Below are 55,436 nucleotides of genomic sequence, written 5' to 3' on the forward strand. Positions count from 1 at the left end.
AATACTGTATATAAAGCCAGTCAACAATGCCACAGGAAACTCAACCACCAAGCCAATGGCTCACTGCGCAAGCCTGCGCTCTGCCTCCCCGCCCTGAAGGACGGGGCTTCTCGCGCTTTCTGGTGAGCGCCGCGGCCGGCACCTGCGCTATCGTCCCGGCCACGATGAGCGATACCTCCAACCCCTGCCTGGACTGCGGCGCCTGCTGCGCGAGCTTCCGGGTCGATTTTTCCACCCACGAACTGCAGTCCTGCGGCGGCTGCGTGCCCGACGGCCTCACGGTCGAGGTCAACGACGGCACCGCCCGGATGCGCGGCACCGACCACGCCCAGCCGCGCTGCGCCGCCCTGGTCGGCACGGTGGGCGTCAAGGCGGGCTGCGGCATCTACGAGTGGCGACCGGGGCCGTGCCGGGAGTTCGGGATGCTGGCGCCGCTGGGGCGCGGGGACGATGCGTGCGGGCGGGCGCGGCGGCGGCACGGGATGGCGCCACTGGACTGATGCCACCGCGCTGGTTCAACCGCCGGCGCGCTTGGCCTTCCACCCCTTGGCAGCGAGGTAGGCCAGCACCTTGTCGCAGTGGTCGCCCTGCACCTCGACCACCCCGTCCTTGACCGTGCCGCCGCTGCCGCAGGTGGCCTTGAGTGCCTTGGCGAGTGCGGTCAGTGCGTCGCCCTCCAGCCCGAGTCCCTTGACCAGCGTCACGCCTTTGCCGGCGCGGCCCTTGGTCTCGCGGGAGACGCGCACCACGCCGTCCGCCGAGACCGACACCGCAGCGACGGCATGGCAAGCACACACCCCCATCGGTTGACGGCATTGCGGACACATGCGACCACTGTCGGTCGAGTAGACGAGGCCGCCGGTGGCGGATCTGGACGCTTTCATGGGGTCATCAGAGAGGCTGCAGGACCGCCAGCATAGGCCAGCGCACATACTTTGCAGCATGCAACACACCGCACGCCACCACCTCCTGCACCTCGTCGCATCCCTCCTGGCGGCCAATCTGCTGTCTGGCTGTGGCGGCGGCGAGGCACCGCTGGTGGTCGAGCCATTGGCGCCACACACGTTCTCGGTGGCCCGGCAGGCATGGACCTCGCTGGCCTTGCCGGCCTACCGTTTCACGCTCGCCACCGCATGCTTCTGCATCACGGAAAGTGAGATTGAAGTCACGGTCCGCGACGGCAAGGTCTCCAGCGCCGTCTACGTCGATACCCGCACCTCGGTCAGCCCCGAGCGGTTGCTGGCGCTGCCCACGCTGACGGTGCTGTTCGACATCGGCAACGACGCCTATGCCCGCCACGCCGCAGAGGTCCGCTTCGCGCCCAATGCCCGCTACGGCTTCCTCGAATCGATCTACATCGACTACGACGTCCAGATGGCGGACGAGGAGCGCGGCTACCAAGTCAGTGGTTTCACGGTGCTGACGCCCTGACCCACGCTCAACGCGCCAGGAACAGCGCCGGGTCCACCATCGCCCGGTTCAGGCTGACCGACCAATGCAGGTGCGGCCCGGTGACGCGGCCGGTGGCGCCCACGTCGGCGATGCGCTGGCCGGCGCGCACGGTGTCACCGACCTTCACATGCACGGCCGAGAGGTGGCAGTACATCGTCAGCAGGCCACCGCCGTGGTCGAGCCAGACGGTGCCGCCGTTGAAGAAGTAGTCGCCGACATCGGCCACCCGCGCCGCAGCGGGGGACACCACCGGGGTGCCGATCGGGGCGGCGATGTCCATGCCGCTGTGCGGGTTGCGCGACTGGCCGTTGAAGACGCGGCGCAGCCCGAACGAGCTGGAGCGCGGCCCCGGCACGGGCTGGCGCAGTTGCAGCGTGGCGGGCAGCGGCTCGCTGAAGGTGGCGATGACCTCGGCCTGGTGCGTGCGCTCGCGTTCGTGGCGGGCGAGGTGGTCGGCGGTGAGTTCGACGTGCTTCGGCGCGACGTTCAGGCGCTGTTCGGCGTAGCGCATCGGGCCGATGGTGAACGCCCGCTGCTCGGTGGGCGCGCCCTCGCGCTGCACCGTGAGGGTCTCCACGCCCGGCTTGGCGCTCAGCGGCAAACCCAGCACGGCGGTCCACTCGATCGGATCCCCCACCACCAGCACCGGCACGCCCGCATGGCGCGCGGTCGGCGGCTGGTTCGATGGACCCAGGGACACGCTGACCACACCACCGGGCACGGCACGCGTGGCCGGCAGATCCAGAGCGGCCGCCGCCTGCCCGGACGCGCCCAGCAAGACCGTCCACACCGCCACGCACAGGCCACGGGGCCTCACGCTGCCGCCCCGGCAACACCGGCAGCACGGTGGCCCCGCAACGCCGCGACCCACTGGTCGAACTGGTAAGGGTCCAACACCCGTCCCTCGCGCGGATCGTCCTGCCCGCAGTCGATCACCGCTTCGTCGGAATGCCAGCGCAGCAACTGCGGCAGATCGGCCCGGCACGGTGCAGCCATCAGCCCGACCTGCGTGCCCATGCGCTGCAGCCCGTCGAGGGCGCTGCGCAGACGGGGTGACAGGACGGGCTGCTGCCAGAGCGTGGCACCCTGCGCGTCCACGCCGCGGGCGTCGAGCAGCACGCTGGCAAAACCCTGCCGCGACACCAGGCTCAGCCGCTGCGCCCAGGCCGCGCCGTCGCCACGGTCCAGCGGCACCCGCAGCATCGGCGTCACCGGCACGCCCTCGCGCGCGAGCTGCCCGAGCTGGGTGAGCAGCAGCACCGACGACGGCCGCGCCGGCACCGGCACGCGCACCCGGTCCACTCCGCAGTCGGCCACCCGCAGCAGCCGCAGGCGCACGGCGGACAAGGTCGGCGCCGCGAGCGGGCCGATACCGGCACCGATCACCACCCCGTCGCGCAGCAACCGCAGCCGTGCCACCACCGCCCGGATCACCTCCGGGGCGGCCGACATCACTTCGACACCGGCCGCCCCGGCCCGGACAGCCCAGGCCGCCTCGGCGGGATCGCGCACACAAAGTTGAAGGTCCATGGTCTTGTTTTCCCCTGATTTCTCGGCCCGGATTGTCCACGACCCAAGACGTGCCAACACCACACGCGCCGATATACTGAATCCGTCCACCCGCACGCCCTGGCGTTCCCTCTTCCCGATCCGAGATCCGCATGAAATTCACCGGCTCCTCCCAGTACGTCGCCACCCAGGATCTGATGCTCGCGGTCAACGCGGCCATCACGCTGCAACGTCCCCTGCTCGTCAAGGGCGAACCCGGCACCGGCAAGACCATGCTGGCCGAGGAAGTGGCCGCGGCACTCGGGATGCCGCTGATGCAGTGGCACATCAAGAGCACCACCAAGGCGCAGCAAGGTCTCTACGAGTACGACGCCGTCAGCCGCCTGCGCGACAGCCAGCTCAACGACGCCGAGAGCGCAGCGAAGGTGCGCGACATCCGCAACTACATCGTCCAGGGCACGCTGTGGCAGGCGTTCACGGCAGACCAGCCGGTGGCGCTGCTGATCGACGAGATCGACAAGGCGGACATCGAGTTCCCCAATGACCTGCTGCGCGAGATCGACCGGATGGAGTTCTACGTCTACGAGACACGCGAGCTGGTCCGGGCCAAGCACCGGCCGCTGGTCTTCATCACCTCGAACAACGAGAAGGAGCTGCCCGACGCCTTCCTGCGCCGCTGCTTCTTCCACTACATCAAGTTCCCCGAGGCAGACACGATGCGCCAGATCGTCGAGGTGCATTTCCCCGGTCTGAAGAAGGAGCTGCTGGCGGCGGCGATGAAGAACTTCTACGACGTGCGCAACCTGCCGGGGCTGAAGAAGAAGCCGTCCACGTCCGAGTTGCTGGACTGGCTCAAGCTGCTGGTGGCGGAAGACATCTCGGCCGAGGCCCTGCACAGTGCGGACCAGAAGGTGGCGATCCCGCCGCTGGTGGGGGCGCTGCTGAAGAACGAACAGGATCTGACGCTGTTCGAGAAGCTGGTCTTCATGCAGAGCCGCAACCGCTGAAGCGGCCGGACACTGCACGCTGACCTGGTGAATGACAAGATGACAAGAAGGAGACAACGGTGAACATCGAAACGAAGAACGCCCTCGGTGAAGGGCTGGTCGATGCGCTGGGCTTTGTGGCCGGCGCGATGGCGGGTGGTTTGCTCGCCCGCGCGTTCGGGCTGGACTTCCTGTCCGAACAGGGCTGGGGCACCGGCTCGATCGCCGGCATCCTGCTGGTCGGTCTGGGCGCCGGATTGGGCAAGACACTGGCGCGCAAGCTGCTGAGGCGCCAGCCATGAGCGTGCCGATCCTCTGGCCCGCTCCCGTCACGCTGCAGGGCGTCCACGTCCGACTGGAGCCACTGTGCCCTGACCACGCCCCGGCACTGGCCGAGGCCGTGCGCGAAGGCGATCTGTCGGGCACCTGGTACACCGTGGTGCCGACGCCGGGGGGCATGTCAGCGGAAATCGAGCGCCGGCTCGGGCTGCAGGCGGCGGGGGCGATGCTGCCGTTCGCGGTGCTGGATGCCGCTGGAGTGCCGGTGGGCATGACGACCTACATGAACATCGACGCCCGCTTCCGGCGCGTGGAGATCGGCGCGACCTGGCTGGCCAAGCGCGTGCAGCGCACCGCGTTGAACACCGAGGCCAAGTGGTTGCTGCTGCGCCATGCGTTCGAGGCGCTGGACTGCATCGCGGTCGAGTTCCGCACCCACCGCTTCAACCAGCAGAGCCGCCGCGCCATCGAGCGGCTCGGCGCGCAGCTCGACGGCATCCTGCGCCACCACCAGCGCACGGCCGACGGCAGCCTGCGCGACACCTGCGTCTACAGCATCACCGCGCCGGAGTGGCCGACCGTGCATCAGCACCTGCGCGCCCGGCTGGACACGCCTGCGCACTGAGCGGCACAGCGCCCCTCATCGGCCTCACCAACACTTCGCGGCGGTGTACGTCGCCGCCGCCACGCCCCTGGTGCCCGCCTGGTCATAGGTGTAGTTGCCGCACTTGTCGCCGACCTGGGCGCCGGCACGGGTGGCACTGAGGGTGAACCCGTTGGCGTCCTGGCTGTCGATGGACAGGGTGTAGTAGCCCTGCGGCGAAGCGGCGGGGTAGATCCCGGTCGTGCCGAGCGTGGCGCCGGCGTAGGTGCTGCGCTCGGTGTAGAACCGCTCCAATGCCTGCGCGGCACCCAGCAGCGCAGACTTGGCGTCGCTGCGGCGTGACGAGGCAATGTGCGCCTGGTAGGACGGCATTGCCACCGCCGCCAGGATGCCGACCACAGCGACGGCGATGATCAGCTCCACCAGCGTGAATCCTCGGAGGGTGCGGGTCATGCTCATGGCTGCGTCTCCAGGTAGATCAGCACGATGCGCCGCTCCGGCGCCGCGCTCGCGTCGCCAGCGGGGCTTGGCTCCAGGGCAAACCGGATGCGCGTGCCCGGCCGCAACTGCGCCACCTGCGCAGGCGTGCCCGACGCCGAGTGGAACAGCCGCAACTGCGTCGGGTGCCAGCGCACGGTCTGCCCGCTCAGCACGAGGCTGGTGCGGGAGGCATCGACGCTGACCACCGTGCCGGGAATCAGCTCCAGGGTGGCAGCGGCAGGGGCCTGCACACGGGGTTCCCCGCGCACGGCCTCGCTCGCCGTCGGCGTGCCACGCCCTGCGGCGACCTGCATCGCCCGGGATTCGCTCACCCAGACAGCGCAGGCGCCTGCGAGCAGGCAGGTGCCCAGCCAGGTCCAAGGCACGGCGGTCGCGGGTATCCAGGGTTTCATGGTGCTCATTGCAGTTGCTCCCAACCGGCACGGCCAGATCCCTGGCGGTTGCCCGCCTCCCGGACCTTGGTCATCACCCCGGTGGACAGGTTGATCAGCTTGTCGTCGAGCTTGCGGTCCTTGGCGCGCAGGAAGGTCGGCGAGGTCGGGATGCCCTCGACGCTCACGCCGGAGGGGTAGGCGCTGCCCGTCTGGAACGTCAGCAGGTCGGCGGCATCGACCTGGTTGTCGGCGTTGGTGTCGAGCGAGGGCAGATCCGGCCGATTGCCCGTCACCGCATCCACTTCCATGACCCAGCCCTTGCCGCCGGCACTGCAGGGCAATGCGCTGGGGATCATGCTCGACGCGACCACCTTGCCGTAGCGCACCGCGACCTGGGTGACGATGCGCTCGCCGGACACCGGCAGATTCAGCACCCAGCCGCGCTTGCCGGACAGGTAGCTGGTGCGGGTCAGCAGGTTGTCGCCGGTGTAGACGGTGGCGGGCTGGCCGACGGCGTAGGTGGTGATGCGGAAGGTCGAGGTGCCGCTGCCGGGGGTGGTACCGAGTACCGACTGCACCACCAGGTCACCCATCTTGACCTCCGAGCCCTTGTCCCAGATGCCGTAGAGCGCCTGGACCGATCCAGCGGCGTTGTCGGTGAGGTCAAGGTAGCGACCAGTGCCAACGGTGACGAGGTAGCCACCTTCCGGGTGGGGTGTCACGTCGGGCCGGGCCGTGATGGGCTGCCCGGCGGCGGTCGTGAACAACGGCTTCGGATTGGTGGCAGTGCCATAGGCAGACGCCCACTGGGCAGGATCGGTGGAGGACAGGTCGAACTTCCAGAGGTTGCCCGCCAGGTCGCCGGCATAGACGACATCGGCCACGCCGTTGTTGGCGCTGCTCACGGCCACGACGCCGGACAGACCGTTGCTGCCGGACGGACTGGAACTGCCAGCACCGGTGCTGATGCGGGTGATCGCACCCGTCTCGACATCGACCAGCAGCAGCACGGCCATCCCGTTGGTGCTGTTGTACCCGTTGCCGGTGATGGCCATCCAGCGGCCGTTCTTCAGCTTGGCCAGCACGGGCTGCTGGAAGATGTAGCCGACATCGGCGTCGCTGCCGCTGATCTCCCAGCGCGCGACCTTGTAGGCCTGCGCCTCGGTGAACAGCGCGGGGTTGCTGACATCCAGGCTGAACAAGCCCTTGGCGCCCGCCGCCAGGCCGCTGACCAGCACGGTGTGCCAGCCGCCACCATAGTAGACATCGCCCGCCACGGGCGAGCCGTCCACGGTGTACTGGTGCGCGTAGCTCGGATCGGTCAGCTTGCTCAGGCGGTCGGCGACCACCGAGGGCACGTAGGCGAACAGCTCGTCGCCCGTGTCGGCGTTGAAGCCGTGCAACATCCCGTCGTTGGCCCCGGCATAGACCATGGGCGTCATGGCGGCACGGGCGGTGCGGTAGGCGCTGTAGACCGCGGCCTCGGCGCCATCGCGCAGGTAGCGCCCGCCGCTTTTCACATAGGCCGGCGCGGAGTTGATGATGTCGCCGAGCACCGACACGCTGCGGTTGCGGAAGGTGGGGGCCGTGCAGGCGCTGCAGTTGCGGACCTCGCGGGTGGCGTCGCCGCGCAGGTAGTTCAGCCGCAGTCCGCCCAGCGCATCGGTTGCACCGGCCGGGCTGGTGTTGAGCGCCGTCACCATGGCCGGTGACAGCTCGGTGGCCGTCGGTGCGGCCGGGTTGGCTGGCCAGCGGAACGGGATGCCGCGGCTACCCAGTGCCGCCGAAGACTTGTAGGTCAGGATCTGCCGCCCGGTGCTCCAGTGCTGCAGCCCCAGGCGCTGGCCGGCGTCCCAGCGGGGGGTCGAGAGGGGCAAGCCGGCGCTGTCGAGGCGGTAGGCCAGCAGTTGCCCGGACCAGTCGTCGGGGTTGAACCGGGCCTGGTAGGCATCGGTGTCCGAGGCCCAGGCGCCCGACTTGAGTGCCACGGCCGCCGAGGCGCCGCTGCGGGCGATGATGTCGTTGCTGATGCGGGCGAAGGCGCTGGTGAGGCTGGCGCTGTCGTTGGCCAGGAACGCCTGGCCGGTGCCGCCGAGGCTGGCCATGCGGTTCAGGGTGGCGACGGAGCTGGGGTTGGCCACCGAGTCGCCCAGGCCGATGACATAGGTCTGCACGTCATAGGTGCCATTGACGCCGGTCTTGTTGGTGATGGCCACGCTGCGCAGGCCGGTGATCTTGGTGAACACGTCGTTGGCCGCGGTCGAGAACGTCCAGGCACCGGTGGTCGCGTTGTAGGTGTTGGCCTGCTCGGCCAGCGTGTACATCGTGCCGTCGGTCTTGCCCGTCGGATTGCCGTCGGTGGCGAGCACGACGAAGTTGCGCTGGCAGGTCTGGGCGACAGGGGTGGTCTTGCCGGTCAGCGTGTTGGAGAAATAGCTGGCAACCGTGCCCAATGTTCCCGCCAGTGGCGTGTAGAACGAGGCGTTCTTCAACTCCGCGGAAGCCGGCGCACTGGTCTCGTTGGCCAGCAGGCCCATCAGCGTGTTGTAGTGCGTGGTCGAATCGGCCGCCACCGGTTCGTTGACGACACCGCGACCCGTGGTGTCGTTGCCGTAGCCCCAGGCCCGCCGGATCCAGAACATGCGCGTGTACGGCGGCGCGACAGGCAGGAAACCGGCATCGGTCGGCGTGAAGTCCATCTGACCAAGCCCGTTGCCGAAACTGGCGGCCACCCAGTTGGAGCCAGCACCAGCCAGGTGATTTCTCCAGGCGTTGTATTTGGTGCTCCCCCCGCCGACACCGAGGCCATAGAGCTGCGGACCCCGATCCGGGGTGTAGAGCACATCGTTGATGTCCGCGTCATCGCCGGAGCGCAAATAGGTCAGGAAGCCCATCCCGTTGCCCGGCTCCGGATTGGCCACGCAGCGCAGTCCGCCGTTGGTCAGGGAGATGCCAGCCACGCAGTCGTTGGTGTAGCGCACCTGCGTGTCGCTGCCGAAGTAATAGGCATAGGTCGTGTAGAGCGCCGGCGTGCCCACCAGCTCGAAGCTGCCCAGGCCCCACTGGAAGGTGTTGCGGTAGGTGGTGATGGTGTTGCGCAGCACGCTGCGGGCGATGTTGCCGCGGGTGGTCGGGTCATCGCCGGCGATGAGCTTGCCGGGCATCGTGCCGTCCATCGACTCCGAGTTGTCGTAGAGCACCAGCAGGTTGGGCTTGACGCTGGTGGTCAGGTACAGGGGGATCTGCGCGAAGTTGATGCTCTGGGCAGACACCCTGGCCGGGCTGGACCACAGCGCCAGCGCACACAGCAGAACGGTGGGGAAGCGGGAGGTGGTCATCAGCGTTCAGCGTTCAGCGTTTGATGTAGGTGGCCTGCAGGACCACGGCGGTCGAAGCGCGCAGGCCGACCCCGCGCGCCGTGATCCGAAAGGCCATCGGGGCATCGTCCACTGCACTGGCCAGATTGGCCGAGGTGCCGCTGGCTGGCGCGAGCGGGGGCAGTTGTTCGATGAGGTAGCGCGGCTGGCTGCTCACGCCAGGCAGCGCCGTCGCGGCGGTGGCACTGCCGTAGGCGCGGCTCTGGTTGGCGGTCGCGCTCCAGTCGATCGTCTGCCACAGCGGCTGCGAGGTCGGGCTGACCGAGGTCATCGACGGCGGCAGGCACAGCCCCCCCGTACACGCAGCCACAAACGCGGAGGTCGTGGTGAGATTGGCCTCGATGTCGGCCTCGGCGTCGCGCAGCGCGGCTTCGGCGGCCTGCAGCGCGAGATTGCGGTCACGGGCATTGCCGGCCATGCGCTCCTGCACGAGTCCGGAGTTCATGCCCGCCAGCGCCAGCGACACCAGCACGACCATCATCACCAGGATGGTGACGAGCGAAAACCCGCGGTCAGCGCAGCGCATTGCGCACCTGTGCGGTCAGCGACACCGCCGTGCGCAGCCGCCGGTCGGTCGGTGTCACGGAGGTGCCTGCGAAGGTATAGGGCTGGTAGCCGCTGGTGATGCCGTCTTCGGTGCTGGCCAGCAGCAGCTCGGCCTGCACGCTCACCACTTGCGTCCAGTCCGTGACCAGCGTCGGATCGACATGGGCATCGGCGGCCCCGTCGGCGTTGCTGTCCAGACCCAGCGTCACCCGCAAGCCCTCCACGCCCGTGACCAGCTCCTGGGGTTGCGGCGTGCCGTCGTAGACGGGCGTGGTGTAGGACCACAGCGCGCGCTGCGCTGTCTTGCCCGTGCGCTGGCTGGGGGCGAGGTAGTAGGTGATGGTGGTCAGGCGGTAGACCATGGCGTCCTGCAGAAAGGCGCGGCCCAGGCTGTTCGCGCTGACACCCGGCGTGGCGGTGACGCTGGCGCTGTGCTCGATCGAGCCGCCCAGGCCGGGGCTGGTGTTGGTGGCCTGGAAGACAGCGGCCCCGGCGCAGTCCGACACCATCAGCAGGTCGCCTGTGGTGATGCGCCCGGTCGGGGTGACGCTCAGCGGCGCCGTGGGGCTGGCCATCTCGGCAGTCAACGCCCAGCCGGTTCCGACCGCGCGCCGGACGGTCAGCACATCGCCTGCGCTGTTCGGCGCGGGGGTCAGGGTCGGGCTGCTGATGGCACTGGGCAGTGCCGGCACCCAGACCGAGCCGTTGTGGTGCGACGCCCACACCCCCGTGGCGAAGTCGTAGAGGAAGCCCGTGGGCGTGTTCAGCAGGTTCGCCACCGGTGTGGTCGTCCCCAGGCCGCGGCAGCCCCGGAACCCAGCCATGCGCAGGTCGGCAGACACCGTGTCCATGGTGAAGCGGGCACTCTCCTGCAGCCGTGCGACGTGGTTCTGTGCCTGGAACGTGCTCTTGCTGCCCAGGAAGATCGTCCCCATGACGCCGACCAGGAACAGCCCCAGCGCCATGCCCACCATCAGCTCGACCAGCGTCACGCCGCGCACCCGCCGCGTCATGGCCGCACCACGTTGACAAAGCGCGAAGCCGTGCCCCGCTCGGTCCAGAACACCTTGATCGCGATCTGGCTGCCCACGCCGTCGCAGGCGGGGGCGGCGGCGGTTCCATCGTCGGCCGTGCTGTCGAGGCAGATCACGCCGGAGCCGCTGGGCAGCGCGCCCAGCACCGTGGTGCGCCACTGCGCGAAATCCCGCGCCGCCATCTGGGCCGTGCTGCAGACGGTGATCAGCGTACAGGCCGACGTTGCCGTGGGGGTGATCAGGTTGTTGTACAGCCCGGCGGTCGCACCGGGCAGGTTGGCCCGCACCCGGTCGGCCGCCTCGTAGGCGAGCACGGTGGCCTTGCTGCGCCACGCCGCGCTGGAGTTGGCGGACAGCCCGCGCAACTGCAGCGCGGCATATCCCAGCGCCGCCACCGACAGGATGACCACCGAGACCAGCGCCTCCATGAGCGCGAAGCCACGGGACGGATTGCGCTTCAGGTGCATGTGTTGATCCTCGTCACATCGGCCAGCCCGCTGGGCGGGACCGTGACTTGCACGCCATCCTTCAAGCCCGACCCACGACTCGGACACAGCACGAAGCCCACGGCGGCTGGCGGCGTCAGGTAGCCCATGGCGGTGAACTGGAGCGGCGAGGTGCCCTGCAGCCTCAGCGTGCCGGGCAGTGCGGCGTAGGTGCGGATGAGGGTGTCACCGCTGTCGAAGAGGCCGTTGCTGTTGCGGTCGAGGTAGAGGTTCCAGCCATTGGCAAACTCGTTGTCCGTGACACCGCCCGATGCCGGCAGCACCAGCACCGGCAAGCCAGCCCGCGCCGCCTCGGTGCGCGCCAGCACCAGCGACGACACAAAGTCAGACGACAGCGCCTGCAGCCGGTTGCGCGCCGAAAACGCGGTCAGTGACGGCAACGCCACCACCGACAGGATGCTGAGCACGGCCACCGCGACCATCATCTCGACCAGCGTGAAGCCGCGGCGTGTGGCGGGAGAGTGCAGCGGCAGTGGCGGAAAGAGCAGCATCGGCAGACCAGGGCACAAGCGCATGAAGGTGATGTTGAATCTAGCGACAACAGCACCCGGCGCACCGCTTGAAGAACCCGGCCAAGCCTGCGCTATTCAGCCCGAATCAGGCCCGAACCGCACGGCGTGGCCTAGACTCGCAGCCACGACGCAGTTCAGTTGCCTTGCCTTGCTTTGCCGCGCGTCAGGAGACCTCCCCCATGCTGATCGACTTTTTCTACACCCTGCGCGCCGCCAAGCTGCCAGTCTCGATCCGCGAGTACCTGACCCTGCTCGAAGCCCTCCAGGCCGGCGTGATCGACGACGACGGCGGCCCGTCGGTGGACAAGTTCTACTACCTGGCCCGCACCACGCTGGTCAAGGACGAGGTCCAGTTCGACAAGTTCGACCGCGCGTTTTCGGCCTATTTCAAGGGCGTGGAGATGCTGACCGACTTCACGCAGGAGGTGCCGCTGGACTGGCTGCGCAAGACGCTGGAGGTCGAGCTGAGCGCCGAGGAGCGGGCGAAGATCGAGAAGATGGGCTGGGACGAGCTGATGGAGACGCTGAAGAAGCGTTTCGAGGAACAGAAAGAGCGCCACGCGGGCGGCAGCAAGTGGATCGGCACCGGCGGCACCAGTCCCTTCGGCCACGGCGGCCACAACCCGCAGGGCATCCGCATCGGCGGCGCCAGCAAGAACAAGAGCGCCGTCAAGGTCTGGGACCAGCGCGCCTTCCGCGACTACGACGACAACCTGGAACTCGGCACCCGCAACATCAAGGTCGCCCTGCGCCGCCTGCGCCGCTTCGCCCGCGAAGGCGCAGCGGAGGAGCTGGATCTGGACGACACCATCCACTGCACCGCCGCCAACGCCGGCCTGCTCGACATCAAGCTGGTCCCGGAGCGCCACAACAAGGTCAAGGTGCTGCTGCTGATGGACGTGGGCGGCACGATGGACGAGCACATCCACCGCGTGGAAGAACTCTTCAGCGCCGCGAAAACCGAGTTCAAGCACCTGGAGTTCTACTACTTCCACAACTGCGTCTACGACTTCGTGTGGAAGAACAACCGCCGCCGCTATACCGAGAAATTCCCGACCTGGGACATCATTCGCAAGTACAACAAGGACTACAAGCTGATCTTCATCGGCGACGCGACGATGAGTCCCTACGAGATCGTGCAGCGCGGTGGCAGCGTCGAATACAACAACGAGGAGCCGGGCGCCGAATGGCTGCAGCGCCTGACCCACGCCTTCCCCAAGTTCGCCTGGATCAACCCGGAGCCGCAAGGGGTCTGGGAATACCGCCAGAGCATCGCGATGATTCAGCAGCTCATGGGCCAGCGCATGTTTCCGCTGTCGCTGGCCGGGCTGGAACAGGCGATGCGACTGCTGTCGAAATGAGCGGATCGCGGAGACGCACGGCACCGCTGCGGCCGGCGGTTCTGGTTCTGGTGCTGGTGCTGGCCGCCATGGCCACGCCGGTCATGGCCCAGGTTGCGGCACAGCCCGCAGCACCGGCCGCCTCGGCACCCGAAGACGACACCGACACCCGCGATGTCACCTGGACCCTCGACATCACCGCGCCACCCGAGCTGCGCGCCCTGCTGGCCCGCTACCTCGACCTCTCGCGCTACCTCGCCACGCCCGACACCGCCCGCGTGCCCCGCGGCGAGCTGATGCGCCTGCGCCAGGCGGCACCCGCCCAGGCCCGCGCCCTGCTCGAAACCGAAGGCTATTTCAACGCCAAGGTCAGCACCCAGGCCCGTGACGGTGGCAGCGTCATCGCGCTGACGCTGCGGGTCGAGCCGGGACCGGTCACGCGGGTGGCGCAGTCGCGGCTCGAATTCGAAGGACCGCTGTCCGTCGCCGCCGAAGCGGGTGACGCCGACGCCGCCCGGCTCGTGGCCCGCGCCCGCCAACGCTGGTCGCTGCCCGCAGGCGAGGTCTACACGCAAGACCGCTGGAGCAGCGCCAAGGGCGAGGTACACGCGCTGCTGCGCGCCGAGGGCTACGCGACCTCCGGCTGGAGCGGCACCGTGGCACAGGTGCGTGCCACCGAGGACCGCGCCACGCTGTTCCTCGTCGCCGACAGCGGCCCGCTCTACCGCTTCGGCGCGGTGGAGGTCACGGGCCTGGGCCATGTGGACGCCGCGTCGGTGCGCGCGCTGCAGACCTTCTCCGACGGCCAGCCGCTGCGCGAGCAGGCGCTGCTCGACTACCAGGACCGGCTGGTCAAGTCGGCGCTGTTCGACAGCGTGGTCATCGAGATGGAGCCGGACCCGGCGCTGGCCGCGGCGATGCCGGTGGTGGTCCGCGTGCGCGAGCGGTCGCTGCAGCAGGCCACGCTCGGGCTGGGCGTGTCCGACAACACGGGGCCGCGCATCACGCTCGAACACCTGCACCAGCGTTTCCTGGGCTATCCCTGGCAGGCCAAGAGCAAGCTGCAACTCGGCCGCACCGACCAGCAGGCGTCGATCGACCTCACCTCGCACCCCCTGCCCGGCCCCTACCGCAACCTGCTGTCGGCCTCGGTGGGCCAGACCGATGCCAGCGGGCTGGAAGTCACCACCCAGCGCGCGCGCATCGGCCGCAGCAAGGACGACGAACGGCTGGAGCGGCTGTACTACCTGGAGTGGCAACGCTCCCGCACCCGCCAGCTCGACACCCAGCGGACGGTGGACGACACCTCGGCCCTCTCGGGCAACTACCAGTGGATCTGGCGCCAGCTCGACCACCCGCTGCTGCCCACCCAAGGGCTGAGCCTGTCGCTGGACACCGCCCTGGGCCGCTCGTTCGCCACCACCCAGCGCAGCGGCGTGTTCGGCCGCATCCACGGCCGGCTGACGCACTACGCCACGCTCGGCCCGCACTGGTACAGCACCAGCCGCCTGCAGATCGGGCAGGTGCGCTCGGCGCCGGACGTGGCGGTGCCGTACGCGCTGCTGTTCCGCACCGGCGGCGACGACTCGGTGCGTGGCTACGCTTACCAGAGTCTCGGGCCGACCAACGCAGCAGGCACGGCGGTCGGCGGCCGGGTGGCGGCGGTCGGCAGCGTCGAGCTGGCGCGGCCGATCCTGGCCCGCATGCCCGCGCTGTGGGGCGCCGTCTTCCTCGACGCGGGCAACACCGCACCGGACTGGACCTCCCTCCATCCCGCGCTCGGCTACGGCGCTGGCTTGCGCTGGCGCAGCCCCGTCGGTGCGCTGCGCATGGACCTGGCCTACGGGCAGCAGGTGCGCAAGGTGCGGCTGCATTTCAGCGTCGGCATCACGTTCTGAGCATGGATCCGGTCAACCCCGAAACCTCCGCCTCTCCGTCCGTGGTGCGCCGGGCACGCTGGTCGCTCTGGCCCCTGCTGGCGGGGCTGGTGCTGCTGCTGGTGGCCGGTCTGGTCGGGGGCCTGTACGCCGCGCTGGCGTCCGAAGCCGGCAGCCGCTGGCTGCTCGGACTGGTGCCGGGCCTGCAGAGCAGCGGCGTGCGCGGCTGCCTGCTCGACGACTTCGACGCCGACCAGCTCCGCTACCGGCTCAACGCCCGGCAGGTGCTGCAGATCGACCAGCTCCGCTGGCGCGGCGTCCACCTGCGCTGGCCAGAGGGCAAGGCGCCGCTGCTGAGTCTGGCGCAACTGTCGATCGCGCACCTCGACCTGCAAGGCAGCGCCGCCAACGACGACCCGCCCGCGCTGCCCACCGCGCTGAACCTGCCGGTCAACGTGCAGATCGGCGAGGTCCGCATCGACCGCCTCAGCGTCGATGCCCTGCGGGCGCGCCCGGTGCGCGGGCTGTCGGCTGCGCTGAGCCTGCAAGCCGGGCGCGGCGGCGTCCACCGCGTGGACGCGCTGCAACTGCACTGGGACCGCCTGGCGCTGCACGGTCTGGCCACGCTGGGCGCGGACGCACCGATGCCGCTGGAGGCACGGCTGGTGCTCACGCCCGAGGCTCCACCAGACGACAAGGACGCCGCAGGCACGCTGGCGCGGGACTGGCGCGTCGATCTGCGCGCCCACGGCCCGCTGCAGCAGATCGCCATCGACACCCGGCTGGTCGCGCGCGGCCAGTCGCTCGACGTGCAGGCCGAGGTCCGCCCCGCCCAGCGCCAGCCGCTGAGCCACCTGCAAGCGCGGCTGCAGGCGCTCGACCTCGCGCCCTTCGCCAGCGGCCTGCCCACCACGGCGCTGTCCGGCCAGATCGACGCCCTGCTCGACACCCGCCCCCGCACCGGCGCCGCCCAGCCGCGGCTACAAGTCCACCTGGAGCTGCAGAACCTGCGCCCCGGTACCTGGGCGCGGCACCTCGTCCCCGTCGAGTCCATCAAGATCACCGCCAGCGGCGACCTGCGCAACCCGGACACCGGCACGCTCGACGCCCTGCTCGTCAGCCTGCACGACGGCAGCGAACCGGCCGGCACCATGCTCGGCAGCGGGCGCTGGTCCCTGAGCGGCCAGGGGGCGCAGCGCCGCCTCGACGCCGCCCTCAGCAGCACCTGGCAAGACCTCTACCCCGCCCGGCTAGACCCGCGCGCACCCGCGGTACAGGTCAGTGGCCCGCTCACCCTCACCTACGGCCAATCGCTGGGCGAGAACCCCGACGCCAGCCGCCGCGTCACGCTGCACACCGACCTGCGCGGACAGCTCGTCGGCGCCGGGCTGCCCGAGGTGCGGCTGCTGCTGCAGGCCCAGGCCACGCCGCAGCGCATCGACCTGGAACAACTGCAGGCCCGCAGCGGCGCCGCACACCTCGACGCCAGCGGCCATGCCGAACAAGCCGACGCGCACTGGCAAGTCCGGCTCAAGGCCAAGCTCGACGCCTTCGACCCCAGCGTGTGGTGGCCCGGCGAAGCCCAGGCCCTCGGACCACGCGGCACCCACCGCCTCGATGGCCAGCTCGACACCGATCTGCGCATCCCCATGCATCCCACTGCGGACCTGGCCGGGCTGGCCGAGATCACCGGCCACGCCGACCTGCACATCGACCCGAGTCTGATCGCCGGCGTGCCACTGGCGGGTCAGCTCAAGCTGCAGACCCGCGCCGGCACCCCCACGGCGGCCCCTGCGGCCAGCCCCACCCGCTGGAGCCTCGATCTCAAGGCATCCGCCGGCGCGCCCACCGGCGCCGCCGACGCCACCGACCTGCACCTGACCGGCGACCTCACCCCATCGGGCAGCGAAGACCACTGGGCCCTGCAGTGGAAAAGCAGCGCCCCCGAACGGCTCAACCCGTGGCTGAAACTCGCCGGCTCGGCCACCCAGGTCAGCGGCGACACCCAGGGCGAACTCGACCTCACCGGCCGCTGGCCCCGCGTGCGCAGCAGCGGCCAGACGCGCAGCGCCCAATTGCGCCTGCCGCACACCGAACTCCAGGGGCTGGACCTGCACTGGAAGCTCGGCACCTTCCCCGCCGACACGATCGACCTCGCCGCCGACCTCGCCAGCCTGCGCACCGGCAGCCAGCGCCTGAGTGCCGTCGCCCTGCGCATCCAGGGCACGGCGGCCAGCCACCAGCTCCAACTGCGCAGCCAGATCGAGGCACCCGCACGCGCCGACACCCCCGCTCGCCGGCTGCAGGCGCTGCTCTCGCTCGACGGTGGACTCGCCGACGAACTCGGCACCACGCTCGAACACCGCGACACCGGTCTGCACTGGAACGGCAAGATCGCCCAACTGGAGCTGCGCGACCTGGTGCCGTCCGGCGCGACCGGCCCGCTGTCCTCGGCGCCGCCACCCGCCCTGCTCCAGCTCGACCCCGCCGCCCCGCTCGGTCTGGTGCAGGACACCAGCGGATTCGCGGTCAAGCTCGGTGCCAGCCGGCTGACGCTGATGGACGCCCAGTTCCAGCTCGACAGCGCCGACTGGCAGAGCGGCGCCACACCGCGCATGGGCCTGCGCGCCCGGCTCTCGCCGCTGCGGGTGGCACCACTGCTGGCCAGGGCACAGCCGGACTTCGGCTGGGGCGGCGACCTGACGCTGGGCGGACGCATCGAGCTGCTGTCCACGCCCGAGCAATTCACCGCCGACATCGCCCTGCAGCGCGACGGCGGCGACCTCAGCGTCGAAGACCCGGACCTCAACACCGGCCCGCGCCGTCTCGGTCTGGCCGACCTGAAGCTGCGACTGAACGCCGCCGACGGAGTCTGGCGCCTGACCCAGCTCGTCTCGGGCGGCAACCTGGGCAGCCTGAACGGCCAGCAGACCGTGCGCGCCGACCGCCACGCACTCTGGCCTGCGGCAGACGCCCCCGTGGCGGGTCAGATCGACCTGCAGGTCGCCCAGCTCGGCCACTGGGGCCGCTGGCTGCCGCCGGGCTGGCGCCTGTCGGGCCAGCTCGCCACCGAAGCCCGTGTCGGCGGCACCTTCGGCGCACCGGCGTTCAGCGGCGAACTGAATGGCAGCCAGATCGCCGTGCGCAACACGCTGCAGGGCGTGGACTGGACCGACGCGCAACTCAAGGTGCTGCTGGCCGGCGAGACGGCGCGCATCGACACCTTCAGCGTGCGCGCCGGAGCGGGGACGCTGTCGGCGCGCGGCGAAGCCACGCTCGGCGCCGCACCGCGGCTGAACGTGAAAGTCAGCGCCGACCACTTCGCCGCGCTCCAGCGCGTGGACCGCAAGGTCGTCGTCAGCGGCGAGGCCGACCTGGTGCTCGACGCCCAGAGCACCCAGCTCAAGGGCCGCGTGCGCGCCGACGAAGGCCGCTTCGACTTCACCCAGAGCGATGCGCCGGGGCTGGCCGATGACGTGGAGGTGGACCGCGGCCGGGGCGAGGCCCGCACCCGCGACACCAGCGCCACCAGCCGCCGCACCACCACGCTCGACCTGCGCGCCGACCTGGGCGACGCCTTCGTGCTGCGCGGACGCGGCCTGAACACGCGGCTGGCGGGCGAGCTGCGCCTGAGCAGCCCCGCCAACCGGCTGGCGATCCACGGCAACATCCGCGCCGTCGATGGCACCTACGCCGCCTACGGCCAGAAGCTGCGCATCGACCGCTCGGTCATCGCCTTCACCGGGGTGGCCGACAACCCGCGGCTCGACATCGAGTCCATCCGCCCCGACCTGGAGGACGTGCGCGTCGGCGTCACCGTCACCGGCACCGCGCAGAACCCGCGCATCCGCCTGTTCAGCGAGCCCACGATGACCGACACCGACCGCCTGTCCTGGCTCATCCTCGGCCGCGCGTCCGACGGACTGGGGCGCACCGACCTGGCCTTGCTGCAACGCGCCGCCTACGCGCTGATCGCCGGGGAAAGCGACGGCCCGAGCTTCGTCGAGCGCATCGGGCTGGACCAGCTCTCGGTGCGGCAAGCCGGCGACGGCGACACCCGCGAAACCGTCGTCACGCTGGGCAAGCAGATCAGCCAGCGTTGGTACGTCGGCTACGAGCGCAGCCTGAACGCCGCCAGCGGGACGTGGCAGCTCATCTACCGCGCCGCGCAACGCTTCACCCTGCGCGCCCAGTCCGGCACCGAGAACGCGCTGGACCTGATCTGGACGTGGAAATGGGGCGCGCGCAAGGCGGCAGACACGCAAGCTACAATTCCCGGCTTCCCAGCGCGCACTGCCGCGCCGTCCTCGCCGTAGTTCAATGGATAGAACGGGCGCCTCCTAAGCGCCAGATACAGGTTCGATTCCTGTCGGCGGGACCAAGACAGGCCCCGCAAGACCCCAACAAACCCCAGAAGCCCTATGAGAATCAACGCTCTAGGGCTTTTTTGTTGCCCAAGGAACCCCAGGAAGCCACGCTTGAACCTGCCCCCATGTGGGGGCAACAATGGGGGCAGACCGGAAACGGCTCAAAAACCTGCCCCCACCTGCCCCCACATGGCTACTACCAATACCCTGAGCGATGCCGCCATCCGCAAGGCGAAACCCAGCGACAAACCCCGCAAGCTGTCCGACGGTGGCGGGCTGTACCTGGAGCTGCAGCCGAACGGCGGGAAGTGGTGGCGGCTGAAGTACCGGATCGGCGGGAAAGAGAAGCGGATCGGGCTGGGCACGTACCCCGAGGTGACGCTGGCCGATGCCCGAAAGCGGCGAGACGAGGCCCGCGCCCTCGTTGCAGCAGGAACCGACCCGAGCGAGGCCCGCAAGGCCGGCAAGGCCGAACAGCAGCGCCAGCAGCACACCGAGGCCCTGATCGCTGCCGGCGAAGCCCTGCCGGGCACCTTCGAGGCTGTGGCGCTGGAGTGGCTGGAGAAGGTTCACACGCCAGCCGTGAGCACCGGATATGCGAAGCGGTCGAGCAAGCAGTTGGAGGACGACGTGTTTCCGCGGCTGGGCAGGCTGCCTATCGGCGCCATCACGGCACCGATGCTGCTGGAGGTGCTGCGCAGGGTCGAGGCACGGGGCGCGGTCTACAGCGCGCACCGGGTGAAACAGACGTGCGGCTTGGTGTTCCGGTATGCCATCGCCACCGGCCACGCCGAACGCGACCCGGTGCCCGATCTGCGGGGCGCGCTGGCCGCACCAGTGGGCAAGCACTACCCTGCCATCACCGACCCCGTGCGCGTGGGTGAGCTGCTGCGCGCCTTCGATGCCTACACCGGCCAGCCTGGAACGCGGATCGCGCTGAAGCTGGCCGCGCTGGTGTTCCAGCGGCCTGGCAACGTGATTGCGATGCGGTGGGATGACTTGGATCTCGATGCCGCCACCTGGTCGATTCCGTCCGAGAACATGAAGCGGCTGAAGGTGGAGAAGGTCAACGGCGCGGCGCACGTCGTTCCGCTGGCCCGCCAGTCCGTGGCGCTGCTGCGCGAGTTGCAGCCGCTGACGGGATCAGGCCCCTACTGCTTCCCTGGTCTGCGCTCGCGGGACCGCCACATCAGCAACGTGACCCTGAACCGTCGTTCCGCTGGCCCGCCAGTCCGTGGCGCTGCTGCGCGAGTTGCAGCCGCTGACGGGATCAGGCCCCTACTGCTTCCCTGGTCTGCGCTCGCGGGACCGCCACATCAGCAACGTGACCCTGAACGCGGCGATGCGTCGGCTTGGGTTCAGCGGCGAGGAGATGACCGCCCACGGCTTCCGCGCCCTGGCCCGCACCGTCATCGTCGAGAACCTGCCCGGGGTCGATCCCGAGTGGATCGAAGCCCAGCTTGCACACTCGAAGAAAGGGCCGCTCGGGTCCACCTATGACCGGGCGCAGTACCTGAGGCAGCGCAGGCAGATGATGCAGACGTGGGCGGACTACCTGGATCGGCTGCGCGACGGTGCGCAGGTGATCCCGATCCGGGCCGCCTGAAAGGCGCTTGATGGCTTCCGCGCGTTGGTGCCATCGGCGTGACTCATGACCACGCATGACCACACAGAACCACGCACGACGCGCAAGGATACTCATCCTCGTGCAGAATCTATCCCTATCAGATTGATAGGTTCATCGCGTGGGAGCACCATCAAATCGCCAGCTTGAAAAGCACATCAGGCTGAGTGCAGAAAGTTCGTCGAACGTCACGACGACGATTCACGCACGGCAGCGGATGCGGCAACGCCACATCAACGATCAGATGCTGATGGAAACGCTGAGGCATGGGCGCATGGACAGCCCCCCGGAACCGGACATGAAGCATCCGGGGCTGAAGTGCCGGATGCGCTACTTCGTGGCCGGCGTTGACGTGGCGGCAGTGGTCTACATCGAGCACCCTGCGCCTGACCTGGTTGTCGTCACCGTGATCGACGTGAGCAAGGATTGACCATGTACCACTACACCGACGGCGGGCTGCGCAATGTGTGGCTGGCCAATGGCTACGAAATCAAGCATACCCCCTTCGGCGAGGGTGTGACGGTTCACGACCTGGACGGACTCGCCGAGGCGATCTGTCTGGAGCTGACCCGCAAGGCCGGCACGCTGACCGGGACCGAGTTGCGCTACATCCGCAGCGCCGGGATGCTGCTGTCACAGCCGGCACTGGGCAAGATGATCGGCATCGACGGGCAGTCCGTCGCCCGGTGGGAGAAGTCTGGCAAGGTGCCGCGCTGGGCGGACAAGCTGGTCCGGTTGCTGTACGTGGCGCACGCCGAGGGGAACACGCCAATCCGCCGGGTGGTGGAGCGGATCAAGACGGTGGAGCGGCTGGTGAAGCAGCGCATCGTCGTTCAGGAGACGCAAGGGCATTGGCAGCCGAGCACCCAGGCCATAGAGGAAGGTGCCGGCTGTGAGGTTGACGAGCCTGCCTGATCACCGGATATCGATCTACCACCAATTACGCACATTGATGCGGCGCATGATGGGCACGCTCTAAACTGAAGTGCAACACGGCAATGAAATCAACAGGTTGAGCGGATGGGACAAGAGTATTCAAGCCTGAGCATGGAGGAGCGCACGCAGCTTGTGCTGCTGCAAGCGCAGAAGCTGAGCCAGCGAGAGATTGCCCGACAGATGGAGTGCTCGGCCTCGACGATCAGCCGGGGGCTGGCGCGTGACCGGCCCCGCAAGATCCTCGACTTCCGTACACCTCGCGAGGTCCATGCCGAAATCGTCCAGGCCAAACTCGCCGAGCGACAGGCGCTGAAGGCCCAAACCGTTGCACAAACGGGCTGACACCGCAGCGCCGCACCCCTGTCTGCACGGCAGATGACGCGCCCGCCGGACTACTCAGCGCGCCCGGCACACCTGGTTGCGTCCGGCCTGCTTGGCCTGGTAGAGCGCCTCGTCCGCCCGGCGCAGCAGGCTGACCTCACCATCGTCGCCGGTCCCTTGGAACGTCGCCACACCGAAGCTGGCGGTCACGACCGGTGCCACTGGGGAAGCCGGATGCGGCAAAGCCTCCCGCCGCAGCCGCAGCAGCATCCGCTCGGTGAGGTTCAGCGCGCCCTCCACGCCTGTGCCCGGCAGCAGGACCGCGAACTCCTCGCCGCCGTAGCGGGCCACCACGTCCAGCTCGCGGGCGAAGACAGACTTCAGGATCAGCGCGAACTGGCGCAGACAGTCGTCACCCGCCGCGTGGCCCCAGTGGTCGTTGTAGGCTTTGAAGGCGTCGATGTCGGCCATGACCAGCGCCAGCGGCTCGCCGGAACGGCGGGCGCGCTGCACCTCCAGGCGCAACTGGTCATCGAACTCGCGCCGGTTGCCCAGCCCGGTCAGGGCATCGGTGGTGGCGAGGTGGCGCAGGCGCTTCTGGGCTTCGTGGAGATCGGTGGCGTCGGTCAGGCTGATGACCACGCCGTCCTTCAGCGGGCGGATCTGGATGTCCAGGTAGCGCAACTGGTGCTGGCTGGTCAGCAGCACCCGCGTGACCGCCCGGTGCCCGCGCGACTGCAGGGTCAGCAGGCACTCGGCTTCGATGTTGAGCGCCGGCCACTCCGCCAGCACGTCCCGGACCAGAAACCCCACCACCTCGCGCACCTCCAGCCCGAACATCTCCGTGAATGCCGGGTTGATCACCAGCCCCATCCAGCCCAGGTCCGCGCCCCGTGCATCGCAGACGCGGCGCAGCGCCAGCAAGGCGTCGCTGGTGGCGTCGAGCACGGATTCGAGCAACTGGTGGCGCATCTGCAGCGGATGGCCGTAGACCAGCAGCCAGTCGCCCCCCTCCCCCGGTGCGTCACCAGCGGCCAGCGGCAGGATCAGCCGTTCCCAGGTGAACACGGACAGCGAGCGGTCCGAGACATGCACCGTGTAGAGCGGCTGGTCGTGCGCCAGTGCGTCGCGGTAGCTGGCGTGGAAGAAGTCGGTGAGTCGGCCGCCGAAGTCCGACACGCGCTGGCCGGTCATGTCGCCCTGGGAGTGGCGGGCGATCTCGGTGCCGTAATGGCGGTAGACGAATTCGTCGCCCTCGCGGTGCAGCAGCATCAGGCGCGGGTGCAGCGCCCGCCAGCGTTCGGCGTGGAACAGGGCCAGCGGTGCGCGCGCACGGTCCTGGCGCAACTGGTGCCAATGGCGCAGCAGGTCGGCGACGTGGGGGTTGTCCACCACGCCGTCGATGTGTTGCCGGATCACCTGGTGCCAGATTTGCGTCGCCATACACCGCTCAAACCGCTCAAACCGCTGCCATCACGCCTCGAACAGGAACTCGATCGTTCTGAAGCATAACGGTTTTCCGGGCGCGGCCCGGCGGACTCAGCGCGGCACGCCGGTGATGCTGATCTCGACGCGGCGGTTCGGCTGCAGGCACTGGGCGAGTGCGGCTTGCGTGCGCTGCGCACAGGTGACGTGCGGCAGCGGCTCGCTGGCACCGCGGCCAGAGGCGAGCACATCGACCTGCACGCCCTGCTGCTGCAGATACGCCTTGACCGTGCTGGCACGGTCGCTGGACAGCTTGGCGTTGTAGACCTCGGTGCCGAGGCGGTCGGTGTGGCCCACCAGCTCCAGCCGGTCCACGCGGGCATAGACCCGGTCGAGGCGGGCGACGAGCTGGTCGAGCTGGCCGCGGCCTTCCGGCAGCAGGTCGTTCAGACCACGGCGGTCGAAGGCAAACAGCACATTCGCACTGAGCACGATCCGCTCGTGGACCACCGGCGGCGAGGACACCACCACCGGTGCGGGCGGTGGCGTCTCCACCGGCTTGGCCGCCACGGGCACGGCCGGCGCCGGCACGGCCACGGGCAACGCCGGACAAGCCTCGGCCGCCAAGCGGGCATCACCGATCAGGTCTTCGGCGATCTGCACATACGGCTTGGCGTGGCGCCAGCCCTGCTGGCGGTGCTCGTTGCCGGCGTGGACGAGTTCAACCTCGCCGCAGGCCACCAGCTTCTCGGCGCAGCGCCAGCCCGGGTGGGTCTTGAGTGCCGCGGCCTGCGCCCACAGGTCGTCGCGCAGCTTGAGCGCACCGTTGACCAGCGGCGTCTGCTGCGCGGGATTCTCGGCCGCACCGGGCGCGCCGCCGCGGGCGAGGTAGTCGGTGATCTGGCGCGAGGCGTCGAGCGCGCCCTGCGGGAAAGCGGAGCGGTCGTTGCGCGTGTACTCGTGGAAGCTCACGTCGAGCCAGCACTGCGCCTTGGCGAGCGGGTAGCTGGCCAGGCGGTGGCGACCGGTGTCGTTGAGCGCCTGGACCGCGTCCTGCTGGACCTTGTAGCCACGGTGGTCGGCAGCGAGCGCGCCGTCGGTGGCCGCGTCGGCGTGGACCACAGGCACGGCCGCGAGCAGACCGAGGGCGAGCACAAGCGGGCGCAGTGCCATGCGCGGGGAGGAAGTGGTGTGGTTCATCGCGGCAGGCTGCGGTTGATGTCAGGGTTGCTGCCGGCCCAGAGGTCGGCGTCGAACTTGTAGCGCAGGCGCAGGTAGACGCCCCGGGCGGTGTAGTCGCTCGACAGGTCGCGGTCGCTGAAACCGGCCCAGTTGACGCCGGCCGACAGCCACAGGTTGGTGCTGACGAGGTAGCCGGCTTCCACGCCGATCGATTTCTGCAGCGCCGCGCCGGTCTGGCCGTCGGCCTTGCCGCGCATGACGCTGGCTTGCAGGCCGAGATCCCAGTGTTCGGTCACGTCGTAGACGAGACGCCCGCCCAGCAGCCACGCCTGGTAGCGGTCGTCGCCGCCACCTTGCGTGTTCGGGAAGCGTTCGCGCACGTCCTTGGCCGCCACGCGGCCCGAGGTCCACCAGACACGGCTCGGGTGCCAGTTGGCCTGCAGCGCGCCGACATGGACGCGCCGCGCCTCGTCGGTGGCGTTGATGTTGTCCTCGGTCTTGTACTCGTACTTGCCGAGCACATCGAGCCGGTTGTGGTCCACCGGGCGGTACGCGAAGCCGAGCTGCAAGCGGTCCTGCCAGCCGTCCGGGCGGGCGCCGTGGTTGTCGGTGGCGAGGTAGTAGTTGCGGGCCAGCGCGGTCCAGTCGCGGTCGAGCTTGCGCACCACGGTCAGCGTCGAGAGCCAGGAGTCCTGCGTCACGTTGGTGCCCACGGCATCCAGCCGGCGCCATTCCAGCCGGCCCGACGCCTTCCACCACTCGCTGGCGGTGTAGTCGGCGCCGAGGGCGGCGGCAGTGGCGTTCTGGCCGGTGCCGTCGAGGATCTTCAGCCGCTCCAGGCCGGTGGTGAGCGCCAGCCCTTCGCGGACGTGCCAGACGTTGCGCACGCCGGTCGCCACCTGCGAGGCCCGGCCGTCGGTGGCGTCGCGCAGCCGGTATTCGCTGAAGACGTTGCCGCCCTCCATGTAGCTGCCGTCGATGCCCAGCGCGATGGCGTTGCTGTGGGCGGCGCTGTCGAGCGCGTACTGCGACGACAGGCCGGTCTGCGATTCGCCGCGCAGGTACAGCCGCGTGCGCTCGGCGAGCTGGTAGCTGGCGCCGAGTTCGACGCGGTGGCGGCTGTCGCCGGTCACGTCGGCCTCGGCCAGCGCGCGCAGCGTGAGCCGGTCGCTGGCCTTGAACGCGGCGCTGACGAAGGCGGTGGTGGCCTCCAGATCGGGCACGGTGCCGGGGGCGGCGCCGGTGGTGGCGAGTGCGTTGTTGAGGTTGAACAGCGTGCTGCTGCCCGCGCCGCTGAAGCCGCCTTCCGAGCCGGGCGTGAAGTAGCTGCCCGCGCTCGGGTTGGCGCCCAGCGTGGCGAGCGCGCCGCGGATCCGGCCGCGTTCCTCGATGCGGCGCAGACCGCCACCCAGCGTCAGCGCCGGCGTCACCGCCACTTCGGCGCCGACGGTCAGGCCGGTGCGGCGGGCGTCGTTGCCGGTGTCGTCGGTGCGCTGGGCATCGGCTTTCAGCGTCACGGTGCCGGTCGCCTTGAGCGCGGCCGAGGCGCCGATCTGCTGGCTGCCGGGCTGCACGCCGGCCGCCGTGTTGGCGAAGCCGGCGCCCGTGCGGCTGGCGTAGACCTTGGCGGTGAGCGTGTCGCTGCGGTGGGCCAGCTCGACGCGGCCCGCGCGGCCGATCGTGGTGTCGCCCCCCGGCAGCGGCGTGTTGCCCAGGCCCGTCACCGTCGGGCGCAGGGCGGCAAGGTCGGCGTCGGTGAAGGCCAGTTCGGCGACGAGGCTGGTCTGCTCGCTGAGCTTGACGCCGGTGTTGACGCTGGCCAGGCGGAAGCGGGCGTTCGGGTTGCGGTCTTCCACGGCGCTGCCGCCGACGGTGACGCGCTCGCCCAGGTTGGCCTGCGCATCCCCGCCCAGCAGCCAGAACGCCTCGCCCCCCTGGTCGATCTCGTAGCCGATGCGCAGCGAGAGGGGGTTGCCGTCGGCATCCTGGCTCGGCACCGGGCGGGTCAGCAAGATGCGCCCGCTGAACGGCTCGAAGCTGTAGTCGTTGAGCCGCACCAGCGTCGTCACCGACAGCACGGTGTCGCGGTGGTTCCGGTCGCGCACGACGAGCTGCACCTGCTCGCTGTTCTCCAATGCCTGCGTGCCGCTGACGGCGAAGGGGCCGCTGGTGCCATTGGCCTGGATCTCCTCGACGACGTGGCGCAGCGTGTCGCGGCTGGCGTAGGCGTTGGCGACACCGGTCGGCGTTTCCCAGTGGCCGCGCACGCCGGTCATCACCCGGTGGTAGGCGCCGAGCTGGCGCATCCGGGTGCCCGCCACGAGGCCGCCACCGGCCGCGGCCGTGTAGGCGTCACCGGTCGAGAAGTCGCCGTAGAGCAGGAAGTGGCGGTCCTTGTCGAGCCGCACGAAGAGCCTGGACGCACTCTTCGCCTCGAAGCCCTTGACGCTGGCGTCGCCGTAGACGGGGTAGAACTCCTCCGGCCGGATGTCGCCGAGCAGGCGGGCGCGGGTGTCCTTGTCGCTGTCATAGGCCATCGTCAGCAGCATGTCGCCGCGGATCTTGCCCTTCAGGAACAGCGCAGCCCGCGCCGCCGCCACGCCGCGGCCATGGTCGAAGCCGCGGCTCCACTGGCGCAATTCGGACTCGAAGCCGTCGTCCACGCGGGCCGGGGCGATGGCGCTGTCGTAGCGGCGGCGGGTGCTGCCGATCACGCCCTCGACCAGGCCGGCGGCGATCATCTCGCGCAGGTCGGGTGCGAAGGCAATCAGGCCGGACACCTCCGCTTCGCCCGCCGTGAGGCGAAGCGGCACGTCCTCGGGCTGGCTCGGGGCAATCAACTGGAAGGTGGCCTGACCGCCGAGCACCTTCAACTGGGTGCCGGGCACACGGCGGTCGGCGTCCTTGCGGCTGGGGCCGAACTCGTCGGTCGGGTTGCCGGGGAGCTGCAGCCGCGCCGTGCCACCGTGCTCGATGGTGAGCAGCACGGCGTCCCGCAGCGGCTGGCCGTCGCGGTCGAACACGGACACGGTGACGCTGACCGGCGTGACCCCGTCGGCGGGGCCGCCTGCGCCCTGCACTTCGACCCGGATCTGGCCGACGCGGGCATTGGCGGCGTACTGGCCATCGAGCACCACGGCCGGTGCGGTCGATGGAGCAACGGCCTGGAACAGCGGCTGGTAGCGGGAGGCATCGCCCGGTTCGGCGCGGGCGGCACCGGCACCAAGCAGCACCACCGCCGCCGCAACCGCGTGGAGGGCGTGGAAGGCACGGGTCTGAACTGGCATCGTGGTCGGTCTCATTGCGCGGCTCCTGCGCCTGTGGCGGTGGAGTCGCTGTCGGGCTGCCGTGGCTGGACGGTGCCGCCACGCTGGCGGGCGCTGTCGGTGGCCTGGGCGGGTGCGGTGACGGACTTGCCGTCGAAGCGCAGCACCTGGCCACGCCGTTCGGTCTCGGCCGACTGGGTTTCACCGCGGGCGCGGCGGGCCTTGACCTGCTCCAGCACCCGGTTCGAGCAACTGCCCTCGACCACGTCGGCCCGGTGCAGCTCGCCGTTCTTCAGGTCGAGGAACAGGCTGCCCGCGTCGCCCGCGTTGCGGCTGGACGTGGTGGTCAGGCGGCTGCCGCGTGGCAGGGTCGTCTGGTCCACCACCATCACCTGCGTGCGCGGCGCGAGTCCGCAGAGGCTGTACTTGCCCTCCACGTCGCTGATGAGGCTGGTGCCGTCGGTGAGGTACATCCGCACCCCCGGGATGCCGAGTTCTTCCCCGTCCTGCACATGGTTGTGGTTGCAATCGACGAACACCTTGCCGACCACGCAGGCGTCGGCCGCGAACACGCCGCCCGTGACCCGCACGCGGAACTGGCTGACGTTGGAGCACAGCGCATCGGGCGTCGTGCCGCAGGTGGCGCCGGGAGTGCCGGTGGCCTGCGCGCTGTTGATGCCGGTGCCTTGCTGCGCACCGACACCGACGCGGACACGGTAGGTCAGCGTCGCCGTGCTGCCCCCGGCCAGCGTGCCGAGCGAGAAGCGCAGCGCCGGGCCGGGCTTGCCGACCGGATCGGCGATGCTGGCCCCGTTGACCTGTGCCGTGCCGTCGATGTAGCGGAAGCCGGCCGGCAGCGTGTCCACCACCTCCAGCACCGGCAGCAGCGCGCGCCCGCTGTCCGACCGCTTGACGACCACGGTGTAGCGCACCGAGTCGCCGAGTTCGGCCTGTGCCCGGTCGCCGGTCTTGATGACCAGCAGCGCGGGTGCGATGGACGAGTCGAGCGGGATGTGGTTGTTCACCACGTCCGGACCGGCGGCGGGGTCGAGCCGCAGCGACGTGTACCAGGGCGTCGGCTCGGTGCCGGTGGGCGCGGCGTTCTGCGCTTGCACCGTGCAGATGCCACCCACCGCGCCGTTGGTGCAGCCGATCGGCGGGGTCAGCGTGCCGGTGTCGGCCGGCAGGGTCTTGCTGACCACGTAGTCGCTCGTCGGGAGGATGCGCAACTGGTAAGCCGCTGCGCCGGGGCAGCCCGCCGGGACCGGGTTGTTCAGCAAGAAGCTGTAGGCCCCCGCCAACGTGCCAGCCGACGGCGTGAGCACGCTGTTGGCGCCGCCCACCAGGCAGCCCGCCGGCACCGCCACACCCGCCGCGTCCAGCAGCTCGACCCGGATGCCACCGACCGGAGCACGGGTGTCGGTGCCGTAGACGATGCCGCTCGGGTCCAGCGGCAGGCTCTGGTTGATGCGGGCCCGCTGGCCGGACGGCACGGTGAGATTGCGGATCACGCCGCTCGCCACCACGCCGGTGCCACTGGTGGCGGTCGGGTCATTGCCGCCGGCCGGGTCGTTCGAGATGGGCCGGCCGTAGTAGGCGCCACTGACCGGGTCGCGGAAACGCACCGAGAACCCGCTGCCCGGCACGAGGCCGTCCACGCGGTAGTCGCCCAGCGCGTCGGTGGTGGCGGTGCCGGCGAGGATGCCGCTGGCGTCCAGCACTTCGACGGCCATGCCCGCCACGCCCGCCTCGCCGCCCGCTTGCACGCGGTCGTGGTTGGTATCGCGCCAGACGCGGCCCGAGACGGCGCCAGCCTGCTGGACGGGGGTGGGGTCGCTGCCCGTGTTGTTGGTGCTGGTGCCGCCCACGCCGGACTCGCCGCCGCCACTGATGCGGACGTTGTTGACCAGCGCCGTGCCGGCCGCGACCGAGCACAGCCCATTGGCATCCGGCGTGGCGCAGGCGCCGGCCGCGACGTTCACGACCAGCGTGATCGGCGCCGCCGTGGCACCCGTGGCGACCACCGCGCTCGACGTGCAGGTGGCGGTGCTGGCGCCGACCACGGTCGTGCTGCAGTCCCAGCCGGTGCCGGTGGGCACGGCAGCGACCACCATGCCTGCAGGCAGCGTGTCCACCACCGTGTACGGCAGGCTGGTCGCGAAACCCCCGGTGTTGCGGGCAGTGATGGTGTAGGTGCCGGTGTGGCGCTCGGTGAAGATGGCCGGGCTGTGGGTCTTGCCGACCTGCAGATCCGGCTCGCCCAGCACGTTGACCGCCACCGTGGCCGTGTCGCAGGCCGCCGGGGTGGTGGCCGGGTTGGCACAGATCCGGTAGGTCAGCGTGTAGGCACCCGGCGCCGTGTTGGCGGGCACGGCGAGGCGGCCTTGCGCATCGACCGTGGCGCCCGTCAGGCCGCCCAGGTTGGTGAGCGTGACCGTGACCTGGGTGGAGACGACGGGCGATCCGCCGAGGGTGTCGTTGCCGAACAGGGGGATGCTGCCGCCCGTGGCCGGGACGGTGACGGGACCATCGTTGACGGCGTCGATCACCGGCAGCGTGGCCGTGGTGCTGTTGTTGCCACCGGAGCCGGTTCCGCCCTGGGTGTCGTTGGTGGCGCCGGTCAGTCCGGTGAGCGCAACCACGCCATTGGCGGGGGCCGTGGCAGTGATGGCGCAGACGATGGCGCTGCCCGCCGGCAGGTTCGCCACCGGCAGCGTGACCGCCACGCCGCCGACCGTGCAGACACCCACCACAGCGCCCGTGGCGGCACAGGTGGCCTGGGTCGCCGCGGTCGGGCCGTTGTTGGTGCAGGTCAGCGTGCCGGCGACGGAGCTGCCGGGGGAGACGGCACCGGGCAGGCCCGAGAAGGTCGGCACCATGTCCGCGCCCTGCACCGTGACGAGCACGTTCGCCTGGTCGCACACCGTCGGTGCGCCGACCGCGCAGAGCTGGTAGGTCAGCGTGTAGCTGCCCGGTGCGGCACCCGCGGGAACGACGAGTTCGCCGGTCGCGGCGTCCACGGTCGCGCCGATCAGGCTGCTGGTGTCGATCAGCGTCGGCACCACCTGCGCCACACCGACGGCACTGCCGCCGAGCGTGTCGTTGCCATACAGCGGCACGCGTGCGCCGGTGCTCGGCACCGTGGCCGGGCCGTCATTGACGGCGTCGATCAGGGTGGCGGTGCTGCTGACGCTGTTGTTGCCGCCGGAGGTCAGGCCGCCGTTGCTGTCGTTGGTGGCACCCGTGGTGCCGGTGAAGACCACCGCGGTGGTGCTTTCACGGCCACCGCCCAGCGTGCCGGGTGCCGTGTAGTCGAAGGTGCAGGCGATGGCCGCACCGGCGGCGATGGTGCTGCCGCTGGCCGGCGCGCACTGGAGGTTGGTGACAGTGCCGACCGAGGCGCTCGGCTGGCACAGCGCGCCGGTCGCCGCCGCCACGCCGGTCGCATTGCGGCAGGTCAGCCCGAGTCCGGACACCTGCTGGCCCGGCCGCACCACCGTCGGCAGGCCGGAGAAGCCCGGGACCATGTCGGACGAGTTCACCGTGACGGTGAGCGTGGCGGTGTCGCAGGACGCGGTGTCCGGCGTCGGTGCGCAGACCTGGTAGACGACGGTGCAGGCACCGCTGGCCGGCATGTCGTAGGTGGCGGTGCCGGTCGGGGCCATGCTGGCGAAGGCACAGGTGCCGCCGGTGCGGGTGAAGGTGCTGCCGACCGGGTACTGGTCGTTGGTGGCCACGTTGGTGGTCTGGCTGGTCAGGCCGGCCGGGTGGACATCGGTGTCGTCAAGGGCGTCGATCAGCGTGGCCGAGACCAGCGTCAGGTTGTTGCCGTTGGCGCTGGTGCCGCCGTTGCTGTCGTTGGCCGCACCGGTCTGGCCGCGGAAGACCACGGCGGTGGTCGGCTCGTCGGCGCCGCCGCGGGTGCCGGGTGCCGTGTACGAGAAGGTGCAGGCGATGGGGGCGCCGGCGGCGAGGTCCGCGCCGGGCGTGGGGGTGCAGACGAGGTCGGCGACGGTGCCGACCGAGGCGCTAGGCACGCAGGTGGGTGACGTGGCAGGGGCGCCACCGGCGGCGTTGGTGCAGGTCAGCGCGAGTCCGGTGTACCGCTGGCCGGGGCCGACGACACGCGGCACGCCGCTGAACACCGGTGACAGGTCGGCTGCGCCGGCCGTGACGGTGAGGGTGGCGAAGTCGCAGGTGGTCGCCTCGGGAGCCGGGGCGCAGAGCTGGTAGGTGACGGTGCAGGTGCCGCTGGCCGGCACGTCGTAGGTCGCCACGCCGGTCGCGCCCACGCTGGCGTTGGCGCAGGTGCCGCCCGTGCCGGTGAAGGTGCTGCCGACCGGATACTGGTCGTTCGGGGCCAGCGGCGTGGTGCGGCCGGTGCTGCCGCCGGGCTGGCCGACGCTGTCGTCCACGGCGTCGATGACCGTGGCCGGCGACTGGACGACGTTGTTGGCCGCGTTGGTGTCGTTGGTGGCGCCGGTCGTGCCGGTGAAGACCACCGAGAGCGTCGGTTCGTCTGTGCCGCCCTGGACGCCGGGGGCCGTGTAGCTGAAGGTGCAGGCAATGGCCGCACTGGGGGCAACCGTTGCGCCCGCCGCCGGGCTGCACACGACGGCGGACACCGTGCCGGCGCTGGCCGTCGGTGCGCAGGTGGCGGCCGTGGCGGCACCCGTGGCGGACACGTTGGTGCAGGTCAGGCCCAGACCGGTGAGAGCTTGGCCGGGGCGCAACGTGCTGGGCAGACCGCGGAAGGTGGCGGCCATGTCGGCGACGGTGGCCGTGACGGTGAGCGTGGCGGTGTCACAGGCGGTCGAGTTCGGCGCCGGGGCACAGACCTGGTAGGGCACGGTGCAGGTACCGCTGACCGGCACGTCGTAGGTGGCCAGACCGGTGTTGCCCACGCTGGCGTTGGCGCAGGTGCCGCCCGTGCGCAAGGTGAAGAGGCTGCCGACCGGGAACTGGTCGTTGGCGTCGAGCGCGAAGGTCTGGCCGGTCAGGCCACCAGCGCGGGTGGTGGCGTCGTCGAGCGCGTCGATGACGACAGCGGCGGCCGTGACGAGGTTGTTGCCGCCCGTGGTCACGCCGCCGTTGAGGTCATTGGTGGCGCCGGTCGTGCCGGTGAAGGTGATGGCGGTGGTCGGCTCGTCGGTGCCACCCTGGACGCCAGGGGCCTGGTAGGAGAAGGTGCAGGTCTGCACGGCCCCGCTGGCGACATCCGCGCCGACCAGCGGCGTGCAGACGGTGTTGCTGACCGTGCCGGCGCTGGCCGTCGGCTGGCAGAGCGTGCCACGGGCGGTGGCTGCGCTCGCACCGCCGGCGACGTTGGTGCAGTTCAGCGTCAGGCCGGTGTAGAGCTGGCCGGGGTGGACGACGCCCGGCAGTGCGCCGAAGGTCGGCACCATGTCGGCGCCGGGGCCGACGACGATGGTGGCGGTGGCGGTGTCGCAGACGGCCGGCACGGGCGCCGGGTTGGCACAGAGCTGGTAGCCGAGGGTGTAGGTGCCGGGCAGCGTCGCGGCACTGGTGCTGAAGACGCGGCTGGTGATGTCGAAGGCCGAACCCGGCGTCGCGGGGCTGGTCACGGTCAGCGTCACGTTGCTGGGGCTGGCCGCCGTGGTGCCGTCGCTGGTGTCGTTGGCCAGCACGGACAGCGCAGCCGCCGTGCCATACGGCGTGGTGGTGGATTCATCCAGCGCGTCGAGCAGCGACACCGAGGCCGTGGTGGTGTTGTTGGCGGGGGCCGCGTCGTTGGTGGCGCCGGTGGTGCCGGTGAACAGCACGGCAGTTTCGGGCGTGTCGCTGCCACCTGGGGTGCCGGGTGCGGCGTAGTTGAAGGTGCAGACCATGCCGGTGCCGGCGGCCACGGCGCTGCCGGTGGCGGGCGAGCAGTTCACGGCGCTGACCGTGCCGGCCGAGGCGGTCGGGGCGCAGGTGGCCGCCAGTGCGGCGGCGCCGCCGGGCGCGTTCGAACAGGTCAGGGTCAGGCCGGTGTAGCTGCCGCCCGGACTCAGGCGCACTGGCAGGTTGCCGAACAGCGGCACCATGTCCGCCGTCGTCGGCACCGTCACCGTGAGCGAGCCGGCGGCCGGGTTGTTGCCGGCAGTCTGGACGGCGCCGCCGTTGGTGTCGTTGAGCGCACCGGTGCCGCCGACCAGGTTCCAGAGGCCACCGGTGGGGGGCTTGAAGGTGACGCTGCAGGTGCGTGTGCCCTGGTTGGCGAGCAGGCCGGACAGGGTGCCGCAGCCCGTGCGAACCGCATCGGCGGGGAGCGCGCTGGTGATGTCGCAGGACGGGTTGATGGCCTGGTCGGGTCCGTTGTTGGTGCAGGTGAGGGAGCAGGTGGTCGTGCTGCCGGCGGCCACCGTGCCGGGCGTGCAGGTGATCGGGCCGGGGACCATGTCGGCGTCCGGCACACCGCCAGCGATGCCGTACTGGCGGAACGGCTCGCGCACCGAACCAGGGCCCGCCGGCGACACTTCGAGACCGAAGGCAAAGTCGATGTTGCCGACCGTGCCGGTATAGATGGCCGTGGCGGCCACGTTCGGCGTGGTGTTCAGCAGCGAATAGAAGACGTAGTTGCCCACCCCGCCATAGCTGGGGTCGTCGCAGCCGACCACGCCGCCCACGGTACAGATCTTGGGGGAATAGGCCACACCGCCGGCAGTGAGCGCCACCGTCGGTTCGAGCTGCGGGCCGATGTCGAAGTTGGACGTGGGCGTGATGATCTCGAACCGCTCGCGGTAGCCGCCACTGGTGGCGCTCTGCATCCCGTCGGTGTCCAGGCTGGTGAAGTACACCGGGCCGGGCAGCGGGCTGTCGAGGGTGGTGTTCGGGGTGACGAAGCGCAGGCGGAAGGTCACCTGCGATTTGGCGCCGGGGGTCAGGTTGGTGCCAACCTTGCCGTCGATGTAGGACGTGCCGCCCGACGCCGCGCCCGTGGCGGCGGCGTAGACGGTGGCGCCGTTGGTGGTCGAGATGACCTCCAGCAGGATGTCGCGGGGGTTGGCACCGGTCACGGCGTTGCTGAAGCGGGTGAGTCCGCCGACGGCCGTGCAGGGGACCGCACTGATGCAGCTCGCCACCGACCAGTTGAACGACGCGGCATGGGCTGCCGGTACCAGCGATCCACACAGCCATCCGCACAGCAGGAGCGCCCTGGCCGCCCCTCGGTGCAGGCGTGCCAGAAGGGCGAACAGGGTCAAGAGACAGCGAGCACCAGCGGTGTACGAGGACATATCCAGCCTTGATTTTCTTGTTGGGCGAGCAGGTGTGCAGGCCGCTGAAATGGCCGTGACGGACTCATGGAGCGAGCCACCCGGAACGTTTTTCAGCGCCGCAAAGGCTAACCTGAGGCGGTACCACAACCTACCAACCCAATAACTTTCGGTCAGATTTCGTCTAGTAAATCACGACGCAAAGTGGGCTTTTTGAAAGGTATCGTGACAATCATTTCATATTTACGACTTAAATGGCGCCCATTTTGGTTGGATACCACCCTGAATCAGCAAAATCGAAACTTTGTCTTCTGACAGGCGCAATGACTGAGCCAGCCGCAGGGCGCACGTAGAATTTCCGCATGCCAGACACCCTGCTCCCCCACGACCCCACCGCGCCGGTGTCGTCCCGCCTGCTCGCCAACCTCAACCCCGAACAGCTCGCCGCGGTCACGCTGCCGCCCGAGCCGGGACTCATCCTGGCGGGCGCCGGATCGGGCAAGACCCGCGTGCTGACGACCCGCATCGCGTGGCTGCTGCAGACGGGTCAGGTCTCGCCGGCCGGGCTGATGGCGGTGACGTTCACGAACAAGGCCGCCAAGGAGATGCTGACCCGGCTCGGCGCGATGCTGCCGTTCAACGTGCGCGGCATGTGGATCGGCACCTTCCACGGGCTGTGCAACCGCTTCCTGCGCGCCCACTGGAAACAGGCCGGCCTGCCGCAAAGCTTCCAGATCCTCGACACCGCCGACTCGCTCGGCGCCGTCAAGCGCATCCTCAAGGCGATGAAGCTCGACGAGGAACGCTTTGTCCCGAAGCAGGTGGCGTGGTTCATCGCCGGCGCCAAGGAAGAAGGCAAGCGCCCGAAGGACGTGGACGTTCACGACCCGCACAGCCAGAAGCTCGCCGAGATCTACCAGGCCTACGAAGACCAGTGCCAGCGCGAGGGCGTGGTGGACTTCGCCGAGCTGATGCTGCGCAGTTACGAGCTGATGCGCGACGATGCCGGCCTGCGCGAGCACTATCGGCGGCGTTTTCAGCACATCCTCGTCGATGAGTTCCAGGACACGAACCGGCTGCAGTACGCCTGGCTGAAGATGTTCGCGGGCGATCCGGCGCAGGGGGACGTGCCGTGCGCGGTGTTCGCGGTGGGCGACGACGACCAGAGCATCTACGCCTTCCGCGGTGCGCGGGTCGGCAACATGGCGGACTTCGAGCGCGAGTACCGCGTCGCCAAGCTGATCAAGCTGGAGCGCAACTACCGCAGCTTCGGCAACATCCTCGACTCGGCCAACGCGCTGATCTCGCGCAACACCGGGCGGCTGGGCAAGAACCTGCGCACCGAGGCGGGGCCGGGCGAGCCGGTGCGGGTCTATGAAGCCACCAGTGACTTCGCCGAGGCGGCGTGGCTGCTGGAGGAGCTGCAGCAGTTGCACCGCGGCGGCATGAACCGCTCGGAATGCGCCCTGCTCTACCGCAGCAACGCGCAGTCGCGGGTGCTGGAGTCGGCGCTGTTCAACGCGGGCGTGCCGTACCGGGTGTATGGCGGGCTGCGATTTTTCGAGCGGGCCGAGGTGAAGCACGCGCTGGCCTACCTGCGGCTGATCGAGAACCCGAACGACGACACCAGCTTCCTGCGCGTCGTCAATTTCCCCGCCCGCGGCATCGGCACGCGCTCGGTCGAGCAGTTGCAGGAAGTCGCCCGCAGCAGCGGACGCAGCCTCTACCAGGCGGTCAGCGGGTTGACCGGCGCGGCGGGCGTGAAGATCGCCGGGTTCAGCCGCCTGATCGACGGGCTGCGCGCGACCACCCAGGGCCACACGCTGCGGGTCATCATCGAGCAGGTGCTCGCCACGAGCGGGCTGGTGGACTTCTACCGCACCGAGAAGGAAGGCCAGGACCGCATCGAGAACCTGGAGGAACTCGTCAACGCGGCGGAAGCGTTCGTGACGATCGAGGGGTTTGGCAAGGACGCGGTGGCGCTGCCGGTGGACGAGATGGGGCAGACGGCGGCCGAGTTGCTGCCGGACGCGGAGACGGGCGAGATCCTGTCACCGCTGGCCGCCTTCCTGACCCACGCCGCGCTCGAAGCCGGCGACAACCAGGCGCAGGCCGGCCAGGACGCCGTGCAGATGATGACCGTCCACGCCGCCAAGGGGCTGGAGTTCGACGCGGTGTTCATCACCGGGCTGGAGGAAGGGCTGTTCCCGCACGAGAACGCCGCCACCGAAGCCGACGGGCTGGAGGAAGAGCGCCGCTTGATGTACGTCGCCATCACCCGCGCCCGCCAGCGGCTCTACATCAGCCACAGCCAGACGCGGATGCTGCACGGCCAGACGCGCTACAACGTGAAAAGCCGCTTCCTGGACGAGCTGCCCGAGGAGGCGCTGAAGTGGCTCACGCCGAAGCGGCAGAGCTTCGGGTCCGGGTCGGGCAGCGGGTTCGGCAGTGGATTTGGCGGTGGCTACGGCAGCACACCCAAGCCCGCGTGGACCCCCGCCCCGGCGCCGCCACCGGCCTGGGCCGCGCCGGTGCCGGCCGCGATGGTGCGCAGCGCGGCCGACTCCGCCGGGCATGGCCTGCGGGTGAAGCAGGCGGTGTTCCACAACAAGTTCGGCGAGGGCGTGGTCCTGGCGCTCGAAGGCAAGGGGCCGGACGCCCGCGCCCAGGTCAGCTTCGGCCGCCACGGCACCAAGTGGCTGGCACTCAGCGTGGCGAAGCTGACGCCGATCGACTGAGACCGGCACTGCGCTGCCTATTTGGCAGCGTCTTCGGCCGCGGGGGTCACGGCGTCGATGGTCTTCTCGATCACCTTGCCCGTGACCTTCACGCCGGTAGAGACGACAGCGCCGGCCACCGAGATCGCGGCACCGGCCGTGGCACCCGCGACAGCAACCACGCCACAGCCGCTCAAGCCCAGACTGACGACCACCGCCGCAACGCCCAGCACGGGACGGACGGTGGCATGGCGCGGGAACGACACCGCACGGGAAACACGAGCAACAGCGGACATGGTCGCCTTTGGATGGGATGGGATGGGATGGCAGGACAGACTGCCATTGTCCACAATTCAATCCATGAACTCGTCGTAGTGCCTGGGGGCATAGCCGGACAGCGCCAGCCACGGCACCGTGCTGCCCGTGCCCCCCGTACCCACGGGCAGCAGCCGCACCGACACCTTGCGCACCACGGTCCCGTCGTCGCGCTGCGATTCGACCCGCAGGGCGAGCTGCGACGCCTCCGACCACAGCACGCGGTGCGACCAGCCCTGGTTGCGCTCTCCGTACCACTGCCCCTGTGCGTCCGGGCGGCCCTGCGGCTTCATCGCCTTGACCACCGCAGGCGGCACGACGGTCGCCGCCGCGTCATACCGGCCATCGAACGAGACGGAGCCGAACTCCGCCGCCGGCACGGCCACGATGACCTTGTTCTCCCGATCGACCAGCTTCAGCTCCGGCAAGCCCTTGGCATCGAGCCGCAGCCAGCGGGCGGAGGTGTCGGCGTTGAGGTGCTTGTGGCCGTGGTGCTCGGCGGCGGTTTCATGGGCGTGGAGGTGTTCGGCACTGGGGGGGAGTACCCGCTCGGTCCAGACCTGGTCCCCGCGCCGCACCAGCCGCTCCTGCCACGTCTCGATCCGTGTCACGCCCGACGCCAGCACCTGCCGGGTTTCGTAAGACACCAGCGCGTCCACGTCCGCCCAGGCTTTGCCCGTCACTGCCGAGGCCGCCGCAGCGACCACCGCCGGACCCGCCGCCGAGGCCAGCCCGACCGCGAACAGCCCCGCCACCCCCAGCGTCCAACGCACGGCGGTGGCCATCTCAATACCCCGCCGCCGACTTCACCAGGTTGAACACCCGCGTGTTGTCGATCGTGCCCTTGAAGGTCTTGGACGCCACGCCCGCACCGGTGGCGAACAGCATCACGTCGCCGCCACCGTGGGTTTCGGAACCAGCAGCACCGCGGCGGATCGCCACCTCCTGCAGGTAGTCCTTGCCCGCGACCACGGTCGCATCGAGGTTGCTGCGCACATCGGCCCGGTTGGAGCCGTTGCCGAACACCAGCGTCGTGTAGCTGACCCCGTTGGCATCGGTGCTGGGCAGGCCGGTGGCGTAGCTGATGTTCAGGCCGAGGATGTCGGTGCCGCGCTTGCCGTAGCCGTTGAAGGCCATCGTGTGGTCGTGGTCGGCGGTGACGACGATCAGCGTTTCCTTCAGCTCGGGATCAAAGGTTTTCACCTTGTCGATCGCGGCCTGGATCGCGTCGTCGAACGCCTTGGTGTCGGCCAGGGCGCGGGCGGCGTTGCTGCCGTGCAGGGCGTGGTCGATGCGACCGCCTTCGACCATCAGGAAGAAGCCCTTGCTGTTCTTCGAGAGGATGTCGAGCGCCTTGGTCGTCATCTGGGTCAGGCTCGGCTCCTTGGTGGCGTCGCGGTCGAGGTCGTAGGACATGTGGCCCTGCGACAGCGCCTGGTCGTACAGGCCGATGAGCTTGGTGCCGGCCACGACCGGCGCAGCGGTCAGGCTGGGCAGGTCGTTGACGAAGGTGTAGCCCTTGCCCTGCAGCTCCGCCACGAGGTCGCGTCCGTCCGGCCGGCCGCGCGGCGTCGTGGCGGCGTTGTACGGGCGCCAGTAGTAGCTGATGCCGCCCATGAGCACATCCACGCCGCCGCCGAGCGCACTGTTGAAGCCCGTGCCGCCGGGGACGGCCTGGCGGGCGATGTCGTACTCGGCGTCGCGGTGGCAGACGTGGGCGTAGGTCGCGGCCGGCGTGGCGTGCGTCAGGCGGGCGGTGGTCACGGTGCCGGTGGCCTTGCCCTGCTTGATCGCCAGTTCGAGCAGCGTGGTGGACGCCAGCCCGTTGCCGGTGGACGGGCAGTTGTTGACCGCGCTGGCCACCTTGGTGGTGGCGTCCGCGGTCGGCTTGTAGGCCAACGCCTGCGTCGCGCCATTCATCGAGATGACGTCGTTGCGCATCTTCACGCCGGTCATGTAGGCGGCCATCGACGGTGCGCTGTCGGTGGTCTGCGCGTCGAGCGAGTAGGTGCGGACGCGGGCGGTGTACGGCAGCTTGTCCATCGCGAGCGAGCCTTCTTCCTTGACGTACTTCAGGCGGGTGGCGGTCGTCGTGACCGGCCCCATGCCATCGCCCAGGAAGAAGATGACGTTCTTGGCCTCGCCAGCGGCGAAGGCCGCGGGCGTGAGGGCCACCGCGATGGCGGCGGCCAGGAGGCGGGGCGTGTGCTTGTGCATCAACGTGTGGATCATGGTCGGAACTCCTGAACGGGCGTGGGCGTGGCTCACAGGCCGATGGCCTGGCGGATGAGCGTGAACACGGCGGTGTTGTCGATGACGCCGTGGAACAGGTCGGCCCCGAGTCCGGTGGCGCCCAGGAACACATCCCCGCCACCGTGGGTCTCGCCGCCGATGCCGGTCTGGACCACGGCTTCCTGGTGGTAGTTCTTCGCCGACACCACGTCGTCGGTCAACGCCGTCATCGCGCTGCGGTTGCCAGCGACACGGTTCTCGCCGTTGCCGAAGACCAGCGTGGTGAAGGGCTTGCCGTCGGCATCGAGTGCCGGAGTGGTCGGCGCCGCGTAATCGCGCATGAGGCCGAGGATGCCGGGGTTGGTCGGCGTCGTCTTGCCGGTGAGCGCCGCGTAGCCGTTCATGACCATCGTGTGGTCGTGGTCGGCGGTGACGACGATCAGGGTGTTCTTCAGCGTCGGGTCGGTCTTCTTCACCAGGTCGAGCGCCGCCTTGATCGCGTCGTCGAACGCCTTTGCCTCGGCCAGCGCACGCGCCGCGTTGGTGCTGTGCAGGGCGTGGTCGATGCGCCCGCCCTCGACCATCAGGAAGTAGCCCTTGCTGCTCTTGCTGCTGTTGGCCAGCAGGTCGATGGCCTTGGTCGTCATCTCGGCCAGGCTCGGCTCCTTGGTGGCGTCGCGGTCGAGTTCGTAGGACATGTGGCCTTCGCTCTGCGCCTGGTCGAACAGGGCGATCAGGCGGCTGCCGGCGGCGGTCGGCGCGGCGAGGAAGCCGGTGCGGTCGCTGGCGTAGGTGTAGCCCTTGGCCTGCAGTTCCGCCACCAGATCGCGGCCATCCGGGCGGCCGGCCTTGTTGGTCGTGGCGTTGAACGGGCGCCAGTACTGGCTCATCCCGCCCATCAGCACATCGACGCCGCTGCCCAGCGCGTTGTTGAAGCCGGCGCCGCCGGGCACCGCCTGGCGGGCAATCTCGTATTCGGTGTTGCGGTGGCAGACGTGGGCGTAAGTGGCGGCCGGCGTGGCGTGCGTCAGGCGGGCGGTCGAAACCACCCCGGTGCCCATGCCCTTGGCGATCGCCAGCTCCAGCAGGGTCGTGGACGCCTTGCCGTTGCCCGTGGCGGCGCAGTTGTTGACGGCGCTGCCCACCCCGGTGGTGGCGTCCTTGCCCGGCGCGACGGCCAGCGTGTCGCCGTCCATGCCCAGCACTTCGTTGCGCGTCTTCACCCCCGTCATGTAAGCGGCCATCGACGGCGCGCTGTCCGTGACCTGCGCGTCCAGCGAGTAGGTCTTGACGAAGGCGGTTTCGGGCAGCTTGTCGATCTCCAGCTCGCCGTCCTCGCCCGCGGCGTAGATGCGGGCAGCGGTCATCGGCACCATGCCGTAGCCGTCGCCGAGGAAGAAGATGACGTTCTTGGGCGTCGCCACGGGGATGGGGTCCGTGACCAGCGCGCCATCCGATCCGCACCCGAGCAGGGTCAGTGAGGCGATCAGTGCGGTACCAAGGAATGACCGTTGCATTCGTTGCTCCTGTGTAAAGTGACAAATCGCACAGTAGCGACACCTTGTGACAGCCGTGTGGCACACCCCGCACGGCGCATCCCCTGCGCCGCGGTGCGGTTTCACGGCGAAACCAGGCAAGGCAGGCCCAATGTTGTGACGGAATTTGCACCTATAGAATGCAAATCGCGATGCTGCCCCCCCAAACCGAGTCCCCGCCGCGCCCCGGCACCGATGCCACGACCACGGACCGCCTGCCCGCACTGACCCAACTGGTCGGCTGGCAGGCCGCACTGATGTCGCAGGACACCCTCGGCCCGGCAGGAATACAACTTGTTTCAGATCTGGCCGCCAGTCTGGGCTGCACCCAGGTCGCGCTGGGCTGGTGGCAGCGCCAGCACAGCCGCTTGCTGGCGGTGTCCGCTCCCACGGCGCTGGGCGACGAAGCCGGCGCGCTGCGCACCGCCCGCGCCTTCGAGGCGGCCATGGACGAGTGCCTGGACCAGGACGTGCTGGTGCGGTTTCCGGAGCCGGCCGACGCCCCGCCCCGCATCACGCTGGCCCACGCCGCGCTGGTGCAGCCACCGGGCGGGGATCCGGTGGCCGTGGCCAGCCTGCCGCTGCACGCCCATGGCCGCGCCGTGGGCGCGCTGACCTTGTGCTGGAGCAACCCGCAGGCGCTCGCCCGCTTCGACCCCGACACCCTGCGCCACCAGCTCGCCTTGATGGTGCCGTGGCTGGACCTGCTGCACCGCCACGAACAGCCGCTGTGGCAACGGGCCGCACAGGGCGGGCGGCGGCGCTGGCGGCGGTCGTCCTGGCTGCGCGGCGGCGGGGGTGCGGGGCTGGCGGTGCTGGTGGCCGGCTGGCTGCTGTGGCCGGTGGCGCACGAACTCGGCGGCCGGGCACGCCTCGACGGCCAGCAAGAGCGCAGCCTCACCGCGCCGACCGATGGTTTCCTGCAAGCCGTCCACGCCCGGCCAGGCGACCGCGTGCGCGCCGGCCAGCCGCTGCTGGAGCTGGCGCCGCAAGACCTGGAGGTCGATGTCCACCGCCTGGAAAGCGAGATCGCCCAGCACCAGAACGCCTACATGGCCGCGCTGGCCCGCTCGGACCGCGCCCAGATGGGGCTGCACCTCGCCCGCAGCGACGAGGTCGGCGCGCAACTGCAGCTCGTCCGGCGCGAACTCGGCCGCACGCGCATCGCCGCGCCGATGGACGCGCTGGTGCTGGACGGCGACCTGACGCGCTCGGTGGGGATGCCGGTGCGGCGCGGCGACACGCTGATGCGGCTGACGCCGGACCACGCGCCGCGGGTGGTGGTCGAGATCGACGAGCGCGACATCGACGCCGTGCGGCCCGGACAGCCGGCGCGGCTGGCACTGTCGGCGCTGCCCTGGGACACGCTGGACTTGCAGGTGGAGCGGGTGCAGCCGGTGGCGCATGCGGTCGAAGGCGCGAACGTGTTCGAGGTCGAGGCCCGCCTGCAGCCCGGTGACGCGGCGGCGGCGCAGGCGTCCAGCCTGCGGCCCGGTCTGACCGGCGTGGCGCGCATCGAGGTCGGCCGGCAAAGCCGGCTGGTGACGCTGGGCACGCGGGCGGCGGACTGGCTGCGCCTGCAGTGGTGGCGCTGGAATGGCTGAGCGGAGGCGATGCTGCGATGACGCTCCCCCCCTCCGACGCGCTGCTGCATCCGCACTGGTACCGCGTCGCGCCGCTGAAACCCCGCCTGCGCGGCCACGTCCGCCTGCAGCGCCAGATCACCCGCGGCGAACGCTGGACGCTGCTCACCGACGGACCCACGCAGCGCACCCACCGGCTCGACGCTGCCGCCTGGGCGCTGATCGGCCGCTGCAACGGCGAGCGCACGGTGCAGCGGCTGTGGGAGACCTTGCTCGGTGAACAGGGCGATGACGCACCGACCCAGGGCGAGGTGATCGCGCTGCTGGCCCACCTGCAGCAGGCCGGGTTGCTGCAGGCGCCGATCGACACCGCGACCGGCGGCCCGTCCCACCCGGAACCCGGCTGGCAACCCTCTCGACCGCACCCGATGGTCAACGCCGCCAATCCGCTGTATTTCCAGGTGACGCTGGGCGATCCGTCCGCGCTGGTGCGGCGGCTGGAGCGGTGGCTGCATCCCGTGCTGCAGCCGGCCCTGCTGGTGCTCTGGGTGCTGGCGGTGGCCGCGGCCGGGCTGGCGGCGCTGGCCGACTGGCCGGCCCTGTCCGCCCATGCCAGCCACTGGCTGAGCAGCCCCCACCACCTCGGCCTGCTCTGGGCCGTCTACCCGGTGATGAAGCTGCTGCACGAGGCCGCCCACGCGCTGGCGCTCCACCGCTTCGGCGGCGAGGTGCGCGCCTTCGGGCTGACGCTGATGCTGTTCACGCCGGTGCCGCATGTGGACGCCCGCGCCGCCAGTGCCCTGGTCGGCCGGGGTCAGCGGCTGATCGTCAGCCTGGCGGGGATCATGGCCGAGCTGGCGATGGCCGCCGGCGCGCTCGTGGTCTGGCAACACACGCAGAACGGCCTGCTGCACGACCTCGCCTTCGTGGTGCTGTTCCTCGGCGCGGTGTCGAGCCTGCTGGTCAACGGCAACCCGCTGCTGCGCATGGACGGCTACCACGCGCTGTGCGACGCGCTGGACCTGCCGAATCTGGCGGCGCGCTCGCGGCGCTGGTGGCTGCGCGTGGGCAGCCGGGTGGTCAACGGGCCGGGACATGCCGCGACCGCCCCCGCCTGTGCGCCGGGCGAGCGTGGCTGGCTCATCGCCTATGCACCGCTGTCGTGGGGCTACCGCGCCGCACTGAGTCTGGCGGTCGTGCGCTGGCTGGGCGGTGTCCACGCCGGGCTGGGGCTGGCGGCAGCGGCAGTGCTGGGCGGTCTGGTGCTGGGTTTGCCGCTGGTGGCGCTGTGGCAGCAATTGAATGCGCCCCTGCTGGCGGCGTCGGTGCGGCGGGTGGCACTGTGGCGGGTGGCGGGGATCGCGTCGGTGCTGCTGGGGCTGTTCTTTTTCTGCCCGCTGCCGCACGCGACCACCGTGCAAGGCGTGGTCTGGCTGCCCGAGACCGCCTGGATCCGGCCGCAGACCGACGGCTTCGTCACCACCGCGCCCGAGCCGGCGCCGCGTCGCGTGGCAGCAGGCGACGTGGTGCTCCCCCTCGGCAACGACCGCCTCACCACCCGCCGCGCCGCGCTGGACGAGCAGCTCGCCGGGCTGGACGCCCGCCGCTTCGAAGCCATGGCCCGCGATCCAGGTCAGGCCGCCGCGCTGCAGCAGCAAGCCACCGCCCTGCGCGCCCAGCGCCAGCAGCTCGACGCGGAGATCACCGGACTCACCGTGCGCGCCCCGCTGGCCGGCACGCTGGTGCTCGACGACGCCACCCGGCTCGGCGGGCGCTGGCTGCACCGTGGCGACACGCTCGGCCACGTCCGCCCGGACGACAACCGCACGGTGCAGGTGGTCCTGCCGCACGGGGACGCGCTGCTGGTGCAAGACGCCCTGCAAGGCATCACCCTGCGCCGCAGCGACCGCCCCGCCGAGGCCCTCGCCGCCCGACTGCGCACCAGCACCCTGCCCTCGGCCACCCGGCACCTGCCCGCGCGCAGCCTGGGCGACACCGGCGGCGGCACCGTCGTCACCGACCCGGCCGATCCGCAAGGACTGACGAGCCGCGACCCGGTCTCGGTGCTCGAACTCGCCAGTGCGCAGCCGCTGGGCGAGCGGGTCGGCAGCCGCGTGTGGGTGCGCTTCGCGTTCGCGCCGCAGCCGGCGGCGTGGCAGGTGGGGCGCTGGCTGCGGCAGACCTTCCTCGGCCAGTTCGAGGCGCGCAACTGATGGGCACGGGCACGGGCATGGGCACAGGCACCGACAGCCCCCCGCTGCAAGCGCGCCTGGACGCCACCTGCGGCGACACGCTCGGTCTGCGGCCACGCCCCAACCAGTGGCAGGCCGCGCAGGCCATGGTCGCCGGCCGCCTCGCCGAACTCGGGCACCGACAGCCCCCCGCTGCAAGCGCGCCTGGACGCCACCTGCGGCGACACGCTCGGTCTGCGGCCACGCCCCAACCAGTGGCAGGCCGCGCAGGCCATGGTCGCCGGCCGCCTCGCCGAACTCGCCACGGGCGAAGGCAAGACACTGGCCCTGGCGCTGGCCGCCGCGCTGCTGGCCCTGCGCGGGCGCACCGTCCACCTGCTCACCGCCAACGACTACCTCGCCACGCGGGACGCCACCCACCTGCACGGCTGGTACGCCCGGCTCGGCCTGCGCGTGGCAGCCATCACCAGCGACCACAGCCCGGCCGAACGCGCCGCCGCCTACCGGGCCGACGTGGTGTACGTCAGTGCCCGCGAGCTGGTGTTCGACAGCCTGCGCGACCAGGTCGCCGGCCGCTCGGCGTGGTCGGCCTCGGCCCGCGACGCCGGCCTGAGCGAACACGCCCGCGCCCTGACCCAGACCCCGCCCGACGATGACCGCGCCACCGTGCCCGCCTTCGACGTGGCCCTGATCGACGAGGCGGACAGCATCCTGCTCGACGAGGCGGTGATGCCGCTGGTGCTGGCCCGCCCCGGCGAAGCGGGCGAGCGGCTGTCGCAGCTCGGCACGGCACTCGATCTGGCCGCGCAACTGCAGCCCGGCCGCGACTTCGAGCTGCAGCCCGTTGCCCGCGACGCCGCACTGACCTCCGCGGGCGCGCAGCGGCTGGACGCGCTCTGCGCCGACCGGTCGCGGCTGTGGCGCCACCGGATGCACCGGGAAGAGCTGGTGCGGCTGGCGCTGGTGGCCGCGCACCTGCTGCTGCCGCAGCGCGACTACCTGGTGCGGCAATCCCAGGTGCGCCTGATCGATCCGGTGACGGGGCGCATCGCCGCCGGACGGATGTGGTCGAACGGGCTGCACGAGCTGGTCTGCCTGAAAGAAGGCTGCCCGCCGCCGCCGCCCACCGAAACCGCCGCCCGCACCACCTACAGCCACTTCCTCACCCGCTACCGCCTGATCGGCGGCACCAGCGCGACGCTGCACGACCAGCGCCACGAATTGCGCCGCCTCTACGGCCTGCAGATCAGCCGTGTCCATGCCCACACCCCGCCCCAGCGCACCCGCGGTCCGAACCGCTGGTTCGCCGACGACGCCGCACGCGACCGGGCGGTGGTCGAGCGGGCGCTTGCGCTGGCCGACGAGGGGCGCCCGGTGCTGATCGGCACGGATGGGGTGCCGCAGTCGCTGCGGTTGATCGCGGCGTTCGAGGCCGCGTTTGCGGCGGGCGCGACCACGCGGTCGGTGCAATGCCTCGACGCCCGCCAGGATGCCCGCGAAGCCGCGTGCATCGCCGCCGCCGGCCAGCCCGGCTGCCTCACCGTGGCCACCCGCATGGCCGGCCGCGGCGTGGACATCCGGCTGCATCCGCAGGCGGTGCAGGCTGGCGGCTTGCATGTGCTGAGCTGCCAGGACAACCCGGCGCGGCGCCTCGACGAACAGCTCTTCGGCCGCAGCGCCCGCCAGGGCGATCCGGGCAGCGTCGAACACTGGCACGTCGGCCCCGCCCGCTCGCTCTACCGCATTCCTGCGCTCGGTGCCTGGCGCGATCTGGCGTGGCGGCTGCGCCAGCGCGCCCGCGAAGCGCAGGCCGCCGACGAACGCCGCCGGCTGCGCCTCGGCGACGCGCTGGTGCGCAACCGGCTGGACCCACTCGCGCCCGGTGGTTGAGCACCGGACACTTTCCACGCCCATGACACGCTGCCCCATGCAACGACTCCGACCTTTCTACCGACGCCAGCGGCTGTGGCTGTGGCTGGCCGTGGCGCTGGCGCCGGTGCTGCCCGCGCCGGCCGCGGCCCTCACGCTGGGCTGCCTCCTCACGCCCGCCCGCACCGCCGACATCGGCACGCCCCAGGCCGGCGTGGTCGAGCGGATGCTGGTGGACCGCGGCGACACGGTGCGCCAGGGACAGCCGCTGGCGCTGCTGCAGGCCACGGGCGAACGCGCCTCGGTGCGCACCGCCGAAGCCCGCGCCAAGGCGCAAGCCGCCGTCAGCGCCGCACAGGCCACGCTGGCGCTGGCGCGGCAGAAAACCGAGCGCGCCGAGTCGCTGCACACGGAGCAGTTCATCTCCGACATCGCCCTCAACCAGGCGCGCACCGAGCGGAGCGTGGCCGCGCAGGCGCTGCAGCAGGCCGAGGACCAGCGCGCCGTCTACCAGGCCGAATCCGCGCAGGCGCTGGCGCAGTTGCACCAGCGTGCGCTGCGCAGCCCCTTCGATGGCGTGGTGATCGACCGCATGGCGCAGCCGGGCGAGCGGGTCGAGCTGCAACCGCTGCTGCGCCTGGCCGACGTGGGACGGCTGCGGGTGGAGGTGGTGGTGCCGGCCAGCCAGTTCGGACAGGTCCGCAGTGGCGCACGCCACCTGGTGAAGGCCGAAGTGCCCGGCGTCCCCGCCCGCGAGGCCACCGTCACGCAGGTGGACCAGGTCATCGACGCCGCCAGCAACACCTTCCGCGTGCGGCTGGCACTGGACAACGCCGACCGGGCGGTGCCGGCTGGCGCGCGCTGCCAGATCGATCTGGGGCTGAAGACGCCATGACCCGTCCGCCCCGCCGCCGCTGGCAGTGCGAAGAGCTGGAGCCGCGCATCCTCTACGCCGCCGACACGGCCGCCCTCACCGGCCTGGCCAACCTCGGCGACATCGGCACCACCTTCCTCGTCAGCACCACCGCCGACAGCGGCGCCGGCTCGCTGCGCGACGCCATCACGCAGGCCAACCTGCACCCCGGCGCCGACACGATCCGCTTCGACATCCGCGAGCCACTGGTCAACGGCGCGCACACCATCACCCCACGCTCGGCCCTGCCCGTCATCACCGACACCGTCTGGCTCGATGCCAGCCGCGAGCCGGACGCGCTGGCACTCGGCCATCCGGTGGTGGAGCTGGTCGGCACCGACGCGGGGGGCAGCACCGCGGCGCTGGTGCTGGCCGATGGCGCGGACGGGAGCCTGGTGCGTGGGCTGGTGATCCACGAATTCGGTGGTGCCGGCATCCAGGTGCGCGCGGGCGCGGACGGCGTGGTGCTGGCCGGTCTGCGGATCGGCACCGACGTCACCGGTCTGCGCGCACCGGGCAACGGCGGCAACGCCATCGAGACCAGCGCCGCGCAGACCCTGATCGGCGGCGCGAACCCGGCCGACCGCAACCTGCTGTCCGGCAACAACGCCGGGGTCCAGGCGACGGGCGCAGCGGCCACGGGCACGCGCATCGAGGGCAACTTCATCGGCACCGATGCCCGCGGCGAGTCCGCGCTGGGCAACCGCACGGTGGGGGTCTACCTGGATGCGCCGGACGCCACCGTCGTCGGCAACCTCGTCAGCGGAAACGGCTTCGAGGGCGTCTACCTGCTGGCTGGTGCCGGTGGCAGCACCGTGCAGGGCAACCTGATCGGCACCGACCTGAGCGGCACCCGCGCCGTGGGCAATGGCAGCTTCGGCGTGTACGTGGAGAACACCCGCGACGTGCTGATCGGCGGTACCGCGCCCGGCGCCGGCAACCTGATCGCGTGGCAGAAATCCGGCGCGGGCATCTCCATCGTGGGCGTGGCGGGCGGCGTGTCGGTGCTCGGCAACGCCATCCACGACAACGCCGGGCTGGGCATCGACCTCGGCGCCGAGGGCGTCAACGGCAACCGCGAGGCCGACACCGATGGCGGCCCCAACAACCTGCTGAACTACCCCGTGCTGGACAGCGCCACGGTCCAGGCCGGCGCGACCCGCCTCCTCGGCACCGTGACCATGGCCGCCGGCACCACGCTGCGCATCGAGTTCTTCGTCAGCCCGCAGGCCGACCCGCTGGGCTTCGGTGAAGGCCGGACCTTCCTGGGCAGCGCGCGCGTGACCGCCGATGCGAGCGGCCTGGCGCGCATCGACACGGTGCTGGCGGGCGTACTGCTGCAGGCCGGGCAGGTGGTGTCGGCAACCGCCACCGTGCAGCTCGCCGGGGCCGCCGCGTCGCCGAAACCCTGGGGCGACAGCTCCGAGTTCGGCAACGCGGTGGTGGTGCAGGTCGTGCCGAGCGCGCCCGTGGTCGAGCCAGCACAAATCCTGCACATCGCCGAGAACAGCCCCGCCGACACCGTGGTCGGCACCCTGCGCGCCAGCGACGCCGACCCCGGCAGTGTCCTGTCCGGCTGGACGATCACCGGCAGCAGCGCGCTCGCCATCGACGCCGCCACCGGCACGGTCCGCGTGGTCGATCCCGCCACGCTCGACCACGAGCGGTCGCTGTCCATCACCCTCACCGCCACGGTCAGCGACGGCGTCGGCGGCAGCGGCCTGACCAGCGCACCGCAGACCCTCACCGTCTTCATCGACGATGTCAACGAGCCGCCGGTGCTGACGCTGGCGCCGTGGAAGATCCAGACCGGCGCGCCGCTGACGCTCGATCCCGCGGTGCTCGGTGCGCAAGACCCGGAGGGCAACACGGCGGCGCTGCTGGTCGAGGTTGGCGCCACCACGGGCGGGCGCTTCGAGGCGGTGGGCGCGCCCGGCGTGGCCCTCGACCGCTTCAGCGTGGCCGCACTCCAGTCGGGCCAAATCCGCTTTGTCGCCACCGCGCTGAGCCAGGCGCCCACCGTCAGCCTGCGCGTGAGCGACGGCAGCACCACCAGCGCCTGGACCACCGTCGGCGTGGACTGGACCCCTGCGCCACCCGCGCCCGCGCCCGCGCCAGCCCCTGCGCCGCTGGACCCCACGCCGGTCCTCACCATCAGCGACCCGGTGTCCAGAGACAGCACCACCACCGCGCCGCCCACGCTCGACGTGCCCGCGCTGTCCGGCGACCGGGGGCCGCTGTCGCGCGAGGTGCGCGCCGTGGCGGCGGAGCAGTGGCTGGCGCAGGTGCAGGCCACCAGTTCGGCCGAGATCGCCGCGCTGAACGCGCACATACGCTCCGACAGCGCCCGGCCCCCCGGCACGCCGCACACCAGCGACGCCGCCCCTGCCCCCGATCTGCTGGCCCTGGTGATGCCCGACACGGCGCTGGCCACGCTGCAGGCCGGCTATGACCTGCCCGCCACCGTGGCGCGGGGTGGCGAGCTGTCCGCGCTGGCCGATGACGGGCTGGGCCTGCTGCGCACCGATCTGGCCGACGAGGCGGGCCGGCTGCAATCGGCGATCGACCCGATCGAGGCGTCGGGACTGGCGCTGACGGTGGGGCTGGTGTGGTGGACGGTGCGGCTGGGCGGGGTGGCGGGTTCGCTGCTGGTGTCGGTGCCGACGTGGCAGTTCTTCGATCCGCTGCCGGTGCTGACCCGACCGCCACGGCCCTTGCCGTCCCCCCAGCGGCGCAGTGATCCCGCCGGGCCGGACCTGCACAACGAGGAAGCCTCGGCCGCCGAGGTGCTCGGCCGGGACGCCAGCGCCGCCGTGCGCGAAGCCCCCGAGGCCGATGACAGCGTCGATGCCCCCGCCGCCGGCAAGGGAGCACGCCGGTGAGCCGCCCGGTCCTGCCCGTCTGGTGGCCGCGCCTGGGCGTCGAAGCCCGCCTTGCGCTGGGGCTGGTGGCGATCTTCCTGGCGGTCATCTTCCTGCTCGACGTGCTGTTCGGACTTGTCCCCGACCGCGCCCGCACCGAGCTGACCGTGCGCCAGACCACGGCCACGGCGCTGGCCCTGCTGGTCACGCAGGGCATCGAGCAAGGCGGGCGCCCGCCACACGCCGCGATCCAGCAATGGGTGGCGCAGGACCGCGAGGTGCTGTCGGTGGCGCTGCAACAGCAGGGCCGTGCCCGCACGCCGCTCCTCGGCGACCACAGCGCCCACTGGCACCTGCCACCGGGCGAAGGCTCGACGCTGACACAGGTGCGCGTGGCCATCCACGACGCGCAGCAGCAGCCCTGGGGCACGCTCGAAATCGCCTTCCGGCCGATCTACCCGACGACGCTGGCGGGCGTGCTCGCCACCCCGTCGGTGCGGGCGCTGCTGGCGATCGCGGTGCTGGGCGGGCTGGCGATCTGGCTCTATCTGCGGCGGGTGCTGCAGCACCTGGACCCTGGGCAGGTGGTGCCGGAGCGGGTGCGCGATGCCTTCGACGTGCTCGACGAAGGCATCGTCATCCTGGATCCGCAGGCCCGCGTGATGATGGCCAACGAGGCGTTCCGCCGGCTGGCGCCGCTGCGGCCGGCGCGGCGTGCGGTGGACATTGGCCAGCCCATCACGCAGCTCGACTGGCTGTGCAGCGCCCTCACCGCCGACGGCGCAGAAGCCCCATGGACCACGGCCACCCGCACCGCCGCCCCCTCCGACGAACGCGAGGCCCGCATCGCGCAGGCGCCCGCACCCGCTCCGCTGCGCGAGGTGCTGGTGAAATGTTCGCCCGTGCTGGACCCGGACGGCCAGGTGCGCGGCAGCATGTTGCGGCTGCGCGACGTGAGCGCCTTGCACCAGCTCAACCGGGCGCTGCAAGCCTCGCAGCAAGCCCTGCGCGAACGCAACGAGGAACTCAGCCGTCTGGCCACCCGCGACCCGATGACCGGCTGCCTGAACCGGCGCGCCTTCTTCGAGCAGGCGACGCGGCTGTTCGAGCTGGCCGACCAGCGCGGCGAGGGACTCGTCTGCGTGATGGCCGACATCGACCACTTCAAGCAGTTCAACGACCGCCACGGCCACGCCACCGGCGATCAGGTCATCAAGGCGGTGGCGGCCATTCTCTCGGGCGGCGTGCGGAGCACGGATCTGGTCTGCCGCTACGGCGGGGAGGAGTTCTGCCTGCTGCTGCCACAGCGCGAGGCGGCCGACGTGCAGTCGCTGGCGGAGCGGCTGCGGCGCGAGATCGCGGACACCGCGGGCGCCCAGGTCGAGTCGGTCGCGGGCCTGCGGGTCACGTCGAGCTTCGGCATGGCGCTGTTCGAACCCGGACTGGCGGGACTGGCCACGCTGGTGGACCGGGCCGACCAGGCGCTCTACGACGCCAAGCGCACCGGGCGCAACCGGGTCAGCCGCTGGCCCGTGTCCGGCATGGGTTCTGAGGCTCCTGCTGCCTCAGCCGAATCAGCCGCTTCAGAAGCGAAACCGGCCTGACGCGCCAGGCAGCACCGGTGCAGGCACGGGCGCCGCTGGACGTACCGGACTTGCGTCGGCCTGGGGACTGGTGTCGGGTGGCGCCAACGGCTGTGCGGGGGCGGCGCGCCAGTGTGGCGGCAGTTGCGAGGTGCGCGGATAGCCGGCGGCGTCGAGGGTGGCCTGCCAGTCGCCGGGTTCGAAGCCCTGCAACCGCTGGGCGCCCAGGCGCAGCAGGGGCAGCGTGACCAGGCCCTCGCGGCGCTGCAGTTCCGCCACGTCCTCGGCGCGGTCGAGGGTGCGTTCGCGCACGGGCACACCGCGTTGCTGCAACAAGGCGCGGGCGCTGTCGCAGGGGCCGCAGTGCTGTGTGGTGTAGAGCGTGGCGGGATACCGCGCCACCACCTGCCGCAGGACGTAGGGCAACTCGACTTCGGACGTGGACGGGTCCGTGCTGCCCAGCGGGCGGGCAGCGGCGGTGGTGCCAGCGCCAGCGGCCGGGCGGTCGGTGTAGGTGACGCGGCCATCGGGGCCAACCACCTTGTACTGTGCCGCCGCGCCACCCGCCAGCACCAGCAGCAGCAACGCGCCGGCCAGACTGCTGCACCTCGTCGCCTGGGATGTCATCGCCGTGCTCCTTGTGTTTGTGTCTGTCCTGCCATGCGGACGATGGTAGCCGCAGCCGCCGCCGGTTCACGGGACCGGCAACGACACCAGCGACAGCCGGCCCTGCTCCCACTGCAGGCGAAAGCCTTGCAAGAAGCTGTTGCCGTAGAGCACGAAGGGCATGTCGCTGTCGATGACCACCGCCTCGACATCGCGCGCCTGCAGCGGCCCGAGGCTGACCTGTGCCAGCCGCACGCGCCGCCCGGCGCTGCGCCCGGAGGCGGTCTGTACCTGCACCTGCGCCGACGCCCCGGACGGCCCCTCCACCCCGAGCCGGCGCGCCGCCTGCGTGGACAGCACCACCACCGACGCCCCGGTGTCCACCACGCCCTGCACGGCCTGCCCGTTGATCTCGCCGCCGGCGTGGAAGAGCTGGTCGCTGCCGGCCTGCAGCACCAGCTTGCGCCCACCGCCGCCACCACCGCCGCCACTGCCGGACCCTGCCGACACCCCGACCGTCACCGGCGCGGCCCCGACCACCAGCTCCTGCCGCACCCCGCCCGTGTCGATCACCACGGACTGCGCCGCCCCGCCCCGCTGCACGCGCAGACCGTCCACCGTCTCGCCCACCGTCATCACGCGGGTACGGCCATCGATCACCAGCACCACCTTGTCGCCCATGGTCCCGGCCAGCGCCACGCTGGGTGCGCCATGCGCCCGCGCCAGACCGGACAGCGCCGCCAGGGCGAACACCACCCCGGTCAGCACCCCAGTACCCATTGGCTTCACTGCCCACATGCGAACACTCCGTTACAAATTGATGCCCAGACTAAGGCCCTCGCCCAGCCGGCAGGACAGGGATAAGGACGCGATTCAGCGGGCACATCGTTCCGGTGGGGGCCGCTCAGGACGGCTGTGGCATTCTGGTGGCCATGCCAACGCCAACGCTTGCCCATGCCGACGATCTCGGCCACCAGATCTACGCCATCGACACCGGTTTCGAGCGTGCCCGCTTCGACGCCGCCTATCTGGTCATCGACAGCGGGCGGGCGGTCTTGATCGACACGGGCCACAACGCGGCGGTACCGCGCATCCTGGACACGCTCGCCGCGCTGGGCCTGTCCCGCGACGCGGTGGACTGGGTGATCCCGACCCATGTGCATCTGGACCACGCGGGGGGCGCCGGCCTGCTGATGCAGCACCTGCCGCACGCCCGTGCGCTGATCCACCCGCACGGTGCCCGCCACCTCATCGACCCGCAGGCGCTGGTCGCGGGCGCTTGCGCGGTCTACGGTGCCGAGGTCGTGCGCCAGACCTACGGCACCATCGTGCCGATTCCGGCCGAGCGGGTGGTGCAGAGCCACGATGGGATGGAGGTGCAGGTTGGCCAGCGTCCGCTGCGGCTGATCGACACCCCCGGCCATGCCCGCCACCACCACTGCCTCTGGGACGCCCGCAGCCGCGGCTGGTTCACCGGCGATACCTTCGGCATCAGCTACCGCGAGTTCGACACCACGGCGGGGCCATGGATGTTCCCGAGCACCACGCCGGTGCAGTTCGATCCGGCGGCGCTGCGCCACTCCATCGACCGGCTGATGGCGGCCGAGCCGCAACGGCTGTACCCGACCCACTTCAGCCGGGTCGATGACGTGCCGCGCGTGGTGGCGCAGTTCCGCGCGCTGCTCGACCTGTGGGAATCCGGCGCGCTGGCGGCAGACCGCGACACCGCCACCGATCCACCACGGCTGCAGCGGCTGGAGGCGCTCGTGCTGTCCACGCTGCGCGCCTCGGCCCG

At 70.7% G+C, this 55,436-nt stretch carries 40 protein-coding genes and 1 tRNA gene; 21 read left to right on the top strand and 20 right to left on the bottom strand.

What is annotated here, in order from left to right; genetic code table 11:
- The first annotated feature begins 164 nt into the window (after positions 1-164).
- Positions 165-500, top strand: coding sequence for a YkgJ family cysteine cluster protein (locus tag QZW52_RS03450; RefSeq protein WP_293995307.1), 336 nt, complete (start codon positions 165-167; stop codon positions 498-500).
- A 15-nt stretch (positions 501-515) separates the two neighbouring features.
- Here QZW52_RS03450 and QZW52_RS03455 read toward each other — a convergent pair whose 3' ends face one another.
- Positions 516-884: a translation initiation factor Sui1 gene (locus QZW52_RS03455; protein WP_293995310.1), complete on the bottom strand. Its 369-nt coding sequence runs from the start codon at positions 882-884 to the stop codon at positions 516-518.
- Positions 885-942: 58 nt separating this feature from the next.
- On the opposite strand from QZW52_RS03455, the gene QZW52_RS03460 reads away from it, so the two are divergent.
- Positions 943-1,431 carry a DUF6174 domain-containing protein gene (locus QZW52_RS03460; protein WP_293995312.1) on the top strand — a complete coding sequence of 163 codons (489 nt, stop codon included), beginning with the start codon at positions 943-945 and terminating at the stop codon, positions 1,429-1,431.
- 7 nt (positions 1,432-1,438) lie between these two features.
- On the opposite strand, the gene QZW52_RS03465 is transcribed toward QZW52_RS03460, so the two are convergent.
- Positions 1,439-2,248 carry a peptidoglycan DD-metalloendopeptidase family protein gene (locus tag QZW52_RS03465; RefSeq protein ID WP_434738263.1) on the bottom strand — a complete coding sequence of 270 codons (810 nt, stop codon included), beginning with the start codon at positions 2,246-2,248 and terminating at the stop codon, positions 1,439-1,441.
- A gap of 17 nt (positions 2,249-2,265) precedes the next feature.
- On the bottom strand, positions 2,266-2,982 hold the full coding sequence (locus tag QZW52_RS03470) for a hypothetical protein (protein WP_293995313.1): 717 nt from the start codon (positions 2,980-2,982) through the stop codon (positions 2,266-2,268).
- A gap of 131 nt (positions 2,983-3,113) precedes the next feature.
- Here QZW52_RS03470 and QZW52_RS03475 point away from each other — a divergent pair, with 131 nt between their 5' ends.
- Genes QZW52_RS03475 through QZW52_RS03485 form a run of 3 tightly spaced genes read left to right on the top strand, consistent with a single transcriptional unit; the run spans position 3,114 to position 4,851 of the window.
- Positions 3,114-3,968, top strand: coding sequence for an AAA family ATPase (locus tag QZW52_RS03475; protein ID WP_293995315.1), 855 nt, complete (start codon positions 3,114-3,116; stop codon positions 3,966-3,968).
- 59 nt (positions 3,969-4,027) lie between these two features.
- Entirely contained in the window at positions 4,028-4,249 is a 222-nt protein-coding gene (locus QZW52_RS03480; RefSeq protein ID WP_363226064.1) for a hypothetical protein, read from the top strand.
- On the top strand, positions 4,246-4,851 hold the full coding sequence (locus QZW52_RS03485) for a GNAT family N-acetyltransferase (protein ID WP_293995317.1): 606 nt from the start codon (positions 4,246-4,248) through the stop codon (positions 4,849-4,851). Before QZW52_RS03480 ends, QZW52_RS03485 begins: the two co-directional genes overlap by 4 nt.
- A gap of 24 nt (positions 4,852-4,875) precedes the next feature.
- Here the strand turns inward: QZW52_RS03485 and QZW52_RS03490 are convergent, their stop codons facing one another.
- From QZW52_RS03490 to QZW52_RS03520, 7 genes are read right to left on the bottom strand one after another with little or no spacing between them, the layout of a single operon-like run.
- On the bottom strand, positions 4,876-5,289 hold the full coding sequence (locus QZW52_RS03490; protein ID WP_293995320.1) for a type IV pilin protein: 414 nt from the start codon (positions 5,287-5,289) through the stop codon (positions 4,876-4,878).
- Positions 5,286-5,732: a hypothetical protein gene (locus QZW52_RS03495; protein WP_293995323.1), complete on the bottom strand. Its 447-nt coding sequence runs from the start codon at positions 5,730-5,732 to the stop codon at positions 5,286-5,288. The genes QZW52_RS03490 and QZW52_RS03495 overlap by 4 nt, the downstream gene beginning before the upstream one ends.
- Positions 5,729-9,043, bottom strand: coding sequence for a pilus assembly protein (locus QZW52_RS03500; protein ID WP_293995326.1), 3,315 nt, complete (start codon positions 9,041-9,043; stop codon positions 5,729-5,731). Before QZW52_RS03500 ends, QZW52_RS03495 begins: the two co-directional genes overlap by 4 nt.
- Before the next feature lie 13 nt (positions 9,044-9,056).
- On the bottom strand, positions 9,057-9,608 hold the full coding sequence (locus QZW52_RS03505; protein ID WP_293995329.1) for a pilus assembly PilX family protein: 552 nt from the start codon (positions 9,606-9,608) through the stop codon (positions 9,057-9,059).
- Positions 9,595-10,641: a PilW family protein gene (locus QZW52_RS03510; protein ID WP_293995332.1), complete on the bottom strand. Its 1,047-nt coding sequence runs from the start codon at positions 10,639-10,641 to the stop codon at positions 9,595-9,597. Before QZW52_RS03510 ends, QZW52_RS03505 begins: the two co-directional genes overlap by 14 nt.
- Positions 10,638-11,129 carry a type IV pilus modification protein PilV gene (gene pilV, locus QZW52_RS03515; protein WP_293995335.1) on the bottom strand — a complete coding sequence of 164 codons (492 nt, stop codon included), beginning with the start codon at positions 11,127-11,129 and terminating at the stop codon, positions 10,638-10,640. Before pilV ends, QZW52_RS03510 begins: the two co-directional genes overlap by 4 nt.
- Positions 11,120-11,683, bottom strand: coding sequence for a GspH/FimT family pseudopilin (locus QZW52_RS03520; RefSeq protein ID WP_293995337.1), 564 nt, complete (start codon positions 11,681-11,683; stop codon positions 11,120-11,122). The genes pilV and QZW52_RS03520 overlap by 10 nt, the downstream gene beginning before the upstream one ends.
- A gap of 176 nt (positions 11,684-11,859) precedes the next feature.
- On the opposite strand from QZW52_RS03520, the gene QZW52_RS03525 reads away from it, so the two are divergent.
- The 8 genes from QZW52_RS03525 (at position 11,860) to QZW52_RS03560 (ending at position 22,166) form a co-directional block, all read left to right on the top strand.
- A complete protein-coding gene (locus QZW52_RS03525; protein WP_293995340.1) occupies positions 11,860-13,041 on the top strand; it encodes a vWA domain-containing protein in 1,182 nt (393 codons plus the stop codon).
- A complete protein-coding gene (locus tag QZW52_RS03530; protein WP_293995343.1) occupies positions 13,038-14,918 on the top strand; it encodes an autotransporter assembly complex protein TamA in 1,881 nt (626 codons plus the stop codon). The genes QZW52_RS03525 and QZW52_RS03530 overlap by 4 nt, the downstream gene beginning before the upstream one ends.
- Positions 14,919-14,920: 2 nt before the next feature.
- Positions 14,921-19,213 carry a translocation/assembly module TamB domain-containing protein gene (locus QZW52_RS03535; protein WP_293995346.1) on the top strand — a complete coding sequence of 1,431 codons (4,293 nt, stop codon included), beginning with the start codon at positions 14,921-14,923 and terminating at the stop codon, positions 19,211-19,213.
- Positions 19,204-19,278, top strand: a tRNA-Arg gene (locus tag QZW52_RS03540). Before QZW52_RS03535 ends, QZW52_RS03540 begins: the two co-directional genes overlap by 10 nt.
- Before the next feature lie 175 nt (positions 19,279-19,453).
- Positions 19,454-20,764: a tyrosine-type recombinase/integrase gene (locus tag QZW52_RS03545; RefSeq protein ID WP_293995349.1), complete on the top strand. Its 1,311-nt coding sequence runs from the start codon at positions 19,454-19,456 to the stop codon at positions 20,762-20,764.
- Between the two features lie 245 nt (positions 20,765-21,009).
- Entirely contained in the window at positions 21,010-21,318 is a 309-nt protein-coding gene (locus tag QZW52_RS03550; protein ID WP_293995352.1) for a DUF4258 domain-containing protein, read from the top strand.
- A 2-nt stretch (positions 21,319-21,320) separates the two neighbouring features.
- Complete coding sequence (locus QZW52_RS03555) at positions 21,321-21,803, top strand: hypothetical protein (protein ID WP_293995355.1); 483 nt, start codon at positions 21,321-21,323, stop codon at positions 21,801-21,803.
- A gap of 105 nt (positions 21,804-21,908) precedes the next feature.
- Positions 21,909-22,166, top strand: a complete 258-nt coding sequence (locus tag QZW52_RS03560) for a helix-turn-helix domain-containing protein (RefSeq protein ID WP_293995358.1) — start codon at positions 21,909-21,911, stop codon at positions 22,164-22,166.
- A gap of 54 nt (positions 22,167-22,220) precedes the next feature.
- Here QZW52_RS03560 and QZW52_RS03565 read toward each other — a convergent pair whose 3' ends face one another.
- The 4 genes from QZW52_RS03565 to QZW52_RS03580 form a co-directional block, all read right to left on the bottom strand.
- On the bottom strand, positions 22,221-23,588 hold the full coding sequence (locus tag QZW52_RS03565; protein ID WP_293995360.1) for a sensor domain-containing diguanylate cyclase: 1,368 nt from the start codon (positions 23,586-23,588) through the stop codon (positions 22,221-22,223).
- A gap of 96 nt (positions 23,589-23,684) precedes the next feature.
- Positions 23,685-24,770: an OmpA family protein gene (locus QZW52_RS03570; RefSeq protein ID WP_293995362.1), complete on the bottom strand. Its 1,086-nt coding sequence runs from the start codon at positions 24,768-24,770 to the stop codon at positions 23,685-23,687.
- The gene (locus tag QZW52_RS03575; RefSeq protein ID WP_293995365.1) at positions 24,767-28,054 is read right to left on the bottom strand and encodes a TonB-dependent receptor; all 3,288 of its coding nucleotides are present in this window, start codon (positions 28,052-28,054) and stop codon (positions 24,767-24,769) included. The genes QZW52_RS03570 and QZW52_RS03575 overlap by 4 nt, the downstream gene beginning before the upstream one ends.
- Positions 28,051-35,223, bottom strand: a complete 7,173-nt coding sequence (locus tag QZW52_RS03580; RefSeq protein WP_293995367.1) for an SdrD B-like domain-containing protein — start codon at positions 35,221-35,223, stop codon at positions 28,051-28,053. Before QZW52_RS03580 ends, QZW52_RS03575 begins: the two co-directional genes overlap by 4 nt.
- A gap of 374 nt (positions 35,224-35,597) precedes the next feature.
- Between QZW52_RS03580 and QZW52_RS03585 the strand changes: the two genes are divergently transcribed.
- Complete coding sequence (locus QZW52_RS03585) at positions 35,598-37,973, top strand: UvrD-helicase domain-containing protein (RefSeq protein WP_293995370.1); 2,376 nt, start codon at positions 35,598-35,600, stop codon at positions 37,971-37,973.
- Positions 37,974-37,990: 17 nt separating this feature from the next.
- Here the strand turns inward: QZW52_RS03585 and QZW52_RS03590 are convergent, their stop codons facing one another.
- The 4 genes from QZW52_RS03590 to QZW52_RS03605 are packed head-to-tail and all read right to left on the bottom strand — an operon-like array spanning position 37,991 to position 42,016.
- The gene (locus QZW52_RS03590; protein ID WP_293995373.1) at positions 37,991-38,248 is read right to left on the bottom strand and encodes a hypothetical protein; all 258 of its coding nucleotides are present in this window, start codon (positions 38,246-38,248) and stop codon (positions 37,991-37,993) included.
- Between the two features lie 57 nt (positions 38,249-38,305).
- Positions 38,306-39,052: a hypothetical protein gene (locus QZW52_RS03595; RefSeq protein ID WP_293995376.1), complete on the bottom strand. Its 747-nt coding sequence runs from the start codon at positions 39,050-39,052 to the stop codon at positions 38,306-38,308.
- Between the two features lies 1 nt (position 39,053).
- A complete protein-coding gene (locus QZW52_RS03600; RefSeq protein ID WP_434738264.1) occupies positions 39,054-40,496 on the bottom strand; it encodes an alkaline phosphatase in 1,443 nt (480 codons plus the stop codon).
- Between the two features lie 35 nt (positions 40,497-40,531).
- Positions 40,532-42,016, bottom strand: coding sequence for an alkaline phosphatase (locus tag QZW52_RS03605; RefSeq protein ID WP_293995378.1), 1,485 nt, complete (start codon positions 42,014-42,016; stop codon positions 40,532-40,534).
- 170 nt (positions 42,017-42,186) lie between these two features.
- Between QZW52_RS03605 and QZW52_RS03610 the strand changes: the two genes are divergently transcribed.
- The 6 genes from QZW52_RS03610 (at position 42,187) to QZW52_RS03635 (ending at position 53,056) form a co-directional block, all read left to right on the top strand.
- Entirely contained in the window at positions 42,187-43,638 is a 1,452-nt protein-coding gene (locus QZW52_RS03610) for an efflux RND transporter periplasmic adaptor subunit (protein WP_293995381.1), read from the top strand.
- A gap of 17 nt (positions 43,639-43,655) precedes the next feature.
- Positions 43,656-45,830, top strand: a complete 2,175-nt coding sequence (locus tag QZW52_RS03615) for a PqqD family peptide modification chaperone (RefSeq protein ID WP_293995383.1) — start codon at positions 43,656-43,658, stop codon at positions 45,828-45,830.
- A gap of 183 nt (positions 45,831-46,013) precedes the next feature.
- Complete coding sequence (locus QZW52_RS03620; protein WP_293995411.1) at positions 46,014-47,699, top strand: preprotein translocase subunit SecA; 1,686 nt, start codon at positions 46,014-46,016, stop codon at positions 47,697-47,699.
- A gap of 37 nt (positions 47,700-47,736) precedes the next feature.
- Positions 47,737-48,573 (top strand): efflux RND transporter periplasmic adaptor subunit, encoded by an 837-nt coding sequence (locus QZW52_RS03625; RefSeq protein ID WP_293995385.1) that lies wholly within the window; start codon positions 47,737-47,739, stop codon positions 48,571-48,573.
- Positions 48,570-51,473, top strand: a complete 2,904-nt coding sequence (locus QZW52_RS03630) for a cadherin-like domain-containing protein (RefSeq protein ID WP_293995388.1) — start codon at positions 48,570-48,572, stop codon at positions 51,471-51,473. The genes QZW52_RS03625 and QZW52_RS03630 overlap by 4 nt, the downstream gene beginning before the upstream one ends.
- Positions 51,470-53,056, top strand: coding sequence for a GGDEF domain-containing protein (locus QZW52_RS03635; protein WP_293995391.1), 1,587 nt, complete (start codon positions 51,470-51,472; stop codon positions 53,054-53,056). Before QZW52_RS03630 ends, QZW52_RS03635 begins: the two co-directional genes overlap by 4 nt.
- Here the strand turns inward: QZW52_RS03635 and QZW52_RS03640 are convergent.
- Together QZW52_RS03640 and QZW52_RS03645 are read right to left on the bottom strand one after the other, a co-directional pair.
- Complete coding sequence (locus QZW52_RS03640) at positions 53,036-53,662, bottom strand: glutaredoxin family protein (protein ID WP_293995394.1); 627 nt, start codon at positions 53,660-53,662, stop codon at positions 53,036-53,038. The two genes, QZW52_RS03635 and QZW52_RS03640, sit on opposite strands and share 21 nt — an antisense overlap.
- Before the next feature lie 66 nt (positions 53,663-53,728).
- Entirely contained in the window at positions 53,729-54,439 is a 711-nt protein-coding gene (locus QZW52_RS03645; RefSeq protein ID WP_293995397.1) for a retropepsin-like aspartic protease family protein, read from the bottom strand.
- Between the two features lie 134 nt (positions 54,440-54,573).
- On the opposite strand from QZW52_RS03645, the gene QZW52_RS03650 reads away from it, so the two are divergent.
- Positions 54,574-55,436, top strand: an 863-nt coding sequence (locus tag QZW52_RS03650; RefSeq protein WP_293995400.1) for an MBL fold metallo-hydrolase, incomplete at its 3' end; no start/stop codon positions are given.

It is taken from the genome of Sphaerotilus sp. (assembly GCF_013299175.1).
Classification (GTDB): Bacteria; Pseudomonadota; Gammaproteobacteria; order Burkholderiales; family Burkholderiaceae_C; genus Sphaerotilus.

Coding starts and splice junctions, on each gene's coding strand:
- QZW52_RS03510 (WP_293995332.1), bottom strand. CDS start 10,641: ATGACGCGGCGGGTGCGCGGCGTGACGCTGGTCGAGCTGATGGTGGGC.
- QZW52_RS03595 (WP_293995376.1), bottom strand. CDS start 39,052: ATGGCCACCGCCGTGCGTTGGACGCTGGGGGTGGCGGGGCTGTTCGCG.
- QZW52_RS03455 (WP_293995310.1), bottom strand. CDS start 884: ATGAAAGCGTCCAGATCCGCCACCGGCGGCCTCGTCTACTCGACCGAC.
- QZW52_RS03535 (WP_293995346.1), top strand. CDS start 14,921: ATGGATCCGGTCAACCCCGAAACCTCCGCCTCTCCGTCCGTGGTGCGC.
- QZW52_RS03545 (WP_293995349.1), top strand. CDS start 19,454: ATGGCTACTACCAATACCCTGAGCGATGCCGCCATCCGCAAGGCGAAA.
- QZW52_RS03500 (WP_293995326.1), bottom strand. CDS start 9,043: ATGACCACCTCCCGCTTCCCCACCGTTCTGCTGTGTGCGCTGGCGCTG.
- QZW52_RS03555 (WP_293995355.1), top strand. CDS start 21,321: ATGTACCACTACACCGACGGCGGGCTGCGCAATGTGTGGCTGGCCAAT.
- QZW52_RS03560 (WP_293995358.1), top strand. CDS start 21,909: ATGGGACAAGAGTATTCAAGCCTGAGCATGGAGGAGCGCACGCAGCTT.
- QZW52_RS03450 (WP_293995307.1), top strand. CDS start 165: ATGAGCGATACCTCCAACCCCTGCCTGGACTGCGGCGCCTGCTGCGCG.
- QZW52_RS03630 (WP_293995388.1), top strand. CDS start 48,570: ATGACCCGTCCGCCCCGCCGCCGCTGGCAGTGCGAAGAGCTGGAGCCG.
- QZW52_RS03495 (WP_293995323.1), bottom strand. CDS start 5,732: ATGAGCACCATGAAACCCTGGATACCCGCGACCGCCGTGCCTTGGACC.
- QZW52_RS03475 (WP_293995315.1), top strand. CDS start 3,114: ATGAAATTCACCGGCTCCTCCCAGTACGTCGCCACCCAGGATCTGATG.
- QZW52_RS03530 (WP_293995343.1), top strand. CDS start 13,038: ATGAGCGGATCGCGGAGACGCACGGCACCGCTGCGGCCGGCGGTTCTG.
- QZW52_RS03565 (WP_293995360.1), bottom strand. CDS start 23,588: ATGGCGACGCAAATCTGGCACCAGGTGATCCGGCAACACATCGACGGC.
- QZW52_RS03605 (WP_293995378.1), bottom strand. CDS start 42,016: ATGCAACGGTCATTCCTTGGTACCGCACTGATCGCCTCACTGACCCTG.
- QZW52_RS03470 (WP_293995313.1), bottom strand. CDS start 2,982: ATGGACCTTCAACTTTGTGTGCGCGATCCCGCCGAGGCGGCCTGGGCT.
- QZW52_RS03585 (WP_293995370.1), top strand. CDS start 35,598: ATGCCAGACACCCTGCTCCCCCACGACCCCACCGCGCCGGTGTCGTCC.
- QZW52_RS03490 (WP_293995320.1), bottom strand. CDS start 5,289: ATGAGCATGACCCGCACCCTCCGAGGATTCACGCTGGTGGAGCTGATC.
- QZW52_RS03590 (WP_293995373.1), bottom strand. CDS start 38,248: ATGTCCGCTGTTGCTCGTGTTTCCCGTGCGGTGTCGTTCCCGCGCCAT.
- QZW52_RS03640 (WP_293995394.1), bottom strand. CDS start 53,662: ATGACATCCCAGGCGACGAGGTGCAGCAGTCTGGCCGGCGCGTTGCTG.
- QZW52_RS03520 (WP_293995337.1), bottom strand. CDS start 11,683: ATGCGCTTGTGCCCTGGTCTGCCGATGCTGCTCTTTCCGCCACTGCCG.
- QZW52_RS03615 (WP_293995383.1), top strand. CDS start 43,656: ATGACGCTCCCCCCCTCCGACGCGCTGCTGCATCCGCACTGGTACCGC.
- QZW52_RS03485 (WP_293995317.1), top strand. CDS start 4,246: ATGAGCGTGCCGATCCTCTGGCCCGCTCCCGTCACGCTGCAGGGCGTC.
- QZW52_RS03460 (WP_293995312.1), top strand. CDS start 943: ATGCAACACACCGCACGCCACCACCTCCTGCACCTCGTCGCATCCCTC.
- pilV (WP_293995335.1), bottom strand. CDS start 11,129: ATGCACCTGAAGCGCAATCCGTCCCGTGGCTTCGCGCTCATGGAGGCG.
- QZW52_RS03505 (WP_293995329.1), bottom strand. CDS start 9,608: ATGCGCTGCGCTGACCGCGGGTTTTCGCTCGTCACCATCCTGGTGATG.
- QZW52_RS03525 (WP_293995340.1), top strand. CDS start 11,860: ATGCTGATCGACTTTTTCTACACCCTGCGCGCCGCCAAGCTGCCAGTC.
- QZW52_RS03610 (WP_293995381.1), top strand. CDS start 42,187: ATGCTGCCCCCCCAAACCGAGTCCCCGCCGCGCCCCGGCACCGATGCC.
- QZW52_RS03625 (WP_293995385.1), top strand. CDS start 47,737: ATGCAACGACTCCGACCTTTCTACCGACGCCAGCGGCTGTGGCTGTGG.
- QZW52_RS03645 (WP_293995397.1), bottom strand. CDS start 54,439: ATGTGGGCAGTGAAGCCAATGGGTACTGGGGTGCTGACCGGGGTGGTG.
- QZW52_RS03575 (WP_293995365.1), bottom strand. CDS start 28,054: ATGAGACCGACCACGATGCCAGTTCAGACCCGTGCCTTCCACGCCCTC.
- QZW52_RS03570 (WP_293995362.1), bottom strand. CDS start 24,770: ATGAACCACACCACTTCCTCCCCGCGCATGGCACTGCGCCCGCTTGTG.